General features: G+C 25.9%; 49 protein-coding genes, 1 tRNA gene and 1 pseudogene. 20 read left to right on the top strand and 31 right to left on the bottom strand.

Annotated elements, in window-relative coordinates; genetic code table 11:
* Window positions 1-51: 51 nt before the first annotated feature.
* Window positions 52-633, top strand: a complete 582-nt coding sequence (gene dolP / locus Bpudo544_RS00255) for a division/outer membrane stress-associated lipid-binding lipoprotein (RefSeq protein WP_500825367.1) — start codon at window positions 52-54, stop codon at window positions 631-633.
* A 205-nt stretch (window positions 634-838) separates the two neighbouring features.
* Here dolP and rpsI read toward each other — a convergent pair whose 3' ends face one another.
* Together rpsI and rplM are read right to left on the bottom strand one after the other, a co-directional pair.
* On the bottom strand, window positions 839-1,231 hold the full coding sequence (gene rpsI, locus Bpudo544_RS00250; protein WP_500825663.1) for a 30S ribosomal protein S9: 393 nt from the start codon (window positions 1,229-1,231) through the stop codon (window positions 839-841).
* A gap of 18 nt (window positions 1,232-1,249) precedes the next feature.
* The gene (gene rplM / locus Bpudo544_RS00245) at window positions 1,250-1,684 is read right to left on the bottom strand and encodes a 50S ribosomal protein L13 (RefSeq protein WP_500825366.1); all 435 of its coding nucleotides are present in this window, start codon (window positions 1,682-1,684) and stop codon (window positions 1,250-1,252) included.
* A gap of 375 nt (window positions 1,685-2,059) precedes the next feature.
* Between rplM and Bpudo544_RS00240 the strand changes: the two genes are divergently transcribed.
* Complete coding sequence (locus Bpudo544_RS00240) at window positions 2,060-2,470, top strand: Z-ring associated ZapG family protein (RefSeq protein WP_500825365.1); 411 nt, start codon at window positions 2,060-2,062, stop codon at window positions 2,468-2,470.
* Window positions 2,471-2,805: 335 nt separating this feature from the next.
* Window positions 2,806-4,068 (top strand): annotated as a pseudogene (locus Bpudo544_RS00235) (Do family serine endopeptidase); the annotation flags it as partial.
* 94 nt (window positions 4,069-4,162) lie between these two features.
* On the opposite strand, the gene murA reads toward Bpudo544_RS00235, so the two are convergent.
* Window positions 4,163-5,449: a UDP-N-acetylglucosamine 1-carboxyvinyltransferase gene (gene murA, locus Bpudo544_RS00230; protein ID WP_500825364.1), complete on the bottom strand. Its 1,287-nt coding sequence runs from the start codon at window positions 5,447-5,449 to the stop codon at window positions 4,163-4,165.
* Between the two features lie 94 nt (window positions 5,450-5,543).
* Complete coding sequence (locus Bpudo544_RS00225) at window positions 5,544-5,804, bottom strand: BolA family protein (protein WP_500825363.1); 261 nt, start codon at window positions 5,802-5,804, stop codon at window positions 5,544-5,546.
* Window positions 5,805-6,090: 286 nt separating this feature from the next.
* Between Bpudo544_RS00225 and lptC the strand changes: the two genes are divergently transcribed.
* From lptC to lptB, 3 genes are read left to right on the top strand one after another with little or no spacing between them, the layout of a single operon-like run.
* Complete coding sequence (gene lptC / locus Bpudo544_RS00220; protein WP_500825362.1) at window positions 6,091-6,705, top strand: LPS export ABC transporter periplasmic protein LptC; 615 nt, start codon at window positions 6,091-6,093, stop codon at window positions 6,703-6,705.
* The gene (gene lptA / locus Bpudo544_RS00215; RefSeq protein ID WP_500825361.1) at window positions 6,677-7,216 is read left to right on the top strand and encodes a lipopolysaccharide transport periplasmic protein LptA; all 540 of its coding nucleotides are present in this window, start codon (window positions 6,677-6,679) and stop codon (window positions 7,214-7,216) included. The genes lptC and lptA overlap by 29 nt, the downstream gene beginning before the upstream one ends.
* A gap of 60 nt (window positions 7,217-7,276) precedes the next feature.
* Window positions 7,277-8,020 (top strand): LPS export ABC transporter ATP-binding protein, encoded by a 744-nt coding sequence (gene lptB / locus Bpudo544_RS00210; protein ID WP_500825360.1) that lies wholly within the window; start codon window positions 7,277-7,279, stop codon window positions 8,018-8,020.
* Between the two features lie 378 nt (window positions 8,021-8,398).
* On the opposite strand, the gene Bpudo544_RS00205 is transcribed toward lptB, so the two are convergent.
* From Bpudo544_RS00205 to Bpudo544_RS00190, 4 genes are all read right to left on the bottom strand, one after another.
* Window positions 8,399-9,262 carry a metal ABC transporter permease gene (locus Bpudo544_RS00205; protein WP_500825359.1) on the bottom strand — a complete coding sequence of 288 codons (864 nt, stop codon included), beginning with the start codon at window positions 9,260-9,262 and terminating at the stop codon, window positions 8,399-8,401.
* Window positions 9,263-9,383: 121 nt separating this feature from the next.
* Window positions 9,384-10,034 carry a metal ABC transporter ATP-binding protein gene (locus Bpudo544_RS00200; protein ID WP_500825358.1) on the bottom strand — a complete coding sequence of 217 codons (651 nt, stop codon included), beginning with the start codon at window positions 10,032-10,034 and terminating at the stop codon, window positions 9,384-9,386.
* Window positions 10,035-10,045: 11 nt separating this feature from the next.
* Window positions 10,046-10,222, bottom strand: coding sequence for a hypothetical protein (locus tag Bpudo544_RS00195; protein ID WP_500825357.1), 177 nt, complete (start codon window positions 10,220-10,222; stop codon window positions 10,046-10,048).
* Between the two features lie 122 nt (window positions 10,223-10,344).
* Window positions 10,345-10,428 (bottom strand) — tRNA-Leu (locus Bpudo544_RS00190).
* A 369-nt stretch (window positions 10,429-10,797) separates the two neighbouring features.
* Here Bpudo544_RS00190 and Bpudo544_RS00185 point away from each other — a divergent pair.
* Complete coding sequence (locus tag Bpudo544_RS00185; protein ID WP_500825356.1) at window positions 10,798-11,715, top strand: LysR family transcriptional regulator; 918 nt, start codon at window positions 10,798-10,800, stop codon at window positions 11,713-11,715.
* Window positions 11,716-11,726: 11 nt separating this feature from the next.
* Here Bpudo544_RS00185 and lptG read toward each other — a convergent pair whose 3' ends face one another.
* On the bottom strand, window positions 11,727-12,803 hold the full coding sequence (gene lptG, locus Bpudo544_RS00180) for an LPS export ABC transporter permease LptG (protein ID WP_500825355.1): 1,077 nt from the start codon (window positions 12,801-12,803) through the stop codon (window positions 11,727-11,729).
* A gap of 47 nt (window positions 12,804-12,850) precedes the next feature.
* Window positions 12,851-13,933, bottom strand: a complete 1,083-nt coding sequence (locus tag Bpudo544_RS00175) for an LptF/LptG family permease (RefSeq protein WP_500825354.1) — start codon at window positions 13,931-13,933, stop codon at window positions 12,851-12,853.
* Between the two features lie 166 nt (window positions 13,934-14,099).
* Here Bpudo544_RS00175 and Bpudo544_RS00170 point away from each other — a divergent pair, with 166 nt between their 5' ends.
* The 5 genes from Bpudo544_RS00170 (at window position 14,100) to Bpudo544_RS00150 (ending at window position 20,913) form a co-directional block, all read left to right on the top strand.
* Window positions 14,100-15,644 (top strand): leucyl aminopeptidase, encoded by a 1,545-nt coding sequence (locus Bpudo544_RS00170; protein WP_500825353.1) that lies wholly within the window; start codon window positions 14,100-14,102, stop codon window positions 15,642-15,644.
* A gap of 111 nt (window positions 15,645-15,755) precedes the next feature.
* On the top strand, window positions 15,756-16,229 hold the full coding sequence (locus Bpudo544_RS00165) for a DNA polymerase III subunit chi (protein WP_500825352.1): 474 nt from the start codon (window positions 15,756-15,758) through the stop codon (window positions 16,227-16,229).
* A 6-nt stretch (window positions 16,230-16,235) separates the two neighbouring features.
* Complete coding sequence (locus Bpudo544_RS00160; RefSeq protein ID WP_500825662.1) at window positions 16,236-19,133, top strand: valine--tRNA ligase; 2,898 nt, start codon at window positions 16,236-16,238, stop codon at window positions 19,131-19,133.
* Window positions 19,134-19,329: 196 nt separating this feature from the next.
* Window positions 19,330-20,349: an ornithine carbamoyltransferase gene (gene argF, locus Bpudo544_RS00155; protein ID WP_500825351.1), complete on the top strand. Its 1,020-nt coding sequence runs from the start codon at window positions 19,330-19,332 to the stop codon at window positions 20,347-20,349.
* Between the two features lie 135 nt (window positions 20,350-20,484).
* Complete coding sequence (locus tag Bpudo544_RS00150) at window positions 20,485-20,913, top strand: Rid family detoxifying hydrolase (RefSeq protein WP_500825350.1); 429 nt, start codon at window positions 20,485-20,487, stop codon at window positions 20,911-20,913.
* A 216-nt stretch (window positions 20,914-21,129) separates the two neighbouring features.
* Here Bpudo544_RS00150 and gltP read toward each other — a convergent pair whose 3' ends face one another.
* The 4 genes from gltP to dnaB all read right to left on the bottom strand — a co-directional run bounded on the left by gltP (window position 21,130) and on the right by dnaB (window position 26,893).
* Entirely contained in the window at window positions 21,130-22,422 is a 1,293-nt protein-coding gene (gene gltP / locus Bpudo544_RS00145) for a glutamate/aspartate:proton symporter GltP (RefSeq protein WP_500825349.1), read from the bottom strand.
* Window positions 22,423-22,818: 396 nt separating this feature from the next.
* Window positions 22,819-24,462, bottom strand: a complete 1,644-nt coding sequence (locus Bpudo544_RS00140) for a Na+/H+ antiporter (RefSeq protein ID WP_500825348.1) — start codon at window positions 24,460-24,462, stop codon at window positions 22,819-22,821.
* Window positions 24,463-24,795: 333 nt separating this feature from the next.
* Complete coding sequence (ssb, locus tag Bpudo544_RS00135; protein WP_500825347.1) at window positions 24,796-25,281, bottom strand: single-stranded DNA-binding protein; 486 nt, start codon at window positions 25,279-25,281, stop codon at window positions 24,796-24,798.
* Window positions 25,282-25,489: 208 nt separating this feature from the next.
* Window positions 25,490-26,893 (bottom strand): replicative DNA helicase, encoded by a 1,404-nt coding sequence (dnaB, locus tag Bpudo544_RS00130; protein ID WP_500825346.1) that lies wholly within the window; start codon window positions 26,891-26,893, stop codon window positions 25,490-25,492.
* Between the two features lie 304 nt (window positions 26,894-27,197).
* Between dnaB and zur the strand changes: the two genes are divergently transcribed.
* Complete coding sequence (gene zur / locus Bpudo544_RS00125; protein ID WP_500825345.1) at window positions 27,198-27,665, top strand: zinc uptake transcriptional repressor Zur; 468 nt, start codon at window positions 27,198-27,200, stop codon at window positions 27,663-27,665.
* A gap of 194 nt (window positions 27,666-27,859) precedes the next feature.
* Here zur and ubiA read toward each other — a convergent pair whose 3' ends face one another.
* Window positions 27,860-28,732: a 4-hydroxybenzoate octaprenyltransferase gene (gene ubiA, locus Bpudo544_RS00120; RefSeq protein ID WP_500825344.1), complete on the bottom strand. Its 873-nt coding sequence runs from the start codon at window positions 28,730-28,732 to the stop codon at window positions 27,860-27,862.
* A 324-nt stretch (window positions 28,733-29,056) separates the two neighbouring features.
* Between ubiA and Bpudo544_RS00115 the strand changes: the two genes are divergently transcribed.
* Complete coding sequence (locus Bpudo544_RS00115; RefSeq protein WP_500825343.1) at window positions 29,057-30,676, top strand: inorganic phosphate transporter; 1,620 nt, start codon at window positions 29,057-29,059, stop codon at window positions 30,674-30,676.
* Window positions 30,677-30,823: 147 nt separating this feature from the next.
* Here Bpudo544_RS00115 and Bpudo544_RS00110 read toward each other — a convergent pair whose 3' ends face one another.
* Entirely contained in the window at window positions 30,824-32,902 is a 2,079-nt protein-coding gene (locus tag Bpudo544_RS00110; protein WP_500825342.1) for a M3 family metallopeptidase, read from the bottom strand.
* A 243-nt stretch (window positions 32,903-33,145) separates the two neighbouring features.
* Here Bpudo544_RS00110 and Bpudo544_RS00105 point away from each other — a divergent pair, with 243 nt between their 5' ends.
* Window positions 33,146-33,775 carry a Fe-Mn family superoxide dismutase gene (locus Bpudo544_RS00105; protein ID WP_500825341.1) on the top strand — a complete coding sequence of 210 codons (630 nt, stop codon included), beginning with the start codon at window positions 33,146-33,148 and terminating at the stop codon, window positions 33,773-33,775.
* A 79-nt stretch (window positions 33,776-33,854) separates the two neighbouring features.
* Here Bpudo544_RS00105 and glyS read toward each other — a convergent pair whose 3' ends face one another.
* Together glyS and glyQ are read right to left on the bottom strand one after the other, a co-directional pair.
* A complete protein-coding gene (gene glyS / locus Bpudo544_RS00100) occupies window positions 33,855-35,960 on the bottom strand; it encodes a glycine--tRNA ligase subunit beta (protein WP_500825340.1) in 2,106 nt (701 codons plus the stop codon).
* A 22-nt stretch (window positions 35,961-35,982) separates the two neighbouring features.
* A complete protein-coding gene (glyQ, locus tag Bpudo544_RS00095; RefSeq protein ID WP_500825660.1) occupies window positions 35,983-36,909 on the bottom strand; it encodes a glycine--tRNA ligase subunit alpha in 927 nt (308 codons plus the stop codon).
* Window positions 36,910-37,269: 360 nt separating this feature from the next.
* Between glyQ and Bpudo544_RS00090 the strand changes: the two genes are divergently transcribed.
* Window positions 37,270-38,280 carry an AI-2E family transporter gene (locus Bpudo544_RS00090; protein ID WP_500825339.1) on the top strand — a complete coding sequence of 337 codons (1,011 nt, stop codon included), beginning with the start codon at window positions 37,270-37,272 and terminating at the stop codon, window positions 38,278-38,280.
* A gap of 148 nt (window positions 38,281-38,428) precedes the next feature.
* Here Bpudo544_RS00090 and Bpudo544_RS00085 read toward each other — a convergent pair whose 3' ends face one another.
* The 3 genes from Bpudo544_RS00085 to dnaN form a co-directional block, all read right to left on the bottom strand.
* Window positions 38,429-38,851 (bottom strand): Hsp20 family protein, encoded by a 423-nt coding sequence (locus Bpudo544_RS00085; protein ID WP_500825338.1) that lies wholly within the window; start codon window positions 38,849-38,851, stop codon window positions 38,429-38,431.
* Window positions 38,852-39,060: 209 nt separating this feature from the next.
* The gene (gene gyrB, locus Bpudo544_RS00080; RefSeq protein WP_500825337.1) at window positions 39,061-41,481 is read right to left on the bottom strand and encodes a DNA topoisomerase (ATP-hydrolyzing) subunit B; all 2,421 of its coding nucleotides are present in this window, start codon (window positions 41,479-41,481) and stop codon (window positions 39,061-39,063) included.
* Between the two features lie 347 nt (window positions 41,482-41,828).
* Window positions 41,829-42,938, bottom strand: coding sequence for a DNA polymerase III subunit beta (dnaN, locus tag Bpudo544_RS00075; protein WP_500825336.1), 1,110 nt, complete (start codon window positions 42,936-42,938; stop codon window positions 41,829-41,831).
* 241 nt (window positions 42,939-43,179) lie between these two features.
* Between dnaN and rpmH the strand changes: the two genes are divergently transcribed.
* The 4 genes from rpmH to mnmE all read left to right on the top strand — a co-directional run bounded on the left by rpmH (window position 43,180) and on the right by mnmE (window position 47,162).
* Window positions 43,180-43,320 (top strand): 50S ribosomal protein L34, encoded by a 141-nt coding sequence (rpmH, locus tag Bpudo544_RS00070; protein ID WP_500825335.1) that lies wholly within the window; start codon window positions 43,180-43,182, stop codon window positions 43,318-43,320.
* Window positions 43,321-43,368: 48 nt separating this feature from the next.
* Entirely contained in the window at window positions 43,369-43,719 is a 351-nt protein-coding gene (gene rnpA, locus Bpudo544_RS00065; RefSeq protein ID WP_500825334.1) for a ribonuclease P protein component, read from the top strand.
* On the top strand, window positions 43,695-45,641 hold the full coding sequence (gene yidC / locus Bpudo544_RS00060; RefSeq protein ID WP_500825333.1) for a membrane protein insertase YidC: 1,947 nt from the start codon (window positions 43,695-43,697) through the stop codon (window positions 45,639-45,641). The genes rnpA and yidC overlap by 25 nt, the downstream gene beginning before the upstream one ends.
* A 105-nt stretch (window positions 45,642-45,746) precedes the next feature.
* Window positions 45,747-47,162 (top strand): tRNA uridine-5-carboxymethylaminomethyl(34) synthesis GTPase MnmE, encoded by a 1,416-nt coding sequence (gene mnmE / locus Bpudo544_RS00055; RefSeq protein WP_500825332.1) that lies wholly within the window; start codon window positions 45,747-45,749, stop codon window positions 47,160-47,162.
* A 163-nt stretch (window positions 47,163-47,325) separates the two neighbouring features.
* On the opposite strand, the gene glmU is transcribed toward mnmE, so the two are convergent.
* The 10 genes from glmU to mnmG form a co-directional block, all read right to left on the bottom strand.
* Window positions 47,326-48,720 carry a bifunctional UDP-N-acetylglucosamine diphosphorylase/glucosamine-1-phosphate N-acetyltransferase GlmU gene (gene glmU, locus Bpudo544_RS00050; protein WP_500825331.1) on the bottom strand — a complete coding sequence of 465 codons (1,395 nt, stop codon included), beginning with the start codon at window positions 48,718-48,720 and terminating at the stop codon, window positions 47,326-47,328.
* A 216-nt stretch (window positions 48,721-48,936) separates the two neighbouring features.
* Window positions 48,937-49,356 carry a F0F1 ATP synthase subunit epsilon gene (locus tag Bpudo544_RS00045; RefSeq protein WP_500825330.1) on the bottom strand — a complete coding sequence of 140 codons (420 nt, stop codon included), beginning with the start codon at window positions 49,354-49,356 and terminating at the stop codon, window positions 48,937-48,939.
* A gap of 75 nt (window positions 49,357-49,431) precedes the next feature.
* A complete protein-coding gene (gene atpD, locus Bpudo544_RS00040) occupies window positions 49,432-50,829 on the bottom strand; it encodes a F0F1 ATP synthase subunit beta (RefSeq protein WP_500825329.1) in 1,398 nt (465 codons plus the stop codon).
* A gap of 26 nt (window positions 50,830-50,855) precedes the next feature.
* Window positions 50,856-51,725 (bottom strand): F0F1 ATP synthase subunit gamma, encoded by an 870-nt coding sequence (gene atpG / locus Bpudo544_RS00035; protein WP_500825328.1) that lies wholly within the window; start codon window positions 51,723-51,725, stop codon window positions 50,856-50,858.
* Window positions 51,726-51,748: 23 nt separating this feature from the next.
* Window positions 51,749-53,293 carry a F0F1 ATP synthase subunit alpha gene (atpA, locus tag Bpudo544_RS00030; RefSeq protein WP_500825327.1) on the bottom strand — a complete coding sequence of 515 codons (1,545 nt, stop codon included), beginning with the start codon at window positions 53,291-53,293 and terminating at the stop codon, window positions 51,749-51,751.
* Window positions 53,294-53,331: 38 nt separating this feature from the next.
* Window positions 53,332-53,865, bottom strand: coding sequence for a F0F1 ATP synthase subunit delta (locus tag Bpudo544_RS00025; RefSeq protein WP_500825326.1), 534 nt, complete (start codon window positions 53,863-53,865; stop codon window positions 53,332-53,334).
* On the bottom strand, window positions 53,866-54,348 hold the full coding sequence (locus Bpudo544_RS00020; protein ID WP_500825325.1) for a F0F1 ATP synthase subunit B: 483 nt from the start codon (window positions 54,346-54,348) through the stop codon (window positions 53,866-53,868).
* A 94-nt stretch (window positions 54,349-54,442) separates the two neighbouring features.
* A complete protein-coding gene (gene atpE, locus Bpudo544_RS00015) occupies window positions 54,443-54,682 on the bottom strand; it encodes a F0F1 ATP synthase subunit C (RefSeq protein WP_500825324.1) in 240 nt (79 codons plus the stop codon).
* 80 nt (window positions 54,683-54,762) lie between these two features.
* Window positions 54,763-55,584 (bottom strand): F0F1 ATP synthase subunit A, encoded by an 822-nt coding sequence (atpB, locus tag Bpudo544_RS00010; RefSeq protein ID WP_500825323.1) that lies wholly within the window; start codon window positions 55,582-55,584, stop codon window positions 54,763-54,765.
* A 188-nt stretch (window positions 55,585-55,772) separates the two neighbouring features.
* Window positions 55,773-57,671 (bottom strand): tRNA uridine-5-carboxymethylaminomethyl(34) synthesis enzyme MnmG, encoded by a 1,899-nt coding sequence (gene mnmG, locus Bpudo544_RS00005; protein WP_500825322.1) that lies wholly within the window; start codon window positions 57,669-57,671, stop codon window positions 55,773-55,775.

Below are 57,671 nucleotides of genomic sequence, written 5' to 3'. Positions count from 1 at the left end.
ATTTTTATAATATACTATACATATATACTGCATATACGTAATTATATTAATATGAAAAATTATACAACACTTTTTACATTATTAATCTTATTTGTCTTTGTATTATTCTCAGGATGCACTAGTCTATTAACTATAGGAACTGCCACAATTATCACTACTACATGGTATGATACCCGAACTATAGGATCTCAAATAGATGATAATATCCTTAAAATAAGAATTTTTCATGCTCTTAATCAAGATAAACAAATTAAAGAATCCACCAGAATAATAAATACAGTATATCAAGGTAATATATTATTAACAGGACAATCTCCTTCTTCAGAATTATCCAAAAAAATTATAACAATTATCATGAATATTAATGGAACAAAAAAAATTTATAACGCTATCAGAAAAAAACCACCAATATCTTTACAAGACATTTTATTTGATTCACTAATTAGCAACCAAATACGATTTAACTTACTCACCAATAAAAATATCCATATATCAAAAATTAAAGTTATTACAGAAAATAGAGAAGTATTTCTGTTAGGTCAAGTCACTCATAAAGAAGGTCAATATGCTGAAAAAATAGCAAAAACTATAAAAGGTGTAAAAAATGTATTTCCTATTTTTACTTTTATGTAAAAATTCATTCAATTAAAATATTATTAAATTCAATTACACATTCTTCTATTTTTTAACTATATTTAAATATACTACTACTAACTAATAACACGATACTTATATTTATTACATAATTTATGTTTCATATTCTATCTTTCTTTCAATCAATATACAAGATAACATCAAATAAAAAAAAGATAACGATACACTCTATTACAGAATTCTACTAACGTTTAGAAAATTGTGGTCTTCTTCTTGCTTTACGTAAACCAATTTTTTTTCTCTCTACTACTCTAGAATCCCTTGTCATTAATCCTACAGAACGTAATATACTTTTTAAATTGGAATCATAATTTAGTAATGCACGAGAAACCCCATGAGATATAGCTCCAGCTTGACCTGAAATACCACCTCCTGTTACAGTAATATATGCATCCAAAGAACTTAACAATTTAGTTAATTCTAATGGTTTTTTTACTATTGTCTGCGCATTAACTTTTGGAAAATAACTATCTAATAAACGATTATTTACTACGATTTTTCCAGAACCTAATCTTAAAAACACTCTAGCAGAAGCATTTTTTCTTCTTCCAGTCCCATAATATTGATTAAATATCACATTCACAACTAAACATCCTTACTTTATAATTTTATCAATTAATTTCAAAGATTTAGGAGATTGTGCTATATGATTATGTCCAGGATCTGCATAAACCTTTAATCTACGAAACATAATTCTACCTAACTTATTTTTAGGTAACATTCCTTTTACCGCCATCTCAATTATTCTATTCGGATTAGTAGAAATAAGTTCTTTAAATTTTAAACTTTTAATTCCACCGACATAACCTGTATGTCTATAATAAATTTTATTTTCGTATTTTCGTCCACTTACATAAATTTTTTTTGAATTAATTACAATAATATAATCACCTATATCTAAATTAGGAGCATACTCAACTTTATGCTTACCAATTAAATATTTAGCTATTAAACTAGACAATCTACCAAGAACTTTATTAGTGGCATCGACAAGATACCATGATCTTTTCGTCATATTCAATTCATTCATAAAATTTTTTAGTTTGCAATACCCTATTAAATCAATTGTTTAATAAAAATAATTATACCCTAACTTAAACCCAGTATTTTAACACAAATAACATCATTTGAAAAATTTTATTTAACAAAAATACAAAAAATTTTATTACTTTATAAAATTTAACCTACTTAAGATAATCATCTTTTAAAAATATTAATACACTTATTTTATATACAAATTTTATATTATTTGCCAAAATATATAATTCTATCTAGTATAATAAACAGAAATCTTAATAAAAAATAGTATATTATATACTTTTAAACTACTATACTAATATTTTTAAAAAGTGACACAAAGTTAAAATTATATAAATTCAATATAAGAAAGGAGATTAATATTATTATGATTTGGATTATTGCAATATTTTTAAGTTTACTAACAGGATGTACTATAGGACTGGGCTTAATGTATTATAAAGATCGTAATCTACTAAACAAACATAAAACCTTATATAATGAACTTCAAAACAATAAAATGAAACTAAATGAATATCAAAATAAACTCAGAGCTCATTTTGAATACAATATAAAGATTTTAAACAAAATTTCAGAGCATTACCAAAATTTATATCAAAATATTACAAAAAATGCGAATTTTTTCTTACCTAATATATACGATCAAGAAAATACATATCCTGATCGTATTAAAAATATATATAAGAAACATGCAGAAAATTTACCTACTGAAGTTCCTAGAGACTACTCAGATGACTCAAACACACAACATGATGTACAAGAAAAAAATAATTTATAATAAAAAAGATATTGTAATATATCTTTAATAATCTTCATGTAACTATTATACTAAACTGTATAATTTTACGATCTTAAAATATAATCAAATTAAACACAATACATAATAACTTTAATTATAAATTAATATTATATTTTGCTAAAATAGTATCAAATATAATTTTGACCTTATTAAGAATACGAATAATGAATCAATTACTTATAAAGATAATAATAAATTCAATAATTATATTAAGTACAATATTGGGATTAGAAATTATTATAAATTTTAAATCTTATACTTACAACTACAATACGCTGTTGTTTGCAGACACTTCACACTCCTCCATGCCACTTAGCTTAGCTCCAATGTTAGACAAAGTACTGCCAGCTGTAGTAAGTATACACGTAGAAGGTACTCAACCTTCAAAAAGACTAACTTTACCTAAAGAATTTAGATATTTTTTTGGACCAGATCTTCCCCCTAGTGGAAATTTTGGAACTAGACAATTTGAAGGATTAGGATCTGGAGTAATTATCAATGCTAATAAAGGCTACATTATTACTAATAATCATGTTGTAAATGAAGCTGACAAAATTACAATACAACTTAACGATGGTCGAGAATACAAAGCAAAAATTATAGGACATGACGAGCAAACTGATTTAGCATTATTACAAATATTAAAATTTAATAAAAACTTGTCTGAAATAAAAATAGCAGATTCTGATACTTTAAAAGTCGGAGACTTTGCTGTTGCTATAGGAAATCCATTCGGATTAGGTCAAACTGCTACTTCAGGAATTATTTCAGCTCTAGGAAGAAGCGGTTTGAATCTTGAAGGACTAGAAAATTTTATCCAAACTGATGCTTCCATAAACCGAGGAAACTCCGGAGGAGCATTAGTTAATTTATATGGAGAATTAATTGGAATTAATACCGCTATTTTAGCTCCTGGAGGCGGAAATATTGGCATTGGTTTTGCTATTCCTAGTAATATTGTTAAAAATTTAAGCCAACAATTAATCGAATTTGGAGAAGTAAAAAGAGGTCAATTAGGAATTAAAGGTACAGAATTAACAGCTGATATTGCAAAAGCATTTAATATTGATATACAAAGAGGAGCGTTCGTTAGCGAAGTTTTACCAGGATCAGCTGCTGCTAAAGCTCGAATTAAAGCAGGAGATGTCATCACATCTGTAGAAGGAAAACCAATAAAAAACTTCGCAGAATTACGAGTAAAGGTAGGTACTACTACTCCAGGTAAAACTATCAAAATAGGACTATTAAGGGATGGGAAAACACACATAGTTTCTGTTTTACTAGATGATAGTACTAGCATTAGTACTAGTGAAGAAATATTAACTCCAGCCCTTCAAGGAGCTTCTTTAAGCAACGGATATTTAAAAGATGGAACAAAAGGAGTGCAGGTAGAAGATGTAATTAAAGACTCTCCTGCTGCTGCAATAGGATTACAAAAAGGAGATATAATTATTGGGTTAAATAAAACTAGAATATATAATTTATCTCAATTACGAAAAATTTTAAAAGAAAAACCAACAGTAATAGCGCTTAATATTATCCGAGGAGGCGCTAGTATCTTTCTATTATTAAGATAATAATAGAAAGATACTTTTTCTATATTATGTACTCTTTCTTCTATAAATAGATCTCTATTTATTTAGCAAAGTCTATCCTATAAATATATCACAATCACATTTCATTTATATCTTTTATTTTATCAGTAATACGCTGAATATGAGCGCCCATAATTTCTAACTTTTTTTCAAAACTATCATATCCTCGATCAACATGAAATACCTGATCAATAATAGTCAATCCTTCGGCGATGCATCCAGCTAATATTAAACTTGCCGCTGATCTTAAATCAGTAGATATCACTTGAGCACCTACTAATGAATTAACTCCATAACATATAATTGTATTATTTAATATATAAACTTTAGCTCCCATTCTAATTAACTCTGGAACATGCATAAAACGATTTTCAAATATAGTCTCTGTTATTTTTCCTACGCCTTTTGATATTATATTTAATAAAGTAAATTGTGCTTGCATATCGGTAGGGAATCCAGGATACGGACTTGTACACACAACAATAGCTTTTGGTCTTCTACCATGCATATCTAAACTAATCCAATCTTTTCCAACATTAATTTCTGCTCCAGATTCTTGAAGTTTTTTTAAAACAAACTTTAAAGTATTTGGATCAGATTTTAAACATACAACATTCGCGCGAGAAATAGCTGCTGCAACCAAAAATGTACCAGTTTCAATTCTATCAGGGATAATATGATATTTTCCTCCTTTTAATTTTTGGGATCCTTCAATAATAATTCTACTACTTCCTGCTCCTGTAATTTTAGTGCCTAACATAATCAAAAAATTAGCAGTATCAACAATTTCTGGCTCACGTGCAGCATTATCAATAACTGTGATACCTTTAGCTAACGCAGCAGCACTCATGATAGTTACTGTTGCCCCTACACTAATTCTATTCATAACAATATGTGCTCCACGAAGCTTACCATTTGCAGAAGCTATCACATAATCTTTTTCTACTACTATTGTTGCTCCTAATTTTTCTAGTCCATCAATATGTAAATCTATCAACCTTGCTCCAATAGAACATCCTCCTGGCAACCACACTTTACCATGTCCAAATCTAGCAACCAGTGGACCCAACATCCAAATAGACGCTCTTATGGACTTTACTAAATCATAAGGAGCACAATAATAACGATGCACTTTACTCGTATCAGAAAATACTATAATATCTTGGCGTTCTACTTGAGCTCCTAAATAATTTAACAGTGCAATAGCAGAGTCTATATCCTTTAATCTAGGAACATTATAAATTTCCACAGGTTCTTCAGTTAAAAGCGTAGCAAACAAAATAGGAAGAGCAGAATTTTTAGCTCCTGATATCATCACCTCTCCACTTAATGTAGTAGGCCCTTGAATATAAAATTTATTCATTCTTCATATTTAACTTTAAATTACAATTAAACTAATAATACAACAATATAATATTATGTGAATTGATATCTTTTATTTATATAAATAAAAGATATCAATTCACATTGTAAAATCTATTGCTAGTATTCCATTCTTCAGGATTAAAAGCATAAATGGATAAAGAATGAATCTCATTATTTACAATATATTTCATAAGAGGAGTATATATAATTTTATGTCGTTCTACTTTACTTTTACCTATAAATATAGGATCTATAGCAATTATTTCATAATGTCCATTGCAATCAAAACAAACATATACTTTATTTAACTTTAAGCATTTTAATAATATTTCTTTAATTTTATTTGCATTCATTTTTAACTATTAATTTTTCATATTTAATCTATTTAAAATATAAATTCCTAATTTCTTATTTTTTACTATTAACAAATAATAAGTATTCTTATACAGAAAAATAAAATAAAAATACAACACCACAATATTCAAAATTTAATCAAATATAAAAAATATATTATGCTCAAACTAACATATTTTTTATAAAACCAATACACACAAACATTTATTCATATGAAATTATTATACGATATATATTATACTAACAATATATCTATATCAAAATAAAAAATTATTTATTTAAAACATGACAAACAGTTCTTATAAATCAATAAATAATAATTTAAAAATAAAAAATGTATTTTTTAAAACTTTGCTAACATTAATTTCTATATTGTACTGGCACTGCAATATAGTTAAATCAATAATACAACCAGATATTTCTTTATTAAATAATAATACTGATATTCAGTATGGAAACAATATCACTATTTATTCATACAATATTAATGGAAATCTTAAATTTCAATTAACTTCTAATTACGCTCAACATTCATTAGATAAACAAATTACTGAATTTACCAAGCCTTATATTATCATATTTAATAAAAAAAACATCGCAACATGGATTATTCAATGCAATAAAGCTCAATTAAATCACAAAAAAATATTAAATTTATCTGGATACGTTTTTATAAACAAAATCTTAGAAAATACTCATAATACTCAATTCATTATTACAAATCAAATATTAATTAATTTTATAAACCATAGTATGATTTCAAATAGTAAAACTATTATCCATGGATATTATTTTTATTCTATTGGCTCAAAAATGCATGCATCACTCAACACAAACAAAATAAAACTTTTAAATAACACATACACTCGATATGAATATGAAAAAATACAACCGACATGAAAGAATAATATTTACTTTAATACACATATTATTTTCTTTTTGCAATTTAATTTATGCTAATAATCATTCAATAGAAATTAGCTCCACTTCCCAACTTATTAATACATTAAGCAATACAGTAATTTTCAAAGATCATGTAATTCTTAAATACAAAAATATTAAATTACATGCAGAAAAGGTAATTATAAATCATAATAAAAATAATTATAAATTAATAACATTTATTAAAGCCTATGGAAACCCTGTTATTTTGAATAATGTTCAAAGAAAAACTGACAATAATATCATAACATCTGCTAAATCTAATACTGTATGTTATAATATTGAAAATAACACAATTACATTCAATGGAAACGCCTATGTTGAACAACTAGGTAACTCTATACATAGCGATAATATCGTATATTTTATAAATGAACATAAACTCCAAGCTACTTCTAAAAAAATTGGAAATACCACTACAACTCTATTAATACATCCTATATACAATTATAAACAAAAAAATACATAAAATAAAAAAAATAATTATTTTGATTATTGATCAAATACATAATATTTTTATAATAAACAGATGGAAACTTTAATCGTACAAAAACTCTCTAAACATTATAAACAAATACATATAATCAATGATATTAATTTATATATACATTCTGAAGAAATTATAGGACTACTAGGACCAAATGGCTCTGGAAAAACTACAATATTCTATATAATTTTAGGTATTACTCCTCAAAATTCCGGAAAAATATTGCTAAATGATACAGATATTAGTAAATTACCTATTTATGCTAGAGCCCGACTAGGAATTGGTTATTTACCTCAAGATAATTCAATTTTTAGAAATTTAACTGTCTTTGAAAACTTAATGTCTATTGCTCAACTGCATCCTTATATCAACAAAAATGCACGCTACCAACATGTAATAAATTTAATGGACAATTTTCATATTCGTCATTTACAAAATAACGTTGGTCGAAATTTGTCTGGAGGAGAACGAAAACGCGTAGAAATAGCACGCGCATTAACCGCTAAACCTAAATTTTTATTACTAGATGAACCTTTTTCTGGAGTAGATCCAATTTCAATAAAAGAAATTCAAAAAATTATTAAACAATTAAAAAAACGCAAACTTGGAATCTTAATTACCGATCACAATGTGCAAGCAATACTAAATATATGTGAACGAATTTATGTAATCGATCAAGGGCTCATTGTTGAGCATGGTACTCCTCAAGAAATTTTAAGTAGCAAACACGTACAAGAAATATACTTAGGAAATTCATTTCAATTTAATTTGATATCAAACAACTAATCTAATAGAATTCTAGTTATTAATCGACTTATCTAAATAAAATAACATTCAATAAAAAATTATTACTACTACTAACGTAGTCATTAGTATACATATCAATAATAATATAATTTAAATCTGATATTTTTTATAATCATATTACTTATGATTAAAAATAAAAAATTTTTAACTTTCTATAAATTTGAATATGTTATTTAATACCTCATTTTCACATTTTATCTTGTTAATGCAATTAAAATAACTAAAAAAATAACAAAAACTCACAGACTATATAATGATAACTCTTAATACACTTTTAGACTATTTTTTTATTTGATATAATATATATTCTATATATAAAATACATAAAATTTAGAAAAAATTTTACTCATCACTTTTCTATTTTTCCTTTCGACGCATAGAAAATATAATTCCATGATTACTACCAAATAAAACTGAAATAAAAAAAAATATACTACCACACAATACTATAGTCGGTCCTGCTGGTAAACACATATAAAATGCAACCAACAAACCTATCCAAGAACATAATAAAGCTATACATACAGATAACAACAACATATTTATCAAACTATTCACCCAATATCGTGCAGATAAATTAGGCAATATCATTAAACCTATTGACATTAAAGTACCAGTAATTTGAAAACTTGCTATTAAATTCAGCATTACAATAAATAAAAAAACTATTTGAATACTCTTAAATAAAATAATATTATTACTTTTTAAAAAATCCGGATCAAACGATTCTATAATCAAAACCCTATAAAATAACGATAAAATAATCAATGTTATTGTACTAACTACTCCAATACATTTTATATGAAACATACTTACAGATAATATAGAACCAACTAATAAACCTAACAAATCAATATCAGAATGTTGCAATGAAATTAAAACTATACCTAATGCTAAAGCCCCAAGACAAAATCCAGAAAAACTAGCATCTTTTTGCAACGTTGTTTTTTCGCTAACCCAAATAGATAAAATCGATACAATTAATCCTGCAATAAAACCGCCGATACTCATCACAGTTAATGATATTCCTGAAAAAAAATATCCTATAGCAACTCCTGGCAAAATAGCATGAGATAAAGCATCACCTATTAAACTCATTCTCTTTAATAATAAAAACCCGCCTACTGGAGTAATACTAATACATAAAGCACAACAAGCTACTATTCCTTTACACATAAACCCAAAATGAATAAAAGGATCAAATAATGCATATAAAATCATATATAACCTTATTAAAGGTTTGCTGCATATATTTTAAAAATACAAACATAATAATCATTAATATCTATACTCATATTAATACAAAATATAATATTCACTCAAAATAAAAATATCACCTATTTTAAGAAGATGTAAACCAAATACTATCTGAATGAGTTAACAATAAAGTATTATACACAAAATTTTTAGGTACAAATTGATTATCATGTAATACTATAACTACAGTACATCCATCATAACGCAATTCATTAATAGCATCTATTACAATGGTACATGTTACCTGATCTATTCCTTGAAATGGTTCATCCAATAAAATAAATGATGCTTGTTGAACTAAAATACGAGCAAGAAGCATTCGTTGAAATTCTCCTCCTGATAAACTATCTACATACTGATTTATCAAATCTAATAATCTCAACTTTTTTAAAGCCTTCCATACTAAAAATTTCTGATAATCATTAATTCTCTTTAAAAAATTTACTCTCGGCCAACAACCCATAGACACTACATCAAATACAGTAATTGGAAAGTTATAATCTATATTTTTTTTTTGCGGTAAATATCCTATTATTTTAGATTTTTTTACTCCTAAAAATTCTAATTTACCTGAAGTAGGAGGTAATAATCCTGCTAATGTTTTTAAAAATGTAGATTTACCTATTCCATTAGGTCCTATAACCACTAACACACTACCTTTAGTAATATGACCACTAATTGATGGAGTAATACTTCGACCATGATAACCTGTTACTAAATCATGCATGATTAGCATAAACATTACACTTATTTAAATGAAACAGATACCCAAATAATTATTAACCATAAACAAATTAAAATTATTAATACTGCTAACACTCGTATTAACCCTGAAGTTATTAAAATTTTCATTCCAACTGATAAACTTTTTTTATAATTACAATTATAAAATCTCATAAATTCAAAGTATTTTTTGTTCTGCATATGTTATAACATAACATATGCAGAACAAAAACACCATAAACCAATAAATTATCAAATACATAATACTTTTAAATATAATCAAAATATAATAAATATTTTGATTATAATGAAAAATCAATATATGCCGAAGATCGGATTCGAACCGACATACCTGTTACAGTGATTGATTTTGAGTCAATTGCGTCTGCCTATTTCGCCACTTCGGCATCAAGATATAAGTAAAACTAAAAATGTAAATAACTCAATTATTAAAACTTAATAATAAAAAATAAAAAACCACCCGTTACACATAATAACACTTAAACCAAAAATACATTCACAATCTTATCATAATTATAAAACTATAATTTATTCATTGCACAGAATAACTATAAAAAAAATAACAAAAAAAAAATTTATTTAATTAAAAACATTTAAATCATAACAACATAAAAAAAATTAATATATGTTAATTACATTAACATATATATTTTAATCTATGTAAAAATTTTTATCAATATGTAGATATATTTTACTATTATACGTTTATACATTATAATACTTAGTAAAATACTATACTACATGAATTTTATCATATGAATAACTTTGATTTTAACTTATTAATAGTTTTAAATGCATTGCTAGAAAATAATAGTGTCAATTTAGCTTCAAAAAAACTTAACGTTACTGCACCTGCCATCAGCAAATCATTAAACAAAATACGAGTCCTATTTAATGATCAAATCTTAGTACGTAGTGGAACTAAATTAACTCCTACTCCTAAAGCAATATCTTTAAAACAAAATATTAAAGAATTAGTAAACCAAATTGAATCAATAATCAATACACATATTATTTTTGAACCAAAAATAACTAATATATCAGTGACCATCGCATCAAATAGTTCTATTTTTTTTGCTCTTAGCACTATCTTATTTCAAGATATTCAAACCAATTCTCCTAATGTATTCGTGAATTTCGTGAATGATTCTGACTATGATGACGATTTTTTACGAAATAATAGCATAGATTTATATTTAGGAGAAATGCGTTCACTCAATCCAGAAATTACCATTCGTACCATTCATATGTCTAAATGTTATGTAATCTGTAGAAATCATCACCCCATTTTATCTAAACACAAAAATATAGATAATCTACTAAAATATCAATTCATTCAAACTAAACATGAACATTTAACAAATTCAGATGAAACTAATAAATATTTTTGGACAGAACGCAATATTATTGGAATTACCTCGGAATACATTACTACTATAAATTCTGTAGCACATTCAAATGCATTAGCAATAATACCAAATTTTATATTAATACTTACACATGCATTACATATTCCAATAACCTACTTTGATGCGGATTTTGATTTAGGTAAACGAAGTATTATCCAAGCATGGCACTCTAAACACAATCAATCTACCTCCCATAAATGGTTAAGAGATCATACTAAAGATATGTTACTTAAATATATAAATGAATATCTGACCGTATATTAAAAAATTTAAAACTAAATAGTTTTTAAAAAAATAATGATAATATTAATTATCATAAACAACATAATTGGAATTATCGATCCTATCAACGGATATACATTATATATAACACTAAATATACTAAAAAACTGATGTAAAACATAAAATAAAAAACTAATTATACTTCCGAAAAATAATCTTGTACTTATTTTTTTATTAGAAAATGGACCAAGGCTATACAACAGTGCTATCACTAACATTATTACTCCCATTATAGGAGATAAAACCTTATTCCACAGTATTAATTCATAATATTGAGAATTTTGATGCACTCTATTTAAATACTTTATACAAAATATTAACTTAGATACAGATAATACTCGAGGATTTGTAGTAATTGTTGATAATAAATACGGAGTTAATCTTGTATCCCATTTGTATTGAAAAATTTTCTTACTAACTATGTTGGTAATATCAAAAAAATTCAATTCAATTGCTTCAGATACAACCCAACTCTTATCACAATACATTACACGTTTCATATATACAATCTTTTCTATTTTTTTCTCTTTAGTTAAATGATATAAATTTACCCCTAACAAATTATCAGAAGCAATCATATGTTCAATAGAAATAATACTATTGTTATCCATCAACCATAAATTTTTTTCCTTTTCAGGAAAAAAATAAGTATTATATTCCTTATGACCTTTGTATAGACAAAACATATATTGACTATATGGCAATATCCATTCATTAAAAATTATGTGAAATATTAATATAAAAATAGAAATTTTAGCCACAGATATAATAATCTGAAAATTACTTAATCCAAAAACTCTCATAATTGCTAATTCATTACGTACTTCAAGAATACCTAAACCTAACAATCCTCCTAATAAAATAGATATCGGAAAAAACAACTCACAATCTTTTAGTAAACTGAAAAAAATATAAAAAAAAATTTCTACAATAGAACAAGTTTTTTTTTCAAAATCACGTAATCCATCAATTAATTTAATAATACTTGATAAAGATATCAATATTAAAAACACCATTAATATATTTGATAATATAGATTTTTTTATATAAAAATTCAAAATTTTATACATACATTTTACTACTTGTTAAAAAAATAAATAAAAATTAATTATATCCATTATAAACATCGATATTTACACAAATTCATTAATAATATCATGATGCAATAAATAAAATTAATCCCCCACATACCCAATATAGGTTCTACATAATTTATATTAGTAGAAAAACGTAATAAAATATGCAATATAAAAAATAGTATATATAATAAAATTGCTAATAAACCATTTAATAAATGATTATTTGAAACAGTTATTGCTAATAATAAAGCTATTATTGGCATAATAATAATAGATACTAATAAAACAAAACGCCAATTTAATTCTATATATTTCTCAAATAATGAATCATGGCATAGAAGTTGATTTATAGACATATATTCAACTGTCTTATGAGCTTTTTTAAAAAAATTAACATGATAATCAATCAAAGCGTTGTACTGAGAAAAATTACTTACATATACATCTGTAAAGCTTAATCGAGCACAATCATAATGTATTTCATAATACATTCCTGATCTTAAAGTAACTGATTTTAGTTTATTAGAATAATTATACAGATCACCTTGATTTGCTATAACAATCATAAAAACAGCATTATCATTAATATCCCAATTTTTTTTTAACACAAAAACATACTGCAAATTTTTATTCTTAATTTTTTTAATAAAAAAAACTGTACGTTCACTGAATATTAATAAAAACTTTTTTTCTACTAATTTAATAGAATCAATACTCTTACCAATCTCAGATAACATTGAATATCGTAACCATGCACAATATGGAGATACCCACATTATATTAACTAAAGCTACAATAAATACAATCACACTGCACAATAATATGCTTTTTACAAAAAAAAATTTATTTATAGCACAAGAATACATTACTAAAATTTCATTATGTAAATGAAATCTATAACAGGTAATAAGTACGCTAAGAAATAAACTAAAAGGTATAAGTAACTTTCCTAATTCTGGAATATTCAAAATAAGATATAAACAAATTAAATATACTGGTGCAGGATTTTCTAAATCCATAGTTTTAATAAATTTCTGACAAAAACATACTAAAAACAATAATGCTAAAATAATTAGTTGATTTTTTAATATTTCTTTAACAATATATTTGATTAAAATCATTATTTTTATTAAAACCTTGTTTTACATATCAAAAAATGATACTATTGTCAAAATTGTAGTATATAACATCTCATATTTTGTAAATATGAATTAAATAAGTATATTTGATCAAAATTAGTTAAATCAAAAGGGGTTTATTTTATATTAAAATTTTTAGTTAATAATTATGTTAATAAACGAACAAACTGTAAATTTTAAAATTATTGATGATTATTTAAAATCTGATGAAGATGCTTGTATTATAACTGGTATATTTGAACATTACCGTTTATTTCCTTCGACAGAACATATAAATAATATTAGTCAGGAATACATTTATTCTTTATTACAACGAAGCAAATTTAATGGATCTTTGAATCAAAACTTATTATTATACGATATTCCCTATTTTTTAAATAGACAAATTTTATTGGTTGGATGTGGTAAAGAATTTGAATTTAATTCCAATATTTACAAAAAAGTATTATGTAACTCCGTTGAATTTTGTAAAAAATTTAATATTAATAAAATTATATTTTTATTAACTGAACTAAATATCAATGGATACGACCCTTATTGGAAAATAAGACATAGTATATCAATAATTAATGATCAATTTTATACTTTTAATAGATTTAAAAATCATCAGAATTCATCAGAAAATATTTCTTCAATTGAAGTTTATATGTATATAAAAAATCCAAATGAATTCAAAATTTGTAAACAAGCTGTAAAAGATGGATCAATTATTTCCAATGGGATTAATATAGCAAAAAATTTAAGCAACATGCCTCCTAATTATTGTACCCCAAATTATCTATCTGACCAAGTTTTAAAATTACCTAATTATTACAATAACTTAAGTGTCGATATTCTTTGTGAATCAAATTTAAAAAAAATAGGGATGAATTCTTATCTAGCTGTCGGAAATGGATCAAATTACCCAGCTATAATGCCTGTCATTAAATATACAAACCACCCTGGCGGAAACAATATTAATAATCCTATAGTTTTAATAGGAAAAGGGCTCACTTTTGATTCAGGTGGGATATCTATCAAGCCTTCAAACAATATGGATGAAATGAAATATGATATGTGTGGGGCTGCTGTAGTATATGCAATCATGTGTATAGTATCTCATCTAAAATTACCATTAAATATAATTGGAATTCTTGCTATATCTGAAAATATGATCAACAGTAAATCCTTAAAACCAGGAGATATCATCACTACTTTATCTGGACAAACAGTAGAAGTCTTAAATACTGATGCTGAAGGCAGATTAGTATTATGCGATGTTTTAACATACGTAGAAAAATATGACCCATCAATAGTGATTGATATAGCTACATTAACAGGAGCATGTGTTGTAGCTTTAGGAAGACACTTTAGCGGATTAATGACCAATAACAATAATTTAGCCAAAGATTTAATACTAGCATCAAAGCAAACTCAAGATTTTCTCTGGAGATTACCTCTTCATGAATTATTTGAAAAACAATTACAATCTACCATAGCAGATATGACTAATACTGGAGATAAATCTGGAGGAGGAGCTATTACAGCAGCATGCTTCCTTAATAAGTTTACTAAAAAATATAATTGGGCTCATTTAGATATTGCAGGAACTGCATGGATATCAAATAAAGAAGTTAAAAGTTCTACAGGAAGACCTGTAGAACTTTTAACTCAATTTTTGATTAATAAAACTAAATCTGATGAAATTAGATAACTAAATTATATCCATACCTCTTAATATAATAGAAAATATATCTTAAATATCTCTAAAAATATATATGGAATATATATACTTACAATAACAAAATTAATAAGGTTAATAGAAGTGCCACATAAAAAACAAGGAGTATTTTATATACTGCCTGCAACAGATTATAAAAATACACTAAATTTTCAAGAAAAATTAGCATGTTATTTAACACAAACTAAATGGAGACTGGGAAAAAGCATTTTAATAGCTTGTGAAAATAAAACTCAAGCTTTGAAGATAGATGAGTTTTTATGGGATATAGACAAAAATTCTTTTCTACCTCATGATTTATTTGGAAAAAATATACATAAAATACCAATCATTATACATTGGAAACAATGTTATTTTAATAACGCTTTATTAAAAGACATCTTAATAAACCTAATGCAAACAAATAAAGATTTTTTTTTCAATTTCAATGAAATTATTGATTTCGTTCCTTCAGAAAATTTTTTAAAAAAATTAGCTAGAATACGATATAAAATGCTAAAAGATATCGGATTTCATTTAAAAGTACTAAAAACATTTAATTTTACGATAGGTGATTAATATATGATAGAAAAAATATATAATCCTAAACAAATAGAAGAACCAATTTATGAATTTTGGGAAAAATTAGGTTATTTCGAACCTGACACGATAAATTTTAAAAAATCTAGATTTTGCATCATGATGCCTCCTCCCAATATTACTGGAGAATTGCATTTAGGTCATGCACTTCAACAAACTATTATGGATATTTTAGTTCGTTATAATCGTATGAACGGAAAAAATGTATTATGGATTACCGGTTTTGATCATGCAGGAATCGCTACACAAATACTTGTAGAAAATAAAATTTTTAGCAACACAAATACAATAAAAACAAGTAATACAAAAAAAAAACTACTACAAGAAATTTGGATATGGAAAAAACATATTGAAAAATTAATTAGCTATCAAATAAAGCGATTAGGATGTTCAGTATCCTGGAAAAATAAACGATTTACTATGGACCCACAAATATCTTTTGCTGTAAAAGAAGCATTTATTCGTCTATATGAAGATAATTTAATTTATAAAGGAAAACGATTAGTAAATTGGGATTACAAATTACAAACTGCTATTTCTGATTTAGAAGTAACACATAAGCAAGTAAAAGGCTCTATGTGGTATATAAAATATCAATTAGAAGAACATAATAACAAATTTAATACCGACACCACTACTAATAATGTTAGTAATTATATAACTGTAGCTACAACAAGACCGGAAACTATATTTGGAGATGTTGCAGTTGCGGTAAATCCACAAGATTCTCGTTATTATGATTTAATTGGAAAATATGTATTGATACCTTTAATAAATAGAAGAATACCCATCATTTCTGATAAATTTGTCAATCCCAATGTAGGGACAGGTTGTGTTAAAATTACTCCTGCACATGATTTTAATGATTATATCATAGGTAAAAAACATGATTTACCGATAATTAACATCTTTTCAACTCATAGAAAAATTCTTGAAAAACCTGAAATTTTTCATAATCACAATCAAACTCATAATCAGAATAGTCACTACCATATTCCAAAAATATTTCAAAATTTAGATTATGAACAAGCTAGAAAAATGGTTATTTTAAAATGCACACAATATAACCTTTTAGAACAAGTAAAAGACTATAATGTAACAATTTCATATAATAATCGAACTGAAACAATTATTGAGCCTTTGATCACCAATCAATGGTATATTAAAACTAAACGTCTAGCTAAACAAGCAACAAATATTGTTAAGGAAGGAAAAATAGAATTTATTCCTAATACATACAAAAATATATATTTTGAATGGATGAATAATATTCAAGACTGGTGTATCTCCAGACAAATATGCTGGGGGCATCAAATTCCTGCTTGGTATAACGATAAAAATGAAATATATGTAGGGCACTGTGAATCAGATATCAGAATAAAACATCAATTAAATAATGATACAATATTACGACAAGACAACGATGTATTAGACACATGGTTTTCTTCCAGTTTATGGACCTTCTCTGGCTTAGGTTGGCCTAAAAGCGATAATTTATTAAATTTCTTTCATCCCACTGATATTATAATTAGTGGATTTGATATTATATTCTTTTGGATTGCTCGCATGATCATGATGACTATGTATTTTATCAAAGATACAAACAACAATAGTCAAATTCCCTTTAAAAAAATATATATTACCGGACTAATAAGAGATAAACATGGACAAAAAATGTCTAAATCTAAAAATAATATAATAAACCCAATGGACATAATTGATGGAATATCCTCGAATAATCTACCAAGCAATAATATAAACAATAATTTTGATTCATTACAATCACCACAAAATGCTTATAAAAAAAATGAAAATAATTCAAAAAAACAATTTTTACATGAAATAAAAGCATATGGAGCTGATTCTTTAAGAATGACTCTAACAGCATTGTCATCTTCTGGACGAGATATACATTGGGATATACATAGATTAAAAGGATATCATAATTTTTGTAATAAATTATGGAATGCTAGTAAATTTATTTTATTACATACCAATAATCAAGATTGCGGAATAAATTCTAAAACAGAAAAAATATTCTCTTTACCAGACCGTTGGATCATTGCTAAGTTACATCAAACTATTCAAATTTTTTACCAGGAACTAGAAAAATACAGATTTGATAAAATTGTAAACTTATTATATGAATTCATTTGGCATCAATTTTGTGATTGGTATATCGAACTTATCAAACCTACACTTTACTCCGATACTAATATTCAACAATTGACAGGAACTCGTTATACTTTAATCACATCTTTCGAAACTTTACTACGTCTATCTCATCCCATTATTCCTTTTATTACAGAAAAAATTTGGCAACAAATCAAACCAATAATACAAGTTAAAGACAATACTATTATGTTGCAATCATTTCCTAATTATCATATTCCTTTCATCAATATAGAAGTTATTACTGAATTTGAATGGATAAAAAATATTATTTCTGAGATAAGAATGTTTCGAACTTATATGGGGATACCATATAAAATTCCTTTAAGCATAGCATTTCGCTATTCTTCTGATCACATAAAAAAATATATACTAAATAATAACTATACGCTTACTAAAATTGCACGACTAAACAAAATTGATCTTTTAAAAAAACATGATAATCCTTCTAAAATATCATTTAGTTTTAATATAAACGAATCAGAATTATTAATTTTTATTCCAGATATATTTAATAAAAAAATTGCAATAAATAAATTACATAAAGAAATAGAATTATTAACTCGTAAAATAAATGATATAAAACAAATCCCAAATAATAACAACTCAAATTTTAAAATTTACTTAGTTAAAAAACAAGAAAAGTTAATTTATTATGAAAACATTAAAAACAAATTAATTAATCAACTTTCTACAATCTTAGCACTATAAAAACAAACACTTATATACATGAGATATAAGTCTTAAATTTTAAAAATTAGTTACATATTTTATTTACAACTATTTCATAATATAAAAATTTAAGTAATAATAGTTTATTTATTAAATTTATACTTTATAAAGATATATAACTAAATATATTAATAATATTCATTAAAAATATTATTAATAAATCAAAGGATATTTTATGAATAAATTATATCAACGGTCTTTCTTAAGATTAAAAGATTTTAACGTAAACGAAATTAAATATATATTACATTTAGCAAGTAATTTAAAATATCAAAAACATAATCAAATAGAAACGCAACAATTAAATGGTAAAAATATTGTACTTATTTTTGAAAATAATTCAACTCGAACAAGATGTGCATTCGAGGTAGCAGCATTTGATCAAGGTGCCCGAGTAACCTGTTTAACTCCTAATATTAGTCAAATCGGACATAAAGAATCTATTAAAGATACTGCTAAAATTTTAGGCCGAATGTATCATGGAATTCAATATCGTGGATATAATCAAGACATTGTTAGAATATTTGCTCAATACTCTAATGTACCAGTATGGAATGGTCTTACTGAACAATTTCATCCAACACAATTACTTGCTGATCTAATGACTATGCAAGAACAAATATCACATAAATCATTTGATAAAATGAAATTAGCTTACGTTGGAGATGCTCGAAACAATATAGGAAACTCTTTGTTAGAAGCAGCTACAATAATGGGATTTGATTTGAGATTAGTATCTCCTAAAGAATTTTGGCCAAAAAAAGAATTATTTTTAGAATGCCAAAAACTATCTAACCAACTTAATTGCAAAAAAATTTTACTTACTGAAAATATTGCTGAAGGAGTGAAAAATGTAGATTTCTTATATACTGATGTATGGGTTTCTATGGGAGAAAATGAAAAAGTATGGGCTCATCGAATTTCTTTACTATTTCCTTATCAAGTTAATCAAAATATGATAAATCAAACTGAAAATCCAAACGTAAAATTTTTACATTGTTTACCAGCATTTCATAATACTGAAACTGTTATTGGAAAAAAAATTGCTCAAAAATACAATTATTTAAATGGATTAGAAGTAACAAATGAAATATTTGAATCAAAACAATACAGTGTAGTTTTTGAGCAAGCTGAAAATAGATTACATACAATAAAGTCTTTAATGCTTGCAACATTACTCCCTAATTTAAAATGAAAATACTATAATTATTTTATCAATAATTTTACGTTAATGAGATATTAATTCTAATTAATTATTACACTAAGCATGATACAATAAATAAATTTTATATATAAACTATTATACCAAACAACTTAATTATAGTTTTACATGAAAGAAACAATTCAATCTATTTATACAAAAAAAGCTCCTGGTCCTTTTGGTCCATATACTCAAGCTATAGATACTGGCAGTATCATATATATATCTGGTCAAATTCCTATTATTCAACAAACAGGAGAAATTCCTGATAACATTTATGATCAAACATACCAAACATTAAAAAATATACAATATATTTTGGAATCAAAAAATCTGGAAATTAAAAATCTTGTTAAAACTACTTTATTTATAACAAATATCCACGATTTACCAAAAATTAATGATAGTTATAATGATTTCTTTAATACGAATTTTTTAAAAAAAACTCAATATAAAAACATACCTTTAAATTTACCAGCTCGATCCTGTGTAGAAGTCTCTAAACTACCTAAAAATGTAAAAATAGAAATAGAAGCTATTGCAATACGTTATTACTAAATAATAAATTTAATTCATTTTTACAATATAAAAATTTTTAAAATTTAGCATCTCTATTTTCTATACAATAATACTTCATATCTTTAAAAGAAAAAATAAAAAAATAAACCACTAAATCTCTTCAATAATAAAATAACGACTTATTACTGAAGAGATTTAGTGGTTTATAAATACATCCCTCTATTCATTAATTTCTTTTATAAAAAGAAAAATTTTTCATTTATTACTCAACATTTTTAATTCATATGCTAATGCTTGTTTTGTATCATATTGATTTTCCCATTTAGCAATTACTAATACTGCTAATGCATTTCCTACTACATTTAATGCAGTACGAGCCATATCTAATATTCGATCAACTCCTGCAATAAATGCTAATCCTTCCAATGGAATTCCTACACTACCTAAAGTAGCCAATAATACAACAAAAGACACTCCAGGAACACCTGCAATACCTTTAGAAGTAATCATCAAAGTCAACACTAAAATAATTTCTTGACTTAAAGATAATTCAATACCATACAATTGCGCAATAAAAATAGCTGCAATACTTTGGTATAAAGTAGACCCATCTAAATTAAACGAATATCCTGTCGGCACTACAAATCCAGTAATAGTAGACGGAGCGCCATATGCCTCCATTTTTTTTATAATACGAGGCAAAACAGTTTCAGAACTTGCAGTAGAAAAAGATAAAATTAATTCTTCTTTTAAAATACAAATTAAATTCCAAATCTTTAAATTACATATTCGAGCAACTATTCCCAACACTATTAAAGCAAAAAATACTATAGCACCGTAAACTAACAAAACTAATTTAGTAAGAGGTAATAACGAACTAAATCCAAAAGTTGCAACCGTTACTGAAATTAATGAAAACACTCCAATAGGAGCATAACGCATCACCATATTTGTTACCTCAAACATAGTATCTGCTATAGAATTAAACACATCCAATAATGGTAATTTAGTTTTATCTGGTAATGCAGCTAATCCAAGACCAAAGATCACCGAAAAAAAAATAACCGGCAACATATCTCCTTTAGCCATCGAATCTATAATATTTGATGGAATTAATGATAACACAGTATTTGTTAAATTTGATTGAATCTCAGATGTTGTTTGTTCATACATCGATATATCCGTCTTAGATAAAATAGACATATCAATTCCATATCCTGGATGAAACACATTAGCAAGTGCTACACCGAATATTATAGCAAGAGTCGTAATAATCTCAAAATAAATTATAGTCTTCAGTCCAATACTTCCTAACTTTTTAACATCTCCTATTCCAGCAATTCCTATAATTAATGTAGCCATCACAATAGGAACAACAATCATTTTAATCAATCTAATAAACACCTCTCCAGATGGAGAAAGCAGTGTATTTATAATCCAGTCTTTCAATTCCATTTGATCATGTAATACAATTCCTACAATAATACCCAAGTTTAAAGCAAAAAAAATCTTCCAAGCAAGGGTAATTTTAAAATCTCTAATCATCATAGTTACCCCTTAATAAAATTAATATTTCTATTCATATATACTTTATTTTAAAAAAATATAACCTTTGTGCTCATTGAAAAAGGTAACTTCAAAAAAATATTTAAACATATAATAAAATATACTCAACTTTAATATAATTATCATAATTATGATATAGTAAAACTTAATAGTTAGTATAATTAATTATTTATATTAAAAATGCTTATAATCACTTATTTAACATTATTTTACGCCACACTATAAAACAATGATATTCTAACACAACGTCCTATACTAAGAGAACATCAATTACTACTTTTTAAATCTTCATTAATGAAGATTTAAAAAGTAGTAATATAGAACCTACATTAAATAATAAAATTTCCAATTAAATAAATGAAACCTAATAACTATATTTTAATCATGCTCAATTAATAATGCTTCTAGTAAATCTAAATCACGTAATAATTTCACTAATGTTTCATTAGTAATTTTTTGTTGAGCACGTAAATGATAGTACTCACTTCGCTCAGCTCTTAACGCATTTAATCTCATACGCCTTTCTAAATCTTCCATTAACATAGAACGTAAATCATTATTTTCATCAATACGTCTCCTAAAATTACCAATGACTCTAGCACTTACCTCATTAATTAATTGACTATCAATATTTTCTTCCGTACTATGTGTCAATCTCTCCTCAAGCTTATATAAACTATCTATAGCTACTTCAGCAGCTATAGAACGAGCCATTCGTTCTTCTGAACGTTGTAATGATTTGTCTGATACTTTCACTCCATGAAGCAACCATGGTAAAATTACGACACTACACAATAAAGAAAACAAAATAACTCCAGTAGCAATAAAAACAAGTTGATAACGACATGGAAATGCCGTTCCATCCTTTAAAAAAATTGGTATCGACAATACACCTGCTAATGTAATCGCACCTCGAACTCCTGCAAAAGAAGCAACCAAAATTTCACGTGTACTATATTCACTAAATACCATAGGTCTATTATACATGTAATGTACACTAATATATTTCATTAACCACAACCATATAAATCTTAAAACAATTAACGCTATATAAATAATAATTACATACACAAATAACATCCATGTTTTTATAGTTGGGTCTAACTCCGCTTGAGAAATAGAAGTAAATAAAATATCTGGCAATTGCAAGCCAAGCATGATAAAAACCATACCATTAAAAATAAATTCTAACATAGTCCATACACTATTACCTCTCAAACGCATAGCTAATGGAGCATGTCGAATAATACCAGATTGACCAATAGTCATCCCTGAAGCAACTGCTGATAGAATTCCAGATACTCCAATATGTTCAGCAATTAAATACACAGCAAAAGGTAACAATAACAAAAGCATTGTTTGAGTAGCTGGATCCTCACTACTCAAACGACTAATTAATCTTAATGATTTACTATAACCCCAAGTTACAGATATCCCTGCTAATAATCCTCCTAATGCCACTTTAATAAATTCTACAGATACCCCACCAATACTAAATATCATAGTTCCCATAGCTACAGCAATAGCAAATTTTAAAGACACTAATCCAGATGCATCATTCATTAAAGCTTCTCCTTGTAAAATATCCATAATCTTTTTAGGAATACGGCCTTCCCCTACAATCCCAGAAAGAGCTACTGCATCAGTTGGAGATAAAACTGCTGCTAATGCTAAAGATGCAACTAATGGTATCTCCGGTATCATCCAGTGAATTAAATACCCAATTCCTACTACAGTAATAATAACTAACACCAGTGCTAATATTATAATTTCTCCTCCATGACGTAAAAATTCTTTCATTGGAGTTTTCCATCCATCTGAAAATAATAATGGAGGGATAAAAAGCAATAAAAATAACTCAGGATTAAAATCCACATGTAACCCAAATTTTGGCCAAGCTAATGCTGCTCCTAACGAAATTTGCATTAAAGGCAATGGTACTTGAAATGGTAAAATTTGTTTTATTATTCCTGAAATAGATACAGCCAAAGTAAGAATAAGAATTGTAAAAAAAATCTCCATGATTTCAATCCTATCTCTTAATATACAGATTTATATATATAATCTATTTAATATTATATATTAACACTTAATAATATAAATAATATGCTGTACCCTTTTTTAATCAAAATTTTCAGAAGTATATATAAATAATCCAAAAATTCTTATAACTTTTAAATAAAAGTTGAATCAACTTGTTTAATAAAACTTGAATATTATGCAGCAATAATACAAATACATTATTTCAATCAATTATATTACATATGTAATTTCAATCTTAAATTTACACATAATCTATATACAAACCAGCTTCTTTTATAAGAAAGAATTTAATAAATTTAATATTTTATATGCCTAAAAAGGAATATCATCTTCATTAAAATCTGATACAGATTCATTATCTGACTTTGAATCATTTTGAATATCAACTATATCATTATCTTCTAATCTCATAGTTTCATTTTTAGATGAATCATGGTCTAATCCTGTAGAACGATTATTTAACATTTGCATAGTTCCACTTATACCTACAATAACTTCAGTAATATATCTATCACTTCCATCTTGACCTTGCCACTTTCTAGTTCTTAAAGATCCTTCAACATACACCTGAGATCCTTTACGAAGATAGGACGACGCAATTTCCGCTAATTTTCCAAACAAAACTACACGATGCCATTCTGTTCTTTCTTTTACCTCGTTAGTTTGTTTATCTTTCCAAGATTCAGTGGTAGCTATTGACATATTGACCACTGCATTTCCATTAGTCATATAACGGATTTCTGGATCTTGACCTATATATCCAATCAAAATAACTTTATTAATTCCTCTAGAAGCCACACAAAAACTCCTTCATTATTAACTAACCTAATAAATTAATCAAAAAAAATATTAAAAATCTACAATTTATAATTTAATATTGTACTATACTTAATTGCAAGGACAAATACTACAGAATTATATTTTACCCCATAATTGTACCATGATTTATTTTATATTTCATTATAATAATCTTATAGACTTATTCAATAAATTTTAACTTAATTTTTCAATATTGATTATTATCAATGTAATTATCAAATCTAGCCCATTGACCATTAAAAATTAATTTTATTGTTCCTATTGGCCCATTTCTCTGTTTACCCAAAATAATCTCAGCAATACCTTTCATTTCACTATTCTCATGATATAACTCATCTCTGTAAATAAATAAAATAAGATCTGCATCTTGTTCAATTGCTCCTGATTCTCGTAAATCTGAATTAATAGGATGCTTATCGACTCGTTGTTCTAAACTCCTATTTAATTGAGAAATAGCAATTACTGGTACTCTTAATTCCTTAGCTAAAGATTTTAATGATCTAGAAACCTCAGAAATTTCTAATGTACGATTATTTGATAGTGATGGTACTCGCATTAATTGCAAATAATCAATCATTATTAAGCTTAGTCCATTATGTTCTTTAAACAATCTTCTAGATCGACCTCGAACATCAGATGGAGTCAAATATGAAGAATCATCAATATATATATTACGCTTTTCTAATAATAATTCTATAGTGCTAGAAATTCTTAATCGATCTTCATTATTTAATTGACCTGTTCTAATATTCATATAATCTACTCTAGATAAAGAAGCTAACATCCTCATAACTATTTGATTTCCGGGCATTTCTAAACTAAATATTAATACTGGTTTACATTCATTCATTGCTACATGCTCACATAAATTCATAGCAAATGCAGTTTTGCCCATAGAAGGACGAGCCGCAATCACAATTAAGTCAGATTGATGTAATCCATCAGTTTTTTTATCTAAATCTCTATATCCACTAGAAATTCCAGTAATACCAAATTTGGAATTAATACATGATTTTTCAAGATGGGAGATAGTATCCGATAAAATACAATCTATATTCTTTAAATTATTATTATTATTATATTTATGATGTGAAATCTTAAAAACAAGAGATTCAACAAAATCTAATAATTCATCACTATTTCTTCCTTGAGTATTATATCCAGCATCAGCTATTTTATGAGCTGTACTAATAACTGATCTAGTTATTGAGCGTTCTTTAACTATATTAGCATACTCATTAATATTAGAAACACTAGGAACATTTTTTGATAATTCAGCTAAATATCCAAATCCTCCTACTAAATTCAATTTCCCCCGTATTTCTAAAGATTCGGACAATGTTATTAAATCAATAGGTTTATTCATATCTAATAAACGTTGAATTTCAGCAAAAATAACACGATGTTCTGGATTATAAAAATCATCAGAAGTAATTTGAGTGGATATATATTCCCACTGTTCATTATCTAGCATTAAACTACCTAAAATTGATTGTTCAGCTTCCAATGAATACGGTAATATCTTTACATTATCAACATATCCTTTGTGCGCTCCTATCGAACTATCTTTAATATTTTTTTTTCTAAACATAAATATTTTAATTTTCCATATACAAAAAACGCATAACCATATATCAATATATCTAATAATTATTAAATTAAAACCATTGATTAATAACTATTACACATATATCTATAATATAATTTTTAAAAAATAAATAATTTATTATGATACATAAAATAATTATATATATAATTCTATACTAGAATTACATCCTATAATTAAATCTATTTATTTATCTAAAATACATCTATACTACCTTTTATTTAAAATCAATAATTAAATAAATTTATTAATTAATCAATTATTTTATTAAAATTACAGGAATAAAGATATGAATATTAATATTCAAACACTCTTAATACAAATAAAAAAAATATGTATACATAGACATGTGCGATTAACCCCACAACGCTTAGAAGTATTACGATTAATTTCTCAGCAACATTATAAAGCAATTAGTGCATATGATTTGTTAAATTTATTACAAGAATCTTCATTACCCCATGCAAAACCCTCTACTATTTATCGAGCTCTGCATTTTTTATTAGAACAAGGATTTATTCATCGTATTGAATCTACTAATAGTTTTATGTTATGTAAATATTTTTTAGAATTATCTCATAACTTTGTTTTTTTTATTTGTAATCATTGTAAACAAGTAACAGAACATACAGTTAAAGGAGTTGATGAAATATTACAAAACACAGCACAATTAAGCGGATTTATTATATCTAGCAATATCGTTGAATCTCATGGATTATGCTTTAATTGCACTAACTTAATACATATTAAAACATAGTTAATTTTTTACTAAAAAATAAGTAACAATTTATATTACTTATTATTAAGTAATATAAATTATTTATTCTAAACACTATTACTATATCAAAAAGATAAATAAACTATTCAAAAATATTGTTACAAAGGTACTACATGTGACAAACATAAATATTACTAATATCGTTTATATATTAAACGATTTTCATTACATAATTAAATAAAATTTAATAAAATTCCTATAAACACTAATAAACCTACATAATTATTATTTAAAAAAGCTTTAAAACATCTTGCTTTATCTCTATCATACATTAATATTTGCTGCCATATAAACAATGTACCAACTCCAAATACAGAAAAACAATAAAATATCATAGATAAACTTTCCTTCCATCCAATTAATATAAATATGAATATAATAATTGTTTGTAAAATTCCTATAATTAATTTATCCATAGATCCAAAAAAAAGAGCAGCAGATTTCACACCAATTTTACGATCATCATCCCTATCTACCATAGCATATTCCGTATCGTATACTATGGTCCAAATAATATTAGCTACACATAACAACCAAGTAGTACTATTTATAACATGATAAGTTGCAGTATATGACATTAAAATAGGCCAACTAAACAAAATTCCTAAAAATAACTGAGGTAAATCAATATATCTTTTAGTATAAGGATATATTAATAATAATACTAATACTAAAAAAGCCAACAATATAGTCGTAATATTAAATGCACAAATTAATCCTGCTGCAATAATTATTAAAAATAAAAAAGTCAATAATGCTTCTTTTTTTGTAATTGTTCCACTGGAAATGGGACGACATTTAGTACGTTGAACATGTGTATCAATATTACAATCAATGTAATCATTAATTATACAACCAGCAGACCTCATACACATTACCCCTACAATAAATACAATTAAAACAAAAGTATCAGGAATACCTTCATTTGATATCCATAAACCCCATAAAGTTGGCCAAAGCAATAAGAAAAAACCAATAGGTTGATTGATACGCATTAATTTAATTAAATTAACAATTTTATTGTATATAGCAAAAATATTATTCATTTAATTAAATATTAATTCTTATTATGTTATATAATCTTTTTCTATTTATTTATATTTAAGTACAAAAATATCTTATAGTATTGCAACAATAATTTTTAAATTTAAAAATAACATTCATTTATTTATGAAGACTCTATTATATAAAAATTATTTTTACTTATTGATTAAAAATTAATGCATAATATTTTATATACAAGACAATATACTATTGTATATCATACAAACATAATATATCTCAGTATTTAAAGGTAAAATACTAATTTTTAATCAATAAGTAAAAATAATTTAAAAAATTAATTGTTTTATAATAAAAGCGTATTTCTTATGTCATATCTATTCTATGATTTAGACATACATATCAGAATCATGTTAATACTTGCATTATGCTTTGTTTTCATTTACGAAGCTATTAATGGATTTCATGATACTGCTAATTCTGTAGTTCCTGTAATTTATACTTGTGCATTACGCTCTAGTAGCGCAGTTGTCATGTCAGGAATATTCAATTTTTTAGGAGTAATATTAGGTGGGGTTAGTGTTTCATATACTATCGTTCATTTAATTCCTACTTATTTTTTCATAAATACTAGTGCTAATCATATTTTAATCATGATTTTTTCTATGTTATCTGCAGCAATCTTATGGAATCTTAGTACATGGTATTGTGGTTTACCTACATCAAGTTCTCATACTTTAATTGGGACACTAATTGGAATAGGATTTGCTAATTCATTCATTATGCACTGTTCGATAAATCAAGAATTAAATATTTCACAATTAATTAATATCTTTTTATCTTTAATAATATCTCCAATAATAAGCTTAATTGTAGCTAAAATAATAATGTTTCTACTATTTCAATGTCGAAATAATAATAAATATCAAGAAATTCATACCACTCCATCTGAGCAAGCTCAAATATGTGGAAAACAACATCCATCATTATGGATTCGTATGATATTAATTATATCTGCTGCTGGAGTCAGTTTTTCTCATGGTGCTAATGACGGTCAAAAAGGTATTGGGTTAATCATGTTACTGTTAGTAGGAGTAGCACCTGCTAGTTTTGTGTTAAATATGCATGCTAATAATAATGATATTATCAATACTCGAAATGCAATTAACAACTTCCAACGATATTATATTCAACAAGATGATCATTTTAAAAATGTTATTCCTTTAGAAATTATGTCTATGCCTATATCCGTAGCATTAAATCAATTAACAATTATCGATCCAGCTATTCAAAAAATCACAAAGAAATTAATTCGAGAACATAACCATCAGTCTAATTGTAACTGTCGAATATCAGAAATATATACGAAAGATCAAATAAAAAAAATTTTTTACGATTTCTCATTAACCTTAACTATTTTGCAAAATTCTTTATTATTACTTGATAATTTAAATAGCTATGAAGAATTAAATTTGAATCAACGACTGCAAATGAGGCAATTATTAATATATATTGCTGATATTTTGGATCAAATAATGACTCAACCAGAAATTTCAACCAAAAATAAAAAATTTTTAAAGCACTTAAAGGTATATTTATTAAATACTGTTGAATATGCTCCAACTTGGATTATTATAGCAGTAGCTTTGTCCTTATCTTTAGGTACAACAATTGGTTGGAAAAGAGTTGCTGTTACTATAGGAGAAAAAATAGGTACAAAAAAAATGACTTATGCACAAGGTTTGTCTGCTCAACTTACTACTGCTATATCCATTGGCACAGCTAGTTATATTGGCATGCCTGTTTCCACTACTCATGTGTTATCATCATCTATTACTGGAAGTATGCTAATACATGGATGGAAAGGAGTACAATGGAAAATAATAAAAAATATTTTAATGACTTGGACTTTAACAATACCTATATCAATTATATTAAGCGGAGGATTTTATTTATTAGCTTTTAAACTATTTTATAAATATATTTAATATATATAAGTATATATTATAATATGTCGAATTACAATAAAACATAAAAAACATCTTCCTAAAAAACTATTCTGTAATATTTCATATTTATTTTTATAAATAAAAAGATTAAGTTAAATATTAATTACTGAAATAAACATGCTAAATCTAAAATAAACTAAAAAATACATTATTTTTTACAGGAACATTATAATATTCTAAAATAGATTTCGTTGTGATCACACGATTTTTAAATTGAGTAAAACATCTTTTAAAATTTATTGATTTACTTATATTATCCATATAATAAAAAAGTACGTTCCCTGTTTGAGAATCAGTTAATTTTAAATTTTTACAATATAACCAAATGTTTGATGCTAACATATCTGACCATAAATAACTATAATATCCTGCTGCATACTCATCAGAAGCAAAAATATGAGTAAAAACATGAGGAAATCTTTCTTGACCCACAGTAGGATATACTGACATTTTTTTTAAAATTTCGTTAAATATTTCTAATACTGATTTTTTTAAGTGCGGATGATATTCATAGTGAATCTTAAAATCAAATATTCCATATATAATTTGTTTTAATAAATTATATGATATTTGATAAGATTTTAATTTTAATAATCTCTTAATTATTTTATCCGACAAAGGTTGTTTTGTTTTATAATGCATAGAAATAGATTTTAATATATCAAAATCCCAACAAAACTTTTCCATAAATAAGCTTGGAATTTCTATAACATCTAATTCTGTTTCATTTATTCCAGAAATTTCTGGAATATTCGCAGATATTAAAATATGATGTAATACATGCCCAAACTCATGAAATAAAGTAATTATATTCTCATGTGTCAATAAACATGGTGTATCTATATCTTCAGTAGGATCAAAATTACAAGTAAGATACGCAATAGGACGCTGATATTCTATATCATCTTCGTATTTTATATCCGTATATGTATCCATCCACGCTCCATCATATTTATTTTTTCTTGTGTAAAGATCTAAATAAAATCCTCCTTTCCACTCATTTTGATCATCAAAAATATCAAAAAATCGTACTCTTGCATGCCATACATCTACATGTTTACGTTCTAATATAGAAATGCCATACATACGATTTGCTATGGCAAATATTCCAGATAAAACTTTTTCTTCAGGAAAATATGGACGTAATTTTTTCTCTGAAATACAAAAAAGATGCGATTTTTGTTTTTCTTGATAATAAGCTATATCCCATGGCTTTAAACATTGAGAAGAATAATATTGTTTAGCAAATTTTTGTATTGTTAAAAAATCTTTTTTTGCATTATCATGCACATGATCAAATAAATTTATAAGAAAATTAAATATTCTTGCAGGATTTTGAATCATTTTTGTTTTTAAAGATTTTTCAAAATAATTGTTAAATCCTAAAATTTTAGCTATTTCATAACGTAATGATAAGATCTCATCCATAATTATAGTGTTGTCCCACTTTTTAGCATTAGGACCTTGATCAGATGCTCGAGTATTAAAAGCCCAATATAGTTCTTCTCTAAAATTTCGATCATCACAATGCGATAAAATTGATAAATAAACAGGATATTTCAATGTAAACAACCACCCTTTTTGTTTATTTGTTTTAGCTAATAAACGAGCTATATTTAATTGATCATCTGGAATACCCGACAACACATTTCTATTGGTAATTACTTTTGTCCAACCTAATGTAGAATCTAAAACATTATTAGAATACATTACACTACACTGAGATAACATAGAAACCATTCTACAATATTTTTTTTTCTTATCACTGCATAAATGAATACCGGATAATTCATAACGAGACAAAATTTTTTTTAATGCTATTTTTTGAGCAATATTTAACGATTGGTAAAAACTACTATTATTTTGAAATAATTTATACAATTGATACAATCCTTCATGATGGTGTACCCAATGTTTATACTGTAGTATGGCCATTAAATTTTGTTGATATACAGAACGTAATTTTGTATCATGATGCACTGCGTTTAAATGAGCTATTGGAGACCAAACCTTTTTTAATTTATTTTCTGCAAGTACTAATGGTTCATGTAAATCTTTCCAATAAGTAATCGATTTATTTGATGATACAATTAACTCCACCGTATTATAACAATAATTTATTCGTTTAGTTATTATGTCACTAATACGATTCATCTTAATTACAGAGAATTCAGGCAATTTAAAATTTAAAAACTTCTTATTCATTGATAATTAATTATAACCTACTCCTATTTTTTAGGATACACCATTAAATTAATAACATATATTGAATGATATAAAAATAAACATATATAAAATTATCCTGTATTTATTATATATTATTGATTAATTATCCTGAAAATTAATATATTTATCATTAAATTTTGTAAATTATGCTTTACTTATATAAAACAACAAAGTATAATCGGGCCCAAATACTAAAATATATAATTCTAAAGAGAATTTAAAATGGTTTTTACTTTACCTAAATTATGCTACCCTTATAATGCTCTAGAACCCTTCTTTGATGAAAAGACTATGAAGATTCATCATACTAAGCATCATCAAGCGTATATTAATAATACTAATTCTATTTTAAAGGAATTACCAGAATTTTCAAATATTTCAATAGAAAATCTAGTTAAACAATTAGATTCTATTACACAAGAAAAAAGAAATATATTACGTAATAATGGAGGCGGACACATTAATCATAATATTTTTTGGAAATCTCTTAAATTTGGTACAGAGTTAAAAGGATCATTAAAAAAAGCCATAGAGAGCACTTTTCTAAATTTAGATAACTTCAAAAAAAAATTTGAGAGGGTTTCTATGAATCATTTTGGATCAGGTTGGACTTGGTTAGTGCAACAAGATAATAATATAAAAGTTGTTTCTACAGCAAATCAAGATAATCCGTTGATGGGAGAAAAATTATCTGGTACTTATGGATTTCCAATATTTGGTTTAGATTTATGGGAACATTCATATTATCTTAAATATCAAAATAGACGATTAGATTATGTTCAAGCTTTCTGGAACATAATCAACTGGGATGAAGCCTCTAGAAGATTCGATGAGTCTTTTTATTATCAATAATAACTAATACAAAAGTATTTTTGATGTGTCTGTACTGCAGCAATAAAAAAGTTGATTTGTGATTTACAAATCAACTTTTTTATTGCTGCAGTACAGACACATCAAAAACCTGTAAAATTAAATCTCTCACTGCTTTTAATAAAAGCAAACGATTTTCTTTAACTTTTTGATTTTTATCAAGTATCACAACGTGATCTAAAAATTCATTCACTAAACTCAATAAACTTAATAATACTTCTAAAGCATCTTTATAGCAATCTTGTTTTAAAAAATAATTCAAATTTATTGTAGTATGCATTATTTTATCGAATAACTGTATTTCTTCTGAAGTTTTTAAAAGAAACTTATCAATTTTCGATGAATGACCATAAAATACATTTTTATTTTTAACAATATTTGATATACGTTTATATACTGAATTTAATAATGTACTTTTTTCTTTTTGAATAGTATAAAAATTATTAATAGAATCTACATGAATTCTAAGATTAGTAATATCTCCAAATTTAGTATTTAAAACAGATTGAACCATATTTGATTTATAACCTAATGCACTATAAGATAAACAAAGACGTTTACACATAAAATTATAAATATTATTTTTTACATTTATCACATCATCAGTTAATTTTGATTCATATAATTCAACTGATTTATTTATCAAATTTAGTAAATTTAAAGATATTTTCCTTTCAATAATAATATTTAACACTCCTCCAGCTAATCGTTTTAACCCAAATGGATCTCTACTTCCTGTAGGAAATTCTTTAATACCAAAAATACCAGATATTGTATCCATTTTATCTGCAATAGATACAATGCAGGAAATGCGTTCTACAGGCAATTCATCTGCACTATATCTAGGTTGATAATGTTCTTTCTGAGCTAACACTACTTCTCTATCTTCTCCATCACGTTGAGCATAATACATACCAATAATTCCTTGAACTCCAGGAAATTCTAATACCATATCAGTAACCAAATCACATTTACACAAATGTCCAGATCTCCTAGCTTTGAATTCATTTTCATGAATCTGATTAGCTATCCACCCAGATAATTCTGTTATTCGAATTGTTTTATCTTTTAAACTTCCAAGTTGATGATGAAATACCACCGAGCTTAATTTAGAAAAATAATCTTCTAAACGATATCTATTGTCATTTTTTATAAAAAATTCTGCATCTATAAAACGCATTTTAATTATATTTTCATGACCCTGAATTATCTTTTTATAATCATATGTAATTGTATTAATTACAAAAATAAAATATGGTAAAAGAAAACTTTTATTCTTATCATACACAGGAAAATATTTTTGTTTATCTTGCATAATATGAATCATTAATTCTTTTGGTAATTTTAAAAATCTTTCATTAAATTTACCAAATAAAATAACAGGCCATTCTATTGAAGAAGTAATCTTATCTAAAAAAATATTATTATTTTGAATATCAACTACACCGCCAAGTTCTGTAGCCTGATTCTCAACAGCTATACGTATTGCATCTTTACGCACATTATAATCTACAATCACACAACCTTTTTTAAATAAAATATCAGGATAATCATTTGCATTACTCAGAATAATTTTATTATTTTTTATATATCTGTTTCCATATATTACTCTATCTACATTTTTCTTAAAAAGACGACCAGGAACTACATAAGTATCTAATAATATTGTTATAGTATTAACTGGTCTAATAAATGGAACCTGTATATCCCCCCATCTCATCATCTCATAATTAGTTAATTTTCCTAAAGCATTTTTAACAACCTGAACTAATAAATCCCCTACATCTTTATTAATGACATAATTATCTTCCAGTATATATTTTATTTTACATTTTTTTAATTTTAAAATACCAGTCTCCACTGATTTATTTTGAAATAAATCAGTGTTCTTCTCTGTATTTAAAACATTAGTATTCACAGTTTTATCACTGATACTATTGTTACGCACACAAGATTTAAATAAATTTATATTCCTTTCCATTAAAAAAATATATGATTTAATTGCTAAATGTCTAGGAGAAACAAACCAATCAATTGTATCATAACAAATATTGTTTTTTTTAAATTCATGTTTAACATAAAAATAAAAATCCTGTCCTATTTTTTTTAAAAATCTAGCAGGCAATTCGTCAGTACCTATTTCTACTAAAAAAGTATATTTTTTCATATTTTATATATCTTAACGTATACTATATATTTTTTTTAGAACACAAAGGAAACCCTAATGTTTTACGAAATAAATAATACATTTCTGCTATCATTTGTGATAACCTTTGAATACGCAAAATATAATTTTTACGCTCTGTAATAGAAATTACTTTTCTTGCGTCTAATAAATTAAAAATATGTATTAATTTTAAAATCATTTCATAAGACGGAATTATTAAAGGTTTTTCTAAATTAAGTAAATAATGCACTTCATTTTCATATTTATTAAAATTTTTAAATAAAAAATCAACATTAACATATTCGTAATTAAAACTAGATTGTTCTAATTCATTTTGATAATACAAATCCTTATATGTAAGGACATTAGCAGTAGTATCCCCCCAAATTAAATCATATATATTATCCATTTCTTGAATAAACAATGATAATCTTTCTAATCCGTAAGTTATTTCTCCAGTAACAGGAAAACATTCTAATCCACCTATTTTTTGAAAATAAGTAAGTTGAGTTATTTCCATTCCATTTAACCATACCTCCCATCCTAACCCATATGCCCCTAATGTAGGATTTTCCCAATTATCTTCAATAAATCTAATATCATTTTCCAAGTTATTTATGCCAATCTCTTTTAATGAATTTAAATATAACTGTAACATATTTTCTGGAGATGGTTTAATAATTACTTGAAATTGATAATATTGCTGCAGTCTATTTGGATTCTTCGCATATCTGCTATCAGATGGTCGTCTCGATGCTTGTATATAAGCTACAGATATAGGTTCTGGTCCAATCGCTCTAAAAAATGTTATAGGATGAGAAGTAGCTGCACCTACTTCCATATCTAAAGATGGCACTATAATGCACTTATGATTCTGCCAATACCTTTCTAAAGCAATTATTAAGTCTTGTATAGTTTTTATATTAAAATTACAATTCTGTTGTTGCATATTAATTGATTTATTAATATTCATTTATACGAATAAATATATTTAAATAATCTAAACAAAATTTTATTTCAAAATTTCAATATGAAAATTTCAGTATCACATTAATAAGTTTTTGTACAAACTAAATTAATGCTCTGTATTAGAATTATTAATACATTGTATATATTTTAAAATTTTCATATACTACATATATGATACTATTTTAATAAAAATATTAATATATTGTATCGAGTTTATTACTAAATTATTTAATTATTACAAATTAAATTTTTATATATAAATTATTTTATTGCAAATTAACAATAAAATTAAATTTAAGTATTTGATTATTATAATAATTTATGTGTTAGGACATTCATAATGTTTTCTACAAAAACTTATATTATAATCAGTTCTTACGTAATAATGTTTGTATCTATTATTATGATTATTCCATTAGGTTTATTTCCTTGTTTCTTTTCTGGGTTTTTAACTTATGAAATTATTGTATCCTTAGCATCATATTTTGAACGATTTATATCACCTTATCGAGCTAGGCAACTTTCTATTTCAATAATAATTATTATCATTATTTTCACTATTACAGTAAGCATTACAAGTTGCACTAATTTTTTTACAGAAGATATAAATAAAATTAATATACTTAATGAAATTAATCGAATTTTTTCTGATTTTAAAAAAAAACTCCCTGATACCTTACCCAAATTCTTTCCAAATACAACATCAGAACTAAAAGAACAAATATTCTCATGGATTGAATTAAATTTAATTCTTATTCGTAATATGGGACATATTATTTTACATGGTTGCATTACTTTACTAATAGGATTAGTAATTGGCACTATAATTGCTTGCCCTAAATATACAAAAAAATATATAGAAAATAATACATATTTTGTTAACCAGTTATTAGAACGCATATATAATTTATCTCACGCATTTCATAATATAGTATTTGCTCAAATTAAAATTTCTTCTATTAATACGTTATTAACATCAATTATGATTTTTATATTACTTCCTTTACTTGGAGAAACTCTTCCATTAGGAAAAACTTTAATTATCATGACTTTTATTTTAGGATTATTACCGATAGTTGGGAATTTAATTTCTAATATTATGATAACTATTTCAGCTTTATCTGTTTCATTAAGTATTGGAATAATAATGTTAATATATCTAATTTTAATTCATAAATTAGAATATTTTTTAAATGCTGAAATTATTGGTAACAAAATTAATTCTAATACGTGGGAATTGATTATTGCTATGATTTTTTTAGAATCAATTTTTGGTCTAGAAGGATTAATAGCAGCTCCTATTTTTTATGCTTATTTAAAAATAGAATTAAGCTTGAAAAAAATAATATAATTTTATTAAACTTAAATAAATTAAACTTAAATACAGGAGATTTATATATTTCATTACAGAGCCACTTGTATTAGATATCTAATACAAGTGGCTCTGTAATGAAATATATAAATCTCCTGTATTTAAGTTTAATTTATTTAAGTTTAATTTATTTAATCTCTATACGTCTTGGTTTTAACATATCCGGCAATACTCTAACCAAATGTATATAAAGAATTCCAAGTTCTAATTTAGCACCAGTTATTTGAATATGCTCAGCTAATTGGAATTTTCTTTCAAAATCATGATCAGTAATACCTTGATATAAATAATTTTTATCACCTTGATTTTCATGATCAAGATTATTAGTATGTGTACCTTTTACAATTAACATATTATCATGAGTGGTAATATCTAACTCATCATTTGTAAATCCAGCTACCACAATAGAAATACAATATTTATGTTCACTAACTAATTCCACATTATAAGAGGGATAACTCCCATTACCCTGTCCAATTTCTAAAAAATTTACTAATCGATCAAACCCAATAACAGATCCATACAATGGCGAGAAATCAAAATTATGCATAAACACCCCTCTTTTAAAGATATATTTAAAACAAAAAATAATCTAACTCATAAATATGGATAATACTAACATATAGTAATACTTTAAACAATTTTTTATTTAAAAATAACACCATTAACTAAATAAATTTAACACAAATCCATCTTATTCAAATAAAAAATAATACAATATTAAATAATTTTTTACCTGAAATTCTATAAATTTACTTATCAATAATCTATATTAGTAGCGCTTAACGCATTAGTTTCTATAAACGCACGCCTAGGTTCTACTATATCCCCCATCAAAATGGAAAATAAATTATCTGCTTCCAATGCATCCCTGATTGTTACATGTAACATACATCTATTTTGAGGATTCATAGTAGTTTCCCATAATTGCTCTGGATTCATTTCTCCTAAACCTTTATAACGTTGCACAATCAATCCTTTTCTTGATTCTTTCATCAACCATTCTATTGCCTGATTAAAAGAACTTATATTTTTACGCTGACCTTCATATTCAATATATCCATCTGATAATAACAATTCATTTATTTTCCTTCCAAAAGATACTAATTTTTTATATTCATAACTTTGAATTAAATCTATTCCTAATAAATAATCTTTATCTATACCATATGTTCGTATACGCAAAACAGGAAAAAAATATTCTTCTGTACAATCTTTTTTTATTGAAAAACTATAATGACTACCATATATTTCAAATTGACTTAATGATTTAATTAATAATTGCATCCAAATTGCTACATCTTCATAACTTAAACATTGCTCTTTAGATAAAGGAGGGTGATATATAAATGTATTTAACAAAAATTTAGGAAATTTACGTTCCATTCTTACAATAATTTTTTGTATTATATGATACTCCAAAATCAACTTTTTTAATCTTTGTTCCGACAATGGATTGGTATCACGAGAATTTAAATAAAATCGTGCATTACGAGCTGCTATAGATATTTGATATTGATACATTTCTTCTTCATCTTTTAAATACTTCGATTGAGTCCCTTTCTGCACTTTATATAAAGGAGGTTGTGCTATAAATATATGACCTCTCTCAATAATTTCAGGCATATAACGATAAAAAAAAGTCAATAATAATGTACGAATATGTGCTCCATCAACATCTGCATCTGTCATTAAAATAATACTATGATAACGTAATCTATTTAAATTATATTCACTTTGACCTATCCCACAACCTAATGCCGTAATTAAAGTCATAACCTCTTGAGAAGACAACATTTTGTCAAATCGAGCTTTTTCTACGTTTAATATTTTACCTTTTAACGGTAAAATCGCTTGATTTTTTCGATTTCTACCTTGCTTTGCAGATCCTCCTGCAGAATCTCCCTCTACTAAATACAACTCGGAATATACTGGATTTTTTTCTTGACAATCTGACAATTTTCCAGGTAAAACAGAAAAATCTGATAATCCTTTTCGTCGACTTAGATCTCTAATTTTTCTTGCTGATTCTCGAGCTCGAGCTGCACTAATTACTTTTCCTATAATATTTTTAGAATCAGTTGGATTTTCTAAAAAAAATTCTGTTAATTTTTCATAAATTAACGATTCAACAGCAGTCTTTACTTCTGACGATACTAATTTATCTTTAGTTTGAGAAGAAAACTTAGGATTTGGTATTTTAACAGATAAAATTGCAACAAGTCCTTCTCGAGCATCTTCTCCAAGAGTAATAATTTTAGTCTTTTTATTACTACATCCTTCTTTATCTATATAAAAATGCATCGTACGCGTGATTGCAGATTTTAATCCTGATAAATGAGTACCACCATCTCGCTGAGGAATATTATTAGTAAAAGAATAGATTTTTTCTTGAAAAGAATCAGACCATTGTAAAGCAGCCTCTACACTAATTTCCCCTTTATTTCCAATACAATAAAATATATTAGAATGAATCGGTATTTTGTTTATATTTAAATACTTAATAAATGCTTTAATTCCTCCATTACAACAAAAAGTTTCTTCTTTATTATTTCGATAATCACATAAAACGATTGATATTCCAGAATTCAAAAATGCTAATTCCTGGAAACGCCGTGCTAATATAGAATATTGAAATTCAGTTTTATTAGTAAATATTTTAAAATTTGGCCAAAAACGTATCGTAGTTCCACTTTTTTCACTCTTTCCTATCACAGATAAAGGTGATTGTGGTTTCCCAAAACAATAAGTCTGTTTATAAATCTTACAATCTCTCTCAATAACTAATTCTAATTTTTTAGATAATGCATTTACTACTGAAATCCCTACTCCATGCAATCCTCCCGATACTTTATAACTATTATTATCAAATTTACCACCAGCATGTAATATAGTCATAATAACTTCCGCTGATGATATACCTTCCTCTTCATGCAATCCAGTAGGAATTCCCCGTCCATTATCTTTAACAGAAACTGAGTTATCTTGGTGAATAATTACTACTATTTCTTGACAATATCCTGCAATCGCCTCATCAACAGCATTATCTACAACTTCAAATACCATATGATGCAATCCGGTCCCATCATCAGTATCTCCAATATACATGCCTGGCCTTCTTTTAACTGCGTCTAATCCTTTTAAAACTTTAATACTAGAAGCATCATACAAACTTAACATAATTTTGTCCTATATATACCAATATATATAAATAAATTTATACAAAATATAACTATTATATTACATATAAAACTTATTATTAATGATGATATCAATACATCATAAATATCCTTTCAAAATATGTAACCTATATTAAGTGATTGCTCTACTACCTTGTAAATAAACAAATATAATTTATATATTATTATAATTAAAACTTATATTTTGATTATCACTACAATACACACTTCTAGACACATACTTTATATCTTAATTCTTCAAATATATATAATACTACACAATATACCAATAATAAAACATTAAAAAATAAGTACAATGCATATTGTCTGCAATATAAAAAGTTAATATCATATTTTTATAGGCATTACGACATAAGTTGCTCCATAATGTTTAGGAACTCCTTCAATTTGAACACTAGATATTGAATTCGTTAAAAAAAATTTTACAATTTGACTATCTATCACATTAACTATATCGATTAAATAATCTACATTAAAAGATATCTCAATATTTTCACATTCATATAATATCTCTAAAATTTCCTCTGAAGTTTCTTGTTTAAAGTTATGAGCAGTTATTTTTAATTGATTATGTGTTAAATTAAAATTAATAATTCTAAGTTTTTCATTAGATAAAATAGACACTCGTTTTAATGCTTGCTTTAACATAACGCGTTCAATCTCAAAAAATAATTTCGGTTTATTTGGAAATACTTTTTTATAATCTGGAAACGCAGAATCAATCAATTTGGTATAAATAATATAATTATCAATTTTCGCACAAATACTACTATCAAAAATTTTTATCTTAACTGAATCCTCAACAAAACTTAATAAACGCAAAATCTCTATAACTCCTTGACGAGGTATAATTATTGAATGCAATGGTAGCAATGTATCCATCACTACTTCACACATTGCTAATCGATGCCCATCAGTTGCTACAACTCGAATAACATATTCTCTAATTTCAAAAAAAATACCATTTAAATAATAACGAGTATCATTACATCCCATAGAAAATTTTGTTAACTCAATTATTTTCTTTAAAATTAATTGAGATATAATCACATGATATTCACAATCATCTTTCCATTTGTTTTTTTTAGGAAAATCAGAAGCAAGTAAAGTAAATAAAACAAAATTACTAGATCCAGAATTTATAAAAAGTTTATTATTTTTAAATTCTATAAAAATTCTTGAACATTCTGACAAATTACGAAAAATTTCATAAAATTTATGACCCGATACAGTAACAGGTTGAAAAATATATTTTTTATCTAAAAGAATATGAGCTGTAATTTCTATTTCTAAATTAGTAACAGATATAAATAAACAATTATCTTTAATTTCTAATAAAAAGTGGCTTAAAATTAGTAATCTAGGCCTATTATTAATAATAGAAATAATTTTTTGTAAAATTGGATATATAGATCGTCTTTCAATACAAAAGTTCATAATCAAACAATTAACTAGTTCCTTGTATTAAACTATACAATACACCTATACTAAAATCAAAACAATTACTATTGTATCATATATACAGCATCATAATACTCATTTAAAAATAAATAAATCTTAATTAAATACAATTGACTTTACCAACTTTAGTCTATATAATGGAGTCCAAATTAGAAATATCTTTATAAGAGCCGTGTTTTAAATAATCCGCGTATCAAGTAAGTAGTGTGCATTCATCATGAAACGTACTTTTCAACCTTCTGTATTAAAACGCAACAGGACACATGGATTCAGAACACGAATGTCAACTCGAAATGGAAGACGAATAATATCAAGACGTCGATCCAAAAATCGGGATAGATTGGTTGTATCTGCTTAAAAATTTATACAATTTTAAAAATATTTATAACTAATAAATAGTATTCAAATGAATAGAAATTGTTTATCAAAACAAGTAAAATTATTAAATTCTGAAGAATTCCTTCTTGTTTTTAAAGAAAAAAAAATCATTAAATCATTCGGGATATTTTTATTTAGTCGTCCTAATCAACTAGGATTTCCTAGAATAGGATTATCTATTTCTAAAAAATATATTCATCGATCATATGATCGAAACAAAATAAAACGATGCGCACGAGAAACCTTTCGTGTATTACAACATAATTTATTAGCTTCAGATTTTGTATTAACTGTTTACTCAAACAAAATTCTTTATTTACCAAATAAGTCTTTAAATAAAGAATTTAAAAAATTATGGAATCACCACAAACTCTACTAATAAAATTCATAATACGATTAATACGAATATATCAAGTCATAATTAGCCCAGTACTAGGTAATCATTGTCGTTTTTCTGTAACATGTTCACAATATGGAATCAATTCAATACTTCAGTTTGGAATACTAAAAGGTATTTATCGAATATGTATTCGTATATTACAATGCCACCCTTTGAGCTTTAAAAATAATAAAAACAATAAATCTTTTCAACTTAAAAAAACTAAGGATATAGTGAATATGGATTCACAACACAATTTTTTTATTGTAATTTTTTTAATTATTTCGTTTATATTATGGCAAACATGGGAAATCGAACATTATCATCAACATATTAATCCAGATAATATAAAAAATAATTATAAAAATTCATATTTAAATTCTGAAATATCAAATTCTTGTCTTCAAAAACAATCACAGAAAAAAGATATATCTCATTTTAAAGATAAAAACATAATTACAGTACAGACTGACGTTTTTTTATTAAAAATAAATACATACGGAGGAGACATTGAAGAAGCTTACCTCATCAATTATTCAGACAATTTAAATTCTAAAGAACCATTACATTTATTAAATTCATCTAATAAATATCAATATCAAGCCCATAGCGGATTAATAATAAATAAACATCTTTCGAACGAAACTAATAATCAATATGAAAAAATTCCATATACAAATACAACTAATCAAAACGAATATATTCTTGAAGATGATAAAAATACGTTGCAATTTACTTTAAAATATCAAAACCCTAATGGTACTATTTACTCAAAACATTATTTTTTTAATAGAAATGATTATTCTATACAAATATTCCATACTGTAGAGAACTCTAATATTTACCCTATATATGTTAGATTATTTGGAAATTTAGTACAAAAAATACATTACTTTTCAACTCAACTAAAAAATGATAAAAATAAAACAACATTATCTTCTCATTATGAAGAAACAGCATATTCTACAAATACAGAAAAATACCGAAAATATAGCTTTAAAGATATAAAACATAAAAATTTAAATATTCACAGTTCCGGAGGATGGATTGCACTATTACAAAAATACTTTGTCGTAGCATGGTTACCTATTACTCCTTTAAATAATATTTTTTATACCACCTATATTGATGATAACGATACATCTATAGGATTTAAATCTGACTTAATACAAATTTCATCTGGACAACAAGAGAAATTTCAAACAATTTTATGGATTGGACCTAAAATTCAAGAAAATATGAAACTAGCAGCTGCACCCAACTTAGATTTAGTTATCGATTATGGATGGTTCTGGTTTATTTCTCAACCATTATTTAAATTATTACAGTTAATTTATAACTATATAAATAATTGGGGGGTATCAATCATATTAATTACAATAATAATTCGGATTGTTATGTATCCTGTCACTAAAGCACAATACACTTCTATAGCAAAAATACGTATGTTGCAACCTAAATTAATTTCAATACAAGAAAAATACAAAAATAATAAATATCAATATCATCAAAAAACTATAGAATTATATAAAAAGGAAAAAGTAAACCCATTAGGAGGATGTTTACCTTTACTAATACAAATGCCAATTTTTTTAGCATTATACTATATGCTATCAAATTCAGTTGAGCTAAGACATGCTAAATTTATACTATGGATTAATGATTTATCAACACAAGACCCTTATTATATTTTACCAATAATTATGGGAATCACTATGTTCTTTATACAAAAATTATCCCCAACTACTATCACTGATCCAGCACAAAAAAAAATAATGACAATTATGCTAGCAACATTTACTATATTTTTCTTATGGTTTCCATCTGGATTGGTGCTATACTACATCGTAAGTAATATTATTACTATTATTCAACAACAAATTATTTATAATGGATTATCAAAAAAAGGATTACACAAATAAAAAATTAATCATTATTAATTATAAGTTTATTTAAACAAAATACTTTGTATAATTTATCGAGAATTGTTAATCATTATTAATCACAATAACTATGTAAATAATATTATGAGCTATAATCCTGATACGATTGCCGCTATTTCTACTCCACTAGGAAAAGGAGGTATTGGAGTTATACGCATATCCGGAAAATTAGTTCCAAAAATTGCCTATAAAATACTAGGAAAAGTACCCAAACCTAGAACAGCAGAATATTTACCGTTTCGAAATAAACAAGGTTCTATAATAGATCAAGTAATCGCATTATTCTTTCCATATCCAAATTCTTTTACAGGAGAAAATATATTAGAAATACACGGTCATGGAGGATATATAATCTTAGATTTATTATTGAATAGTATTTTAGAAATATCTTCTAACATACGATTAGCAAATCCTGGAGAATTCACTGAAAGAGCTTTTTTAAATGAAAAAATAGATCTCATTCAAGCTGAATCAATAGCTGATATTATTGATGCTACTTCTTACCAAGCAGCTAAATCGGCTTGTAATTCCTTACAAGGATTCTTCTCTAACCAAATTCGTAATATTTTAGATAAAATTACCTACTGCCGAATACATGTAGAATCATCTATTGATTTTTCCGATCAAGACATTAACATTACATCGTATAACAATATTAAAAATATTTTACAAGACATAATTAAAGACACAAAAAAAATATACAAATCAGCATGTTCTGGATCCTTATTAAGAGATGGTATAAAAATAATAATTGCAGGTAAACCTAATGCTGGAAAATCTAGTTTATTTAATTCATTAATAGGTATTGATAGAGCTATTGTAAGTAATATATCTGGAACTACACGAGATACTTTATATGAATCTATTCAATTAAATGGAATAGCATTTCATATTACAGATACTGCAGGATTACAGGAAACTAGCACCAATGAAATAGAAGTAATTAGTATGGAACGTACTAAAAATGAATTATTATTAGCTGATCATATTTTATGGGTTATAGATTCTAGTGTTTATTCTAATAATTGTAATGACATACCATTGTATTTAAAAAACATTCTTCTAAAAAGAGACACACAAATAACTTTCACTATAGTACGAAATAAATCTGATTTAAGTTTAGAAAAAAATAAAATTTATGTAAAAAATGGATATACATATATTACTGTATCTGCATTATTAAATTCTGGAATAGATTTATTAAAAACACATCTATATGATAGCGCAAAACATAAAATACAAAAATATGACCTATCTCATTCTATTGGAGAAAATCAAAATAATTTTATTGCTCGAAAAAGACATTTACATATACTGAAAAAAACTTATCAACATCTCTTATCTGCTCAAATACAACTAAAAACGATCAACACCATCATTCATGACTGTTTTGCAGAAGAATTGAAATATGCTTATAATGAATTAAATAAAATTTTTGGAAAATCTACATCTGATGATTTATTGAAAAAAATTTTTAGTTCATTTTGTATTGGAAAATAAATCGTAAATAAATTAATATCAATGCAATGATAGTTCTCATATCATTGTTAAATTTTTTAAACTCAATACTTTTATAAATATAACTAAAAATTTATTATTAAGTTATTAATTATAATAAAACCTTAATTAGTTACCCAAAAATGTACAACATACACTAAATATATTATTTTTTAATAGTATATTTCTTTTTTTTATTTGAAATAGAAAATTGGCGTATTCTACTAATTATTGTTTTTCCTGCCTCTACGTTTTGAGTAACCGTAGTGCCAGCTCCAATTACTGCATGCTTTCCAATTCTAATAGGAGCAATTAACTGGCTATCAGATCCAATAAAAACATCATTTTCAATATGAGTTTGATGTTTCTTTATGCCATCATAATTACAAATAATAGTTCCTGCACCTATATTAACTTTTTCTCCTATTTTAGCATCACCCAAATAACTAAGATGACCAACCTTTGAATTTTTTCCTAATCGAATATTTTTCAATTCTACAAAATTTCCTATATATGTTTTTTCTTCCAATTGTGTTTTTGGTCTTAACCGAGAAAATGGACCAACTTTACTTTTGAAATTTATTTTTGAATTTTCTATCAAAGAAAATGGATAAATAATAACATCATCCCCAACCTCTACATTTTTCAGTATACAATTCGCTCCTACTTGAACACTATTACCTAAACAAACGCATCCCTCAATAATTACATTTACATCAATGTATACATCTTTCCCGAATACCAAAGTGCCTCTTAAATCAAATCTATTTGGATCAGATATAATTACTCCTAGTTTTAACAAATTTTGTGCTTGATTTTTCTGATATTTTCGTTCTGCTGTAATTAAATCGAATTTATTATTTATTCCTATTACTTCAAACTTATTAATAGGATTTGTAGTATTAATATTATTTTTATTTTGATAAGCAATTTTTATAATATCAGTCAAATATAACTCATTTTTTACATTATTACGCTTTAATATTCCTAACCAATTCTTCAAATATTTAGTCACAGAAATAAAAATACCAGAATTAATTTCTTTAATTTTTTTATAATCATCAATAGTAATGTCAGAGTCTTCTTGGATATCAACCACTTCATCAAATTTATTACGTACCACCCTACCATATCCTGAAGGATCTTGGACATAAGATGTTAATAATGCAATATCACTCTTTAATTTTATAAACATCAATTTTTTCAAAGTTTCCACAGAAACAAGAGGAACATCACCGTATAAAATTAAAATTTCAGAATCTTCATGCAACATAGGCAGTACTTGTTGTACCGCATGTCCTGTTCCTTGAGGAGTATCTTGAAACACCCAATAAACAGGTATTCCTTTATTATTTAAATTATTTTGATTAATAAACACTTTTTTTATATCACTATATACTATATACAATGACAATTGCACATCCATCTTACTCACTGAATCAACTAAATGTTGTAACATAGACTTCCCAGCTATCTGATGCATAACTTTAGGAATATCAGATAACATTCTTTTTCCATAACCAGCAGCAAGAATAATCACATTAATTTTTTTGTCCCACATAATTTATATCAAAATTAAAAAATATAATTCATCTATCTACTATAAAGTAACATATATAATGAATACGTTTCAAATTATATTGATATTTATTTCTTATTTATTCTAAAGATTAGAATAAACACATAAACAACTTTTACTAATGTAGTATAACACATCTAATAAAACACATTTCATTTTTAATAATTTAATAAACAATACTATTTATTAAATATGAAATTATTTTTTTAATAACTTAATTAATCTAAGCTGAGCAATAGCTTTAGATATTTCTATAGAAATCTTAGTATAATTAAGATCACCACGACTCATATTTTTAATTTTTTCTTCTGCTAATCGTTTAGACTCCTGAGCTTTTTTTTCATCTAAATCTTCTGCTCTAATTACTATATCTGCTAATATAGTAACCACATTTGGTTGTACCTCCAGTATTCCTCCTGATATGTACATATACTCTTCATTATCAGGTGTTTTTGAAATTCTTAATACTCCAGGTTTTATTAAAGTAATTAAAGGAGAATGTCCAGGATAAATTCCCATTTCTCCTTCCACACCCATAACTTGAATTTTATCAATAATTCCATCAAATAATTTTTTTTCAACAGAAACTACATATAATTGAAAATTATGATCAATCATGTAATACAATACCACCCCACTATACTCTTATTTTCGATAAAATAATTAAAATATTTATAAAAATGGAAGATAAAATTAAAGTTTTTTACTTTTCTTTATAGCTTCTTGAATAGACCCAACCATATAAAATGCTTGTTCTGGCAAATCATCATATTCTCCATTTATAATTCCTTTAAATCCTAAAATAGTATCTTGTAAAGACACATACGCTCCAGAAAAACCAGTAAATACCTCAGCAACAAAGAATGGTTGAGATAAAAATCGCTGAATTTTTCTAGATCTCAATACTATTAGTTTATCTGATTCAGATAATTCATCCATACCTAAAATCGCAATAATATCTTTAAGTTCTTGATAACGCTGTAAAATAGATTTCACAGAATTAGCAACATTATAATGTTCTTCCCCTACAACTAACGGGTTTAATTGTTGACTATAAGAATCTAAAGGATCTACTGCAGGATATATTCCAAGAGCAGCAATTTGTCGGCTTAAAACTATAGTAGCATCCAAATGAGCAAAAGTAGTAGTAGGAGAAGGATCAGTTAAATCATCTGCAGGAACATATATTGCTTGTACAGAAGTAATAGAACCAGATTTAGTAGACGCAATACGTTCTTGAAGCATACCCATCTCTTCAGATAATGTAGATTGATATCCTACCGCAGATGGAACCCGACCTAATAAAGCAGATACTTCAGTACCCGCTAAAGTATATCGATATATATTATCCACAAATAATAACACATCATAACCATCATCCCTAAATTTTTCAGATATAGTAAGACCAGTTAAAGCAACACGAAATCTATTTCCAGGTGGCTCATTCATTTGTCCATATACTAAAGCAACTTTATCAATAATATTTGAATGTATCATTTCATGATAAAAATCATTTCCCTCACGAGTACGTTCTCCAACTCCAACAAATACTGAATAACCAGAATGTTCTATAGCTATATTGCGAATTAACTCCATAATATTAACAGTCTTACCAACACCAGCTCCACCGAATAAACCTATTTTCCCTCCTTTAATAAAAGGACACATCAAATCTATAACCTTAATTCCAGTCACTAATAACTCCTGATTTGTTGACAATTCATCATACAATGGAGCAGGCCTATAAATAGACCTTTTTTCAGTTACTTCAATAGGACCCTTCATATCTACAGGTTCTCCCAATACATTCATAATCCTACCCAAAGTTTTCTTTCCTACTGGAACTTCAATACATCTTTTTAAATTCATTACGACTAATCCTCGTCGTAATCCATCCGTACTTTCCATTGCAATACAACGAACTACTCCTCTTCCTAATTGTTGCTCTACTTCTAAAGTTATCTTTCTCTTATTTTCATGATCATTATCAATATATACTTCTAGTGCATGATACAAATTAGGAACTTCATTTTGCTTAAACTCCACATCTACTACCGCCCCAATAATCTGAACAATTCTTCCAAAATTCATATAACTACACCTTAATAATTTTCTATTTATACTACAGAAGCCCCTGAAATAATTTCAGTTAGTTCTTGAGTAATTTTTAATTGTCTAATCTTATTATAAGATAATTTCAAATCTTGAATAAGAGTTTCTCCATTATCTGAAGCCACTTTCATTGCCATCATACGAGCAGATTGCTCACTAACTAAATTTTCAACTACTCCTTGATATACTTGCGACTCAATATACCTATTTAATAAAATATCCAATAATATTTTTGGATCAGGTTCATATAAATAATCCCAATATTTCGTCATCATTTTAGTTTTATTTGTATTAGAGAGAATAGGTAAAATTTGAAAAATTTTAGGAACATAAGTCAATGTATTAATAAACTTATTATAAACTATATATAATAAATCTATTTGATTATTATAATATAATTTTAACATTATTCTAACTGATCCAATCAAATCAGATATTCTAGGTGCATCTCCTAAGCCAGATATATAACTTACTATCATAATATTATCAATATAATTAAAAAAAGAAGCAGCTTTTGAACCAATCACAGCAAGTTTAACTTTTATATTCAATCTATTCCATTTATTTATATCATTTAACAATATTTTAAATAAATTGGTATTTAATCCTCCGGCTAATCCTCGATCACTAGATACAACCCAATATCCAACAGATTTTATTTTTCTTTCTAAAAGAAAAACATGTTTATATTCTAACTTCCCTACTGCAATATGACTAATAACTCTTTTAATATTATCTGAATATGGCTTACTAATAAACATCAGTTTTTGTACTTTCTGCATTTTTGATGCAGAAATCATTTCCATTGCTTTAGCAAGTTTTTGTATATTCCGAATACTCTTTATTTTGTCCCGTACTTCCTTAATGTTATCCATTTTTTATTATATACAAATAAATATTAATTAAACTTATTTAATTTAAATTCTTTCAAAATTTTCTGAAATTTTAATTCAATAGAAACATCATACATACCATTAATATTAATATGTTGAATTAATTCCGATTCAGTACGATTAAAATACGATATTAACTCAGATTCAAATCTACTAATTTTTGACACCTCAATATCATCCAAATAACCAAAAATTACTGCAAACAAAATTATAGATTGATATGCAATAGGCATGGTATAGTACTGTTTTTGTTTCAATAACTCAGTCACTTTTTGTCCATGATGTAATTGTTTTCTTGTCGTGTTATCTAATTCAGAAGAAAATTGTGAAAAAGCTGCTAATTCTCTGTATTGAGCTAAAGCAGTCCTAATACTTCCTGATAAAACTTTCATGATATTCGTTTGAGCTGCACCACCTACTCTCGACACAGAAATTCCTGGATTAACTGCAGGACGAATACCAGAATTAAATAAACTAGATTCTAAAAAAATCTGACCATCAGTTATAGAAATAACATTAGTTGGAATAAATGCAGATACATCACCCGATTGAGTTTCAATAATAGGTAAAGCAGTTAAAGACCCTGTTTTTCCTACAACTCTGCCTTGGGTATGTTTTTCAACATATTTAACACTAACTCTTGCAGCTCTTTCTAATAAACGAGAATGTAAATAAAATATATCTCCTGGATAAGCTTCTCTTCCTGGAGGTCTCCTTAAAAGTAAAGAAATCTGACGATATGCTATAGCTTGTTTAGATAAATCATCATATACAATTAATGCATCTTCTCCATTATCTCTAAAATACTCGCCCATAGCGCATCCAACATATGGCGCTAAATATTGCAACACTGCTGATTCAGAAGCTGAAGCTAAAATCACAATAGTATTATCTAATGCGCAATATTCTTCTAATTTTTTTACCACATTAGCAACAGTTGTTGCTTTTTGGCCAATAGCAACATAAATACATTTTACCCCACTAAAACGTTGATTAATAATAGTGTCTATTGCTAATGAAGATTTTCCTGTTTGTCTATCTCCTATTATTAACTCACGTTGGCCCTTACCTATAGGTATCATAGAATCAATAGATTTATATCCAGTTTGAATGGGTTCACTGATTGATTGCCTATCAATAACCCCAGGAGCTTTAGATTCGATAGGATAATAAGAAGAACAGTTTATTGGTCCCTTACTATCTATTGGAGTACCTAACGAATTTACCACTCTTCCCAATAATTCTTTTCCCACTGGTACTCGTAAAACATCTCCTGTACACTTCACTAACATTCCTTCAGATATATTTTCATATGATCCTAATACTACAGCTCCTACCGAATTTCGTTCTAAATTTAATGCAATTGCAAACTTATTGTGTTCTTGCAAAGCAATCATTTCACCTTGCATAACATTAGATAATCCATATATATATATAATTCCATCTCCTACAGTAGTAATAACACCTTCATTACGCATTTCAGTTTCAATATTAAACTGTCTTATACGACGTTTTATTAACTCACTAATTTCACTTGAGTTTAATTTCATAAAAATTTATACCATAAATATTAAAAAATTAGTTAAAATTATAACATATTGCGCAAACGTAATATTCGACCCTTTATACTGCCATCAATCACTGTATCTCCTATATAGATCATTATCCCTCCAATAATACTTTCATGTATGAAATGTGTTATTTTTAATTTTTTAGACACATATTTGGTCATAATTGTAGAAATTTTTTGAAGTTGACCATCATGTAATTCTTTCGCTGAAATTACTTTTACTTTTAAAAAGTTTGTATATTCATCATTTAAATTATTAAATTGATTAAAAATCATCGAAAACAATAATATTCTATTATTTTCTGAAACAATATACACAAAATTTTTACTGAAAGTATCTAACTCTTTATAATTTTCACAAATATTAATAAATATTTGTGATATCAATTCTGAAGATAATAATCTATAACATAAAGATTGAACAAAAAAATTCTGGCTAATTTTTGAAAATAACTCAAGTAATCCTTTCCAATACTCTATACTATTTTGCTCTATAGATAAATCAAATACAGCTTTAGCATAAATATACGCTATAGTATCTGAAATAAACATTCAATCCTCATGCGTTAATTTTTTCATAATGTTATGAATATAATCATCATCAATAATATTATTAACAGACTTGCCAATAATTCTCTCTACACCTTCTATGATAAATTGACCCATATCTTTTCTCAATTCATCAGCAACACGTTTTTTTTCTTGATCAACTCGAATTTTTGCTTTATATAAAATTTCATTATACTCTTGATTCGATTTATATCGTGCTTCATCCAATATTTGGGTTTTGCATTCATAAGCATGTTTAATAATTTCTTCAGCCTTTATTCTAGCCTGATTCAAACAAGACTGCGCTTCATTATTCATAAGTTCACATTTTATTTGTACTTGCTTCATTTTTTCTAAACTATCAGAAATTTTTTTTCTCCGTTTTTCAATCACTATTATCAATGGCGTCCATACATATTTCATACAAAACCATACAAATAAAATAAACGAAATTGATTGACCTAAAATCGTTGCATTAAGATTCACAGTACCAAACCCAATAGTAATTAAACAACAAAAAATATAAAAACTTATCTATTATTATATACCACAATACATAAAATAAAAAACCATTTCAAATTTAAACTACTGCAAACATAACGTATAACCCTAACCCTACAGCAATCATAGGTATTGCATCAACCAATCCCATAACAATAAAAAATTGAGTACGAAGTATAGGAATCAAATCAGGTTGTCGAGCTGCCCCTTCTAAAAATTTACTTCCTAAAATTCCAATTCCAATAGATGCTCCAATAGCTGCTAATCCCATCATTATAGCTGCAGCAATATATAACATATCAAAATTTAAACTTTCCATAACAATAATTTACCTCTTTCTTTTATCATGATTATTTATTACCAATAGATTTCATTACTTTTTTAATATTACATTATAAATCACAATTTTGAATGTGTCTGTACTTCAGACAAATAAATGATTGTCAATACCATAAAAATAAAAGCTTGTAATACAATAACTAAAATATGAAACACAGCCCATGGAACACTTAATATCCATTGACACCACCAAGGAAGTAAACCAGCTATCAATATAAAAATTAACTCACTGGAATACATATTTCCAAATAATCTCAAACTTAACGATACTGGTTTAGAAAACAAACTAATCACTTCCAAAACAAAATTTATAGGAATACATAAAAAATTATTGAAAGGACGATATATTAAATCTGAAAATAATCCAGTTATACCTTTGATTTTTATGTTATAAAATAACATTAAAATAAATATATTCAAAGCCATTGAACAAGTAATATTAATATCAGCTGAAGGAACTACTCTTAACTCAGAAAATCCAAAAATATTACTAGCCACACATGGGATGAAATCTATAGGAATTAAATCCATAGCATTCATTAAAATAATCCAAACAAAAATTGTCATTGATAAAGGAGAAACTATTTTATTTGTTACTCCATAAGACATATCCTTAACATAACGATCGATAAATAATATTACTAATTCTAAAAATATTTGAAGCTTACCTGGAATATATAAAGTTGCTGATTTTGCTATACAACTCGAAATTATTAAAAATAATGTACACAATAATATAGAAAAAAATAAAGAATCAATATTCAATACCCAAAAAGATGTCGATATTTCTGGAGTTATCCAATTCCAATGTTTTAAATCAAATTGCAAATGATGAAGATGATGCTCAATATATTGCTGAGTAGTATTTTTAATGTCTAACATAATTTCTCTCTAAATAATTCATAATATTCATCGTTAAAATAATTACCTTATATAACAAGATAATAAATAATCTTACATTTAAATAGTTTTAATATAAAATTATAAAAATTACTACTCCTATTAATATTTATATACTTACTTTATATAATCAATTTATAAGTATAATATTAATTATGTAATAATTAATATTATACTTTTTTCAAAAGCAATCCCTGCTTCTTTAGCCAAATTAACAAGTTAGAAATAGCTGCAGGAGTAATCCCTTCAATTCTAGAAGCTTGACCTACAGAGTAGGGTCTATAATAATCAAGCTTATCAATTACTTCTATTGATAATCCAGAAATATCATGATAATTTATATCAGCAGGTAACACAGTATTTTCATTACGTAAATATTTATTGATTTCTTCTTGCTGACGATGCAAATATCCTGCATATTTAACTTGAATTTCAATTTGTTCATACACTTGATTATCTGGTATAGCTGGTTTAAAAACGCTTAACTGAAATAAAGTAGAATAATTAATTTCTGGTCTCTTTAATAACTTTTCTCCACTTAACTTATTAGTTAGAAGAGATGATTTCAAAATATTATTTAATTTCATAGCATCAGTAGTATTTGGAAAAATATAAGTATTTCGTAATTTTTGAAATTCTCTCTCAATATTTTCTTGTTTTACACAAAAAATTTTCCATCTATTATCGTTTATTAATCCAAGTTTTCGAGCAATATTAGTTAATCTTAAATCAGCATTATCCTCTCTTAAAGATAAACGATACTCCGCTCTAGATGTAAACATACGATAAGGTTCTTTAGCGCCATGTGTACATAAATCATCTACCAATACACCTAAATATGCTTGATCTCGTCTTGGATACCACTCTGATTTATTTTGAGCATATCTAGCTGCATTAATACCAGATAATAATCCTTGTGCTGCTGCTTCTTCATAACCAGTAGTTCCATTAATCTGACCAGACAAAAACAAACCTGAAATCAACTTACTTTCTAACGTTAACTTTAAATCTACAGGATTAAAAAAATCATATTCAATCGCATACCCTGGCCTTAATATATGAGCATTCTCTAATCCTTTAATAGACTGTACAATTTGAACTTGAATATGAAATGGTAAACTAGTAGCAATACCATTCAAATATATTTCTGATGTAGTCAATCCTTCAGGTTCTAAAAAAATCTGATGAGTTTTTTTATCTGAAAAACGTGTTATTTTATCTTCAATAGACGGACAATAACGAGGAGGAATCCCGCTTATTAATCCTGCATATACAGGACTATAATGCAAATTTGACCTAATTATATCATGTGTTTTACTATTAGTATGTGTAATATAACAAGGAATTTGTTTGGGATGTTGATTTGATGAGCCTAAAAATGAAAATACAGGAACAGGATCATCACTATACTGTGCAAACATACATTTAAAATTTACCCCTTTCGAATGTATTCTAGGAGAAGTTCCTGTTTTAAGACGACTCATTCTTAAAGACAATTCCTGTAATTTTTTCGATAATAAGGATGATGATTCCAAATCTCCTGCTCTTCCTCCATGAAAATTTTTCATACCAATATAAATTTTCCCATTAAGAAAAGTACCAGTTGTTAATACAACAGATTTAGCATAAATTTTAGCTTCTATTTTCGGAATAACAACCCCTATTATTCTATTTTGACTAACAATCACATCTTCTACCGACGCCTGTAAGATATACAAATAATTCTGATTTTCTAAATATTTTCGTATAATTTGACGATACAATATTTTATCTGCCTGCGCTCTAGTTGATTTAACTGCAGCTCCTTTACTACTATTTAATATTCTAAATTGAATTCCTGACTGATCAATAGCGCTAGCCATAACTCCACCCATTGCATCTACTTCTTTTACCAAATGACCCTTACCAATACCGCCAATAGATGGATTACAAGACATCTGTCCAAGAGTATCAATATTATGTGTAATTAATAAAGTATTACATTGTAAAGTAGACGCTGCCAATGCTGCTTCCGTTCCAGCATGCCCACCTCCTACAACAATAACATCAAATTTGGTTAAATAAGACAT

Source organism: Blochmannia endosymbiont of Camponotus pudorosus (genome assembly GCF_059934925.1).
The sequence above is the reverse complement of the archived record's forward strand: the minus strand, read 5'-3'. Positions and strand labels throughout refer to the sequence as shown.

Coding starts and splice junctions, on each gene's coding strand:
- dolP (WP_500825367.1), top strand. CDS start 52: ATGAAAAATTATACAACACTTTTTACATTATTAATCTTATTTGTCTTT.
- rplM (WP_500825366.1), bottom strand. CDS start 1,684: ATGAATGAATTGAATATGACGAAAAGATCATGGTATCTTGTCGATGCC.
- Bpudo544_RS00240 (WP_500825365.1), top strand. CDS start 2,060: ATGATTTGGATTATTGCAATATTTTTAAGTTTACTAACAGGATGTACT.
- murA (WP_500825364.1), bottom strand. CDS start 5,449: ATGAATAAATTTTATATTCAAGGGCCTACTACATTAAGTGGAGAGGTG.
- Bpudo544_RS00225 (WP_500825363.1), bottom strand. CDS start 5,804: ATGAATGCAAATAAAATTAAAGAAATATTATTAAAATGCTTAAAGTTA.
- lptC (WP_500825362.1), top strand. CDS start 6,091: ATGACAAACAGTTCTTATAAATCAATAAATAATAATTTAAAAATAAAA.
- lptA (WP_500825361.1), top strand. CDS start 6,677: ATGAATATGAAAAAATACAACCGACATGAAAGAATAATATTTACTTTA.
- lptB (WP_500825360.1), top strand. CDS start 7,277: ATGGAAACTTTAATCGTACAAAAACTCTCTAAACATTATAAACAAATA.
- Bpudo544_RS00205 (WP_500825359.1), bottom strand. CDS start 9,262: ATGATTTTATATGCATTATTTGATCCTTTTATTCATTTTGGGTTTATG.
- Bpudo544_RS00200 (WP_500825358.1), bottom strand. CDS start 10,034: ATGCTAATCATGCATGATTTAGTAACAGGTTATCATGGTCGAAGTATT.
- Bpudo544_RS00195 (WP_500825357.1), bottom strand. CDS start 10,222: ATGCAGAACAAAAAATACTTTGAATTTATGAGATTTTATAATTGTAAT.
- Bpudo544_RS00185 (WP_500825356.1), top strand. CDS start 10,798: ATGAATAACTTTGATTTTAACTTATTAATAGTTTTAAATGCATTGCTA.
- lptG (WP_500825355.1), bottom strand. CDS start 12,803: ATGTATAAAATTTTGAATTTTTATATAAAAAAATCTATATTATCAAAT.
- Bpudo544_RS00175 (WP_500825354.1), bottom strand. CDS start 13,933: ATGATTTTAATCAAATATATTGTTAAAGAAATATTAAAAAATCAACTA.
- Bpudo544_RS00170 (WP_500825353.1), top strand. CDS start 14,100: ATGTTAATAAACGAACAAACTGTAAATTTTAAAATTATTGATGATTAT.
- argF (WP_500825351.1), top strand. CDS start 19,330: ATGAATAAATTATATCAACGGTCTTTCTTAAGATTAAAAGATTTTAAC.
- Bpudo544_RS00150 (WP_500825350.1), top strand. CDS start 20,485: ATGAAAGAAACAATTCAATCTATTTATACAAAAAAAGCTCCTGGTCCT.
- gltP (WP_500825349.1), bottom strand. CDS start 22,422: ATGATGATTAGAGATTTTAAAATTACCCTTGCTTGGAAGATTTTTTTT.
- Bpudo544_RS00140 (WP_500825348.1), bottom strand. CDS start 24,462: ATGGAGATTTTTTTTACAATTCTTATTCTTACTTTGGCTGTATCTATT.
- dnaB (WP_500825346.1), bottom strand. CDS start 26,893: ATGTTTAGAAAAAAAAATATTAAAGATAGTTCGATAGGAGCGCACAAA.
- zur (WP_500825345.1), top strand. CDS start 27,198: ATGAATATTAATATTCAAACACTCTTAATACAAATAAAAAAAATATGT.
- ubiA (WP_500825344.1), bottom strand. CDS start 28,732: ATGAATAATATTTTTGCTATATACAATAAAATTGTTAATTTAATTAAA.
- Bpudo544_RS00115 (WP_500825343.1), top strand. CDS start 29,057: ATGTCATATCTATTCTATGATTTAGACATACATATCAGAATCATGTTA.
- Bpudo544_RS00110 (WP_500825342.1), bottom strand. CDS start 32,902: ATGAATAAGAAGTTTTTAAATTTTAAATTGCCTGAATTCTCTGTAATT.
- Bpudo544_RS00105 (WP_500825341.1), top strand. CDS start 33,146: ATGGTTTTTACTTTACCTAAATTATGCTACCCTTATAATGCTCTAGAA.
- glyS (WP_500825340.1), bottom strand. CDS start 35,960: ATGAAAAAATATACTTTTTTAGTAGAAATAGGTACTGACGAATTGCCT.
- glyQ (WP_500825660.1), bottom strand. CDS start 36,909: ATGCAACAACAGAATTGTAATTTTAATATAAAAACTATACAAGACTTA.
- Bpudo544_RS00090 (WP_500825339.1), top strand. CDS start 37,270: ATGTTTTCTACAAAAACTTATATTATAATCAGTTCTTACGTAATAATG.
- Bpudo544_RS00085 (WP_500825338.1), bottom strand. CDS start 38,851: ATGCATAATTTTGATTTCTCGCCATTGTATGGATCTGTTATTGGGTTT.
- gyrB (WP_500825337.1), bottom strand. CDS start 41,481: ATGTTAAGTTTGTATGATGCTTCTAGTATTAAAGTTTTAAAAGGATTA.
- dnaN (WP_500825336.1), bottom strand. CDS start 42,938: ATGAACTTTTGTATTGAAAGACGATCTATATATCCAATTTTACAAAAA.
- rpmH (WP_500825335.1), top strand. CDS start 43,180: ATGAAACGTACTTTTCAACCTTCTGTATTAAAACGCAACAGGACACAT.
- rnpA (WP_500825334.1), top strand. CDS start 43,369: ATGAATAGAAATTGTTTATCAAAACAAGTAAAATTATTAAATTCTGAA.
- yidC (WP_500825333.1), top strand. CDS start 43,695: ATGGAATCACCACAAACTCTACTAATAAAATTCATAATACGATTAATA.
- mnmE (WP_500825332.1), top strand. CDS start 45,747: ATGAGCTATAATCCTGATACGATTGCCGCTATTTCTACTCCACTAGGA.
- glmU (WP_500825331.1), bottom strand. CDS start 48,720: ATGTGGGACAAAAAAATTAATGTGATTATTCTTGCTGCTGGTTATGGA.
- Bpudo544_RS00045 (WP_500825330.1), bottom strand. CDS start 49,356: ATGATTGATCATAATTTTCAATTATATGTAGTTTCTGTTGAAAAAAAA.
- atpD (WP_500825329.1), bottom strand. CDS start 50,829: ATGAATTTTGGAAGAATTGTTCAGATTATTGGGGCGGTAGTAGATGTG.
- atpG (WP_500825328.1), bottom strand. CDS start 51,725: ATGGATAACATTAAGGAAGTACGGGACAAAATAAAGAGTATTCGGAAT.
- atpA (WP_500825327.1), bottom strand. CDS start 53,293: ATGAAATTAAACTCAAGTGAAATTAGTGAGTTAATAAAACGTCGTATA.
- Bpudo544_RS00025 (WP_500825326.1), bottom strand. CDS start 53,865: ATGTTTATTTCAGATACTATAGCGTATATTTATGCTAAAGCTGTATTT.
- atpE (WP_500825324.1), bottom strand. CDS start 54,682: ATGGAAAGTTTAAATTTTGATATGTTATATATTGCTGCAGCTATAATG.
- atpB (WP_500825323.1), bottom strand. CDS start 55,584: ATGTTAGACATTAAAAATACTACTCAGCAATATATTGAGCATCATCTT.
- mnmG (WP_500825322.1), bottom strand. CDS start 57,671: ATGTCTTATTTAACCAAATTTGATGTTATTGTTGTAGGAGGTGGGCAT.